Source organism: Herpetosiphonaceae bacterium (assembly GCA_036374795.1).
GTDB lineage: Bacteria > Chloroflexota > Chloroflexia > Chloroflexales > Kallotenuaceae > LB3-1.
Map to the genome: position 1 here is coordinate 1 of DASUTC010000287.1, position 53,748 is coordinate 53,748.

Annotated in this window: 46 protein-coding genes; 24 read left to right on the forward strand and 22 right to left on the reverse strand. The window is 63.6% G+C overall.

Annotation, left to right across the window (positions count from 1 at the left end):
* The first annotated feature begins 114 nt into the window (after positions 1–114).
* From VFZ66_22270 to VFZ66_22290, 5 genes are all read left to right on the forward strand, one after another.
* Positions 115–918: a metal ABC transporter ATP-binding protein gene (locus tag VFZ66_22270; GenBank protein HEX6291928.1), complete on the forward strand. Its 804-nt coding sequence runs from the start codon at positions 115–117 to the stop codon at positions 916–918.
* A 101-nt stretch (positions 919–1,019) separates the two neighbouring features.
* Positions 1,020–1,877, forward strand: a complete 858-nt coding sequence (locus tag VFZ66_22275) for a metal ABC transporter permease (GenBank protein HEX6291929.1) — start codon at positions 1,020–1,022, stop codon at positions 1,875–1,877.
* 105 nt (positions 1,878–1,982) lie between these two features.
* Positions 1,983–2,192 (forward strand): hypothetical protein, encoded by a 210-nt coding sequence (locus tag VFZ66_22280; GenBank protein HEX6291930.1) that lies wholly within the window; start codon positions 1,983–1,985, stop codon positions 2,190–2,192.
* On the forward strand, positions 2,182–2,553 hold the full coding sequence (locus VFZ66_22285) for a type II toxin-antitoxin system RelE/ParE family toxin (GenBank protein HEX6291931.1): 372 nt from the start codon (positions 2,182–2,184) through the stop codon (positions 2,551–2,553). Before VFZ66_22280 ends, VFZ66_22285 begins: the two co-directional genes overlap by 11 nt.
* A gap of 137 nt (positions 2,554–2,690) precedes the next feature.
* Positions 2,691–3,581, forward strand: a complete 891-nt coding sequence (locus VFZ66_22290; GenBank protein ID HEX6291932.1) for a metal ABC transporter permease — start codon at positions 2,691–2,693, stop codon at positions 3,579–3,581.
* A 17-nt stretch (positions 3,582–3,598) separates the two neighbouring features.
* On the opposite strand, the gene VFZ66_22295 is transcribed toward VFZ66_22290, so the two are convergent.
* A complete protein-coding gene (locus tag VFZ66_22295) occupies positions 3,599–5,209 on the reverse strand; it encodes a peptide chain release factor 3 (GenBank protein HEX6291933.1) in 1,611 nt (536 codons plus the stop codon).
* 161 nt (positions 5,210–5,370) lie between these two features.
* On the opposite strand from VFZ66_22295, the gene VFZ66_22300 reads away from it, so the two are divergent.
* The 3 genes from VFZ66_22300 to VFZ66_22310 all read left to right on the forward strand — a co-directional run bounded on the left by VFZ66_22300 (position 5,371) and on the right by VFZ66_22310 (position 8,753).
* Positions 5,371–6,144, forward strand: coding sequence for an ABC transporter ATP-binding protein (locus VFZ66_22300; protein HEX6291934.1), 774 nt, complete (start codon positions 5,371–5,373; stop codon positions 6,142–6,144).
* Between the two features lie 87 nt (positions 6,145–6,231).
* Positions 6,232–7,929, forward strand: coding sequence for a hypothetical protein (locus VFZ66_22305; GenBank protein ID HEX6291935.1), 1,698 nt, complete (start codon positions 6,232–6,234; stop codon positions 7,927–7,929).
* 245 nt (positions 7,930–8,174) lie between these two features.
* Complete coding sequence (locus VFZ66_22310; protein HEX6291936.1) at positions 8,175–8,753, forward strand: sigma-70 family RNA polymerase sigma factor; 579 nt, start codon at positions 8,175–8,177, stop codon at positions 8,751–8,753.
* 49 nt (positions 8,754–8,802) lie between these two features.
* Here VFZ66_22310 and VFZ66_22315 read toward each other — a convergent pair whose 3' ends face one another.
* Positions 8,803–9,525 carry a peptidylprolyl isomerase gene (locus VFZ66_22315; GenBank protein ID HEX6291937.1) on the reverse strand — a complete coding sequence of 241 codons (723 nt, stop codon included), beginning with the start codon at positions 9,523–9,525 and terminating at the stop codon, positions 8,803–8,805.
* Positions 9,526–9,707: 182 nt separating this feature from the next.
* Here VFZ66_22315 and ppc point away from each other — a divergent pair, with 182 nt between their 5' ends.
* Entirely contained in the window at positions 9,708–12,506 is a 2,799-nt protein-coding gene (ppc, locus tag VFZ66_22320) for a phosphoenolpyruvate carboxylase (protein ID HEX6291938.1), read from the forward strand.
* A 379-nt stretch (positions 12,507–12,885) separates the two neighbouring features.
* Entirely contained in the window at positions 12,886–14,007 is a 1,122-nt protein-coding gene (locus tag VFZ66_22325) for a LysM peptidoglycan-binding domain-containing protein (GenBank protein ID HEX6291939.1), read from the forward strand.
* A 25-nt stretch (positions 14,008–14,032) separates the two neighbouring features.
* Here VFZ66_22325 and VFZ66_22330 read toward each other — a convergent pair whose 3' ends face one another.
* The 9 genes from VFZ66_22330 to VFZ66_22370 form a co-directional block, all read right to left on the reverse strand.
* Positions 14,033–14,581, reverse strand: coding sequence for an RNA 2'-phosphotransferase (locus VFZ66_22330; protein ID HEX6291940.1), 549 nt, complete (start codon positions 14,579–14,581; stop codon positions 14,033–14,035).
* Positions 14,582–14,605: 24 nt separating this feature from the next.
* A complete protein-coding gene (locus VFZ66_22335) occupies positions 14,606–15,835 on the reverse strand; it encodes a pitrilysin family protein (protein HEX6291941.1) in 1,230 nt (409 codons plus the stop codon).
* A gap of 2 nt (positions 15,836–15,837) precedes the next feature.
* The gene (locus tag VFZ66_22340) at positions 15,838–17,085 is read right to left on the reverse strand and encodes a pitrilysin family protein (protein HEX6291942.1); all 1,248 of its coding nucleotides are present in this window, start codon (positions 17,083–17,085) and stop codon (positions 15,838–15,840) included.
* A gap of 86 nt (positions 17,086–17,171) precedes the next feature.
* Positions 17,172–18,818 (reverse strand): hypothetical protein, encoded by a 1,647-nt coding sequence (locus tag VFZ66_22345; GenBank protein ID HEX6291943.1) that lies wholly within the window; start codon positions 18,816–18,818, stop codon positions 17,172–17,174.
* A 76-nt stretch (positions 18,819–18,894) separates the two neighbouring features.
* Positions 18,895–19,857 (reverse strand): Gfo/Idh/MocA family oxidoreductase, encoded by a 963-nt coding sequence (locus VFZ66_22350; GenBank protein HEX6291944.1) that lies wholly within the window; start codon positions 19,855–19,857, stop codon positions 18,895–18,897.
* A 42-nt stretch (positions 19,858–19,899) separates the two neighbouring features.
* Entirely contained in the window at positions 19,900–20,604 is a 705-nt protein-coding gene (locus tag VFZ66_22355) for a lactate utilization protein (GenBank protein HEX6291945.1), read from the reverse strand.
* A 7-nt stretch (positions 20,605–20,611) separates the two neighbouring features.
* Positions 20,612–22,024 carry a LutB/LldF family L-lactate oxidation iron-sulfur protein gene (locus VFZ66_22360; GenBank protein ID HEX6291946.1) on the reverse strand — a complete coding sequence of 471 codons (1,413 nt, stop codon included), beginning with the start codon at positions 22,022–22,024 and terminating at the stop codon, positions 20,612–20,614.
* Between the two features lie 11 nt (positions 22,025–22,035).
* On the reverse strand, positions 22,036–22,821 hold the full coding sequence (locus tag VFZ66_22365; protein ID HEX6291947.1) for a (Fe-S)-binding protein: 786 nt from the start codon (positions 22,819–22,821) through the stop codon (positions 22,036–22,038).
* A gap of 137 nt (positions 22,822–22,958) precedes the next feature.
* Positions 22,959–23,828, reverse strand: a complete 870-nt coding sequence (locus VFZ66_22370) for a fumarylacetoacetate hydrolase family protein (protein ID HEX6291948.1) — start codon at positions 23,826–23,828, stop codon at positions 22,959–22,961.
* A gap of 310 nt (positions 23,829–24,138) precedes the next feature.
* On the opposite strand from VFZ66_22370, the gene VFZ66_22375 reads away from it, so the two are divergent.
* The 5 genes from VFZ66_22375 (at position 24,139) to leuS (ending at position 30,494) form a co-directional block, all read left to right on the forward strand.
* Entirely contained in the window at positions 24,139–25,899 is a 1,761-nt protein-coding gene (locus VFZ66_22375; GenBank protein ID HEX6291949.1) for a hypothetical protein, read from the forward strand.
* Between the two features lie 174 nt (positions 25,900–26,073).
* Positions 26,074–26,313 (forward strand): NotI family restriction endonuclease, encoded by a 240-nt coding sequence (locus tag VFZ66_22380; GenBank protein HEX6291950.1) that lies wholly within the window; start codon positions 26,074–26,076, stop codon positions 26,311–26,313.
* A 136-nt stretch (positions 26,314–26,449) separates the two neighbouring features.
* Positions 26,450–27,328: a DNA adenine methylase gene (locus VFZ66_22385; GenBank protein ID HEX6291951.1), complete on the forward strand. Its 879-nt coding sequence runs from the start codon at positions 26,450–26,452 to the stop codon at positions 27,326–27,328.
* Between the two features lie 89 nt (positions 27,329–27,417).
* Positions 27,418–27,708, forward strand: a complete 291-nt coding sequence (locus VFZ66_22390) for a DUF427 domain-containing protein (GenBank protein ID HEX6291952.1) — start codon at positions 27,418–27,420, stop codon at positions 27,706–27,708.
* Positions 27,709–28,073: 365 nt separating this feature from the next.
* A complete protein-coding gene (gene leuS, locus VFZ66_22395) occupies positions 28,074–30,494 on the forward strand; it encodes a leucine--tRNA ligase (GenBank protein HEX6291953.1) in 2,421 nt (806 codons plus the stop codon).
* Positions 30,495–30,587: 93 nt separating this feature from the next.
* Here leuS and VFZ66_22400 read toward each other — a convergent pair whose 3' ends face one another.
* Positions 30,588–31,541, reverse strand: coding sequence for a peptidoglycan-binding protein (locus VFZ66_22400; GenBank protein ID HEX6291954.1), 954 nt, complete (start codon positions 31,539–31,541; stop codon positions 30,588–30,590).
* A 140-nt stretch (positions 31,542–31,681) separates the two neighbouring features.
* A complete protein-coding gene (locus VFZ66_22405; protein HEX6291955.1) occupies positions 31,682–32,497 on the reverse strand; it encodes a peptidoglycan-binding protein in 816 nt (271 codons plus the stop codon).
* Positions 32,498–32,950: 453 nt separating this feature from the next.
* Here VFZ66_22405 and VFZ66_22410 point away from each other — a divergent pair, with 453 nt between their 5' ends.
* The 4 genes from VFZ66_22410 (at position 32,951) to VFZ66_22425 (ending at position 37,194) form a co-directional block, all read left to right on the forward strand.
* Positions 32,951–33,982, forward strand: coding sequence for a thiamine pyrophosphate-dependent dehydrogenase E1 component subunit alpha (locus VFZ66_22410; GenBank protein HEX6291956.1), 1,032 nt, complete (start codon positions 32,951–32,953; stop codon positions 33,980–33,982).
* Positions 33,983–34,077: 95 nt separating this feature from the next.
* Entirely contained in the window at positions 34,078–35,064 is a 987-nt protein-coding gene (locus tag VFZ66_22415; GenBank protein ID HEX6291957.1) for an alpha-ketoacid dehydrogenase subunit beta, read from the forward strand.
* Between the two features lie 130 nt (positions 35,065–35,194).
* Entirely contained in the window at positions 35,195–36,544 is a 1,350-nt protein-coding gene (locus tag VFZ66_22420) for a dihydrolipoamide acetyltransferase family protein (protein HEX6291958.1), read from the forward strand.
* 104 nt (positions 36,545–36,648) lie between these two features.
* Positions 36,649–37,194 carry a hypothetical protein gene (locus VFZ66_22425; protein ID HEX6291959.1) on the forward strand — a complete coding sequence of 182 codons (546 nt, stop codon included), beginning with the start codon at positions 36,649–36,651 and terminating at the stop codon, positions 37,192–37,194.
* 118 nt (positions 37,195–37,312) lie between these two features.
* Here VFZ66_22425 and VFZ66_22430 read toward each other — a convergent pair whose 3' ends face one another.
* Positions 37,313–38,749: an RsmF rRNA methyltransferase first C-terminal domain-containing protein gene (locus tag VFZ66_22430; GenBank protein ID HEX6291960.1), complete on the reverse strand. Its 1,437-nt coding sequence runs from the start codon at positions 38,747–38,749 to the stop codon at positions 37,313–37,315.
* A 219-nt stretch (positions 38,750–38,968) separates the two neighbouring features.
* On the opposite strand from VFZ66_22430, the gene lpdA reads away from it, so the two are divergent.
* Positions 38,969–40,369: a dihydrolipoyl dehydrogenase gene (gene lpdA / locus VFZ66_22435; GenBank protein ID HEX6291961.1), complete on the forward strand. Its 1,401-nt coding sequence runs from the start codon at positions 38,969–38,971 to the stop codon at positions 40,367–40,369.
* A gap of 88 nt (positions 40,370–40,457) precedes the next feature.
* On the opposite strand, the gene VFZ66_22440 is transcribed toward lpdA, so the two are convergent.
* Both VFZ66_22440 and VFZ66_22445 read right to left on the reverse strand, forming a co-directional pair.
* Entirely contained in the window at positions 40,458–40,826 is a 369-nt protein-coding gene (locus VFZ66_22440; protein HEX6291962.1) for a DUF5615 family PIN-like protein, read from the reverse strand.
* Positions 40,823–41,056: a DUF433 domain-containing protein gene (locus VFZ66_22445; GenBank protein ID HEX6291963.1), complete on the reverse strand. Its 234-nt coding sequence runs from the start codon at positions 41,054–41,056 to the stop codon at positions 40,823–40,825. The genes VFZ66_22440 and VFZ66_22445 overlap by 4 nt, the downstream gene beginning before the upstream one ends.
* Positions 41,057–41,301: 245 nt before the next feature.
* Here VFZ66_22445 and VFZ66_22450 point away from each other — a divergent pair, with 245 nt between their 5' ends.
* Entirely contained in the window at positions 41,302–41,817 is a 516-nt protein-coding gene (locus tag VFZ66_22450; protein ID HEX6291964.1) for an NUDIX hydrolase, read from the forward strand.
* Positions 41,818–41,929: 112 nt separating this feature from the next.
* Entirely contained in the window at positions 41,930–43,768 is a 1,839-nt protein-coding gene (locus VFZ66_22455; GenBank protein ID HEX6291965.1) for a heavy metal translocating P-type ATPase, read from the forward strand.
* 6 nt (positions 43,769–43,774) lie between these two features.
* On the opposite strand, the gene nth is transcribed toward VFZ66_22455, so the two are convergent.
* From nth to VFZ66_22475, 4 genes are all read right to left on the reverse strand, one after another.
* Entirely contained in the window at positions 43,775–44,437 is a 663-nt protein-coding gene (nth, locus tag VFZ66_22460; protein ID HEX6291966.1) for an endonuclease III, read from the reverse strand.
* A complete protein-coding gene (locus VFZ66_22465; protein HEX6291967.1) occupies positions 44,418–45,653 on the reverse strand; it encodes a hypothetical protein in 1,236 nt (411 codons plus the stop codon). The genes nth and VFZ66_22465 overlap by 20 nt, the downstream gene beginning before the upstream one ends.
* Before the next feature lie 80 nt (positions 45,654–45,733).
* A complete protein-coding gene (locus tag VFZ66_22470; protein ID HEX6291968.1) occupies positions 45,734–46,573 on the reverse strand; it encodes a hypothetical protein in 840 nt (279 codons plus the stop codon).
* Between the two features lie 343 nt (positions 46,574–46,916).
* Positions 46,917–47,591, reverse strand: coding sequence for a response regulator transcription factor (locus VFZ66_22475; protein ID HEX6291969.1), 675 nt, complete (start codon positions 47,589–47,591; stop codon positions 46,917–46,919).
* A gap of 261 nt (positions 47,592–47,852) precedes the next feature.
* Between VFZ66_22475 and VFZ66_22480 the strand changes: the two genes are divergently transcribed.
* Complete coding sequence (locus VFZ66_22480) at positions 47,853–48,977, forward strand: TAXI family TRAP transporter solute-binding subunit (GenBank protein ID HEX6291970.1); 1,125 nt, start codon at positions 47,853–47,855, stop codon at positions 48,975–48,977.
* Between the two features lie 120 nt (positions 48,978–49,097).
* A complete protein-coding gene (locus VFZ66_22485) occupies positions 49,098–51,347 on the forward strand; it encodes a TRAP transporter fused permease subunit (protein ID HEX6291971.1) in 2,250 nt (749 codons plus the stop codon).
* Between the two features lie 53 nt (positions 51,348–51,400).
* Here the strand turns inward: VFZ66_22485 and VFZ66_22490 are convergent, their stop codons facing one another.
* Entirely contained in the window at positions 51,401–51,694 is a 294-nt protein-coding gene (locus VFZ66_22490) for a hypothetical protein (GenBank protein HEX6291972.1), read from the reverse strand.
* 172 nt (positions 51,695–51,866) lie between these two features.
* A partial coding sequence (locus VFZ66_22495) for a hypothetical protein (GenBank protein ID HEX6291973.1) occupies positions 51,867–53,748 on the reverse strand: 1,882 nt, incomplete at its 5' end.

Sequence of the window (53,748 nt, forward strand, 5' to 3'; positions counted from 1 at the left end):
CCTTGCTGAAAACATATCTCAATCCCGTATTCGCCAGATCACGTGCTGAATTTGACGCTGGATCGGTTATTGCGTATAGTTCTTGATACTAAATATCAAGAGTGAAGAAAGACTATGCTTCATCCACGTGCGGCGATACAACCGGCCTCGATCGGCGCTCCATCGGCAGCCGCCGCGATCGAATTGGAAGATGCGACGGTGGCCTACGGCGCGCATGTCGTGCTCGATCACATCACGCTGAAGGTACCAGCGGCGCAGATTATCGGGCTGATCGGGCCGAACGGCGCGGGCAAGACCACGCTGCTCAAGGCGATCGTCGGCGCGACGCGGCTGCTGAGCGGGCGGGTGCGCGTGCTTGGACAGCCGATCGAGTCGGTGCGCCAGCGGGTGGCGTACGTGCCGCAGCGCCGCGATGTCGACTGGAGCTTTCCGCTAAGCGTGCTGGATGTGGTGCTGATGGGGCGCTACGGGCGGCTCGGCATCTGGAAGCGGCCCCGCAGGCATGATCGCGAGATTGCGCTGCATGCGCTGGAGCAGGTGCGGCTCGGCGGGCGGCGCGACTGTCAGATCGGAGAGCTGTCGGGCGGGCAGCAGCAGCGCGTGTTTCTGGCTCGTGCCCTGGCGCAGGAGGCCGATCTGCTGCTGCTGGACGAGCCGTTCAACGGCATCGACACCACAACCCAGAGCGTGATCTTCGACCTGCTCTGCGAGCAGCGCAACCAGGGCCATACGGTGCTGCTCTCCACGCACGACCTGCACTCCGTCGAGCAAAACTGCGATCAACTGGTGGCGCTCAATCGCGGCATTGTCGCCTTCGGCCCCGTCGATCAGGTCTTTACCGCGCCGATCCTGCGCTCGACCTTCGGCTCGCAGGTGGCGGTCGTCGGCGATGAGCAGGCGGTGATTGTCAATCGGTAGAAGAACCAAGAACCAAGAACAGAGGACAAAGAACAAAAGCGGAGGAATGGGAGGAATCGCTGGGCTTTGTTCCGCTGTGTGGCTGGTGAGATTCTGTTGGTATGCCGAACTGGTTCGATCTCCAAACCTATCTTGAGCCGCTGAGCCTGGGCCTGGTGCAGCGCGGCATCCTCGCGGCGATCATCGTCGCGATCGTCTGTGGCGTGATGGGCACGTTCATCGTCGTGCGCGGCCTGGCGTTCCTGGGCGATGCGCTCGGCCACGCGGTGTTTCCGGGCGTTGTGGTCGCCTACCTGCTCAACTTCAACCTGCTGCTCGGCGGCCTGATCGCGGGCATCATCACCACGATCGGCATCGGCCTGGTGGCGCAAAACCGGCAGGTCCGCGAAAGCACCGCGATCGGCATCTTCTACACGGTGGCGTTCGCCCTCGGCGCGCTGCTGCTAAGCCGCAGCCGCTCTGCCAGCCGCGCGCTCAGCGAGCTATTGATCGGCAACGTGCTTGCGGTGCGGCCCCAGGATCTCCTTTTGACGGCGATCATCGGCGGCGGCGTGCTGCTGGCGGTCGCGCTGATGTACAAAGAACTGGTGCTGATCGCGTTCGATCCGGCGCTGGCCGCCGCGCAGGGCCGCAACGTCGCGCTCCTGAGCGCGGTGCTCTTCACGCTGCTGGCCCTGACGATCGTGGCCGCGCTTCAGACCGTCGGCAACGTGATGGTCGTCGCGCTGCTGGTAGTACCGGCGGCAACCGCGCGGCTGCTGGTCGCGTCACTGCCCTCGATCATGGCGCTGGCGGCGGGCCTCGGCAGCATCAGCACGATCGTCGGCGTGTATGTCTCGTACTACGCCAACATCGCGTCGGGCGGCGCGATCGTGCTCTGCGCCTGTCTCATCTTTTTTGGCGTGCTGGCGGCGCGCTCGGCCCGGAGCCGCTGGCCTGTCGCGGCGGCGAGGCCCTAGGAATGTGCTCGTCAGAATTCTTGCACAGAAATGCAGCATTCTGCCAGACAAAATCCCTATGCTATACTGAGCTATCAAGCGATGGAGGATAGAGGAATGGTTTCGATGACACATCAATACCGCGATCAAGTGCTTGCGGAAGTGGATGCCTTACCGCCCGAATACCTACCACTCCTGCTCCAATTGATGCGGACGTTTCGAGAAACGATCATCCTCAAGCCAGCAGTAGCAAGCTTCCAACAAGGATGGCAGGAAGCGCAACGAGGTGAGATCATGCCCGCAGCCGAGCTGTGGAGTGATATTGATGCCGAATGACGCTCCGACCCCGGTTCAGGTGTACTTTACCCCAGAATTTAAACGGAACGTTCGGCAGCTTGCAAAAAAGTATCGGCATATCAAGACAGATATTCAACCGTTGATTGATCAACTGGCCCAGCGTGAAACACCAGGTGATCGTATTGCTGGCGTGTCCTATCGCGTGTTCAAGGTACGAGTCAAGAATTCAGATCTAGGCAAGGGTAAAAGCGGCGGCTATCGCGTTATCTACTATCTGGTACGAGAAGACTCGGTAGTGTTAGTGACGCTGTATTCAAAGCCTGAACAAGGCGATATTGCTGCTGATGAAATCAGACGGATTATTACGAACCTTGATATGAACGAGGAACAAGTACAGTAATCTGGGTAAAGGAGTAGCCGACAAAGCGTTGCAATGGCATAGCCGTGGTCGCGCGAAATACCTGCACTTTTCGTGCAGTATCCTATCGCCATCCTGCTACTGCATCCACCTGGTTGTTCTGTTTAGCTTGACCGAATATGCTCAACTGGTTCAATCTGCAAACCTATCTTGAGCCGCTTCAGTACCCGTTTATGCAGCGGGGCCTGCTGGCTGTCGTGCTTGTCGGCGTGCTGTGCGCGCTGGTCGGCTCGTTCGTGGTGCTGCGCGGGCTGGCGTTCATGGGCGAGGCGATGCGTCACGCGCTCTTTGCCGGAGTCGTGATCTCGTTTTTGCTTGGCGGCAGCCTGATGGGCGGCGCGCTCATCTTCGCGCTGATCGTCGCGTGGCTGATCGGCGTGGTTGGACGGCAGCAGGGCATCGGCGAAGATACCGCGATCGGCGTGTTCTTCTCCGGCTCGTTCGCGCTGGGCATCGTGCTGCTCAACTTCGCGCGCAGCGGCGTACGCGACCTGGCGACGATTCTGCTGGGCGACGTGCTCGGCATCTCGACGTTCGATCTGGTGCTGACGGCGGTGGTCGTGGTGGTGGTGGCGGCACTGATCGGCTTCTTCTACAAAGAGCTGGTGCTGATCGCGTTCGACCCGGCGCTGGCCGCCGCGCAGGGCCGCTCGCTGGCGCTCTGGGACGGCCTGCTGCTGGTGCTGCTGGCGCTCGCGCTGACCACCGCGTTTCAGACGGTCGGGAATCTGCTGGTGCTGGCGCTGCTGCTGGCACCGGCGGCGACCGCTCGCCTGCTGACACAGCGGATGATCACGATGCTGCTCCTGGCGGCTGGCCTGGCCGTCACAGCCGGTGTCGTCGGGCTGTACATCTCCTACTGGCGTAACCTGCCGTCCGGCCCGACGATCGTGCTGCTGAGCGGCGCGCTCTTTGGCCTGGCGCTGCTGTTCGCGCCGCGCAGCGGCCTGGCGCAATCGTTCCGGCAGCGGCGACGCTTAAGGAAAGCTGCGCGGAGCAGCGCCGCGTAGCAGCGCACGGCAGCCGCTTATTCGGCAACCTCGCGGAACTCGAGGCGCGGATGCTCGCGCAGACAATAGTTCAGCTCCCACTCCGACGAAAAGATCACCACCAGCCGATCGGCGCGATCGTAGGTGCGGATGCTCTGCATCGGCCAGCGCACCTGCTCCAGCACCGCCGGGTCGCCCGCAACCCAGCGCGCCGTGACATGCGGCAGCCGCTCGATCGTCGTCTCGACCTTGTACTCGGCTACGAGCCGCGCCTGCACGACATCGAACTGTAGGTCGCCGACAGCGGCCAGAATCGGCGCGCGGCGCTGGGTATCCCGATCGTGCAACACCTGGATCACGCCTTCCGCCTCAAGCTGCTCGACGCCTTTGTGAAACTGCTTATAGCGGGTTACATCACGCAGATGGAGCACGCCAAAGCGCTCCGGCGTAAAGCGTGGGATCGCCGTAAAGTGCAGGCCATCGCAGGTGCTCAGCGTATCGCCGATCGCCAGCAGGCCGGGATTGGACAGGCCGACCACATCGCCGGGATAGGCTTCCTCGACGGTTTCTCGCTCGCGCGCAAACAGGCGATGCGGACGATTCATCCGGATCGCGCGGCCCAGGCGGGGATGATGCACGAGCATATCTTTCTGGAAGCGTCCTGAGCAGACCCGCAGAAACGCGATCTCGTCGCGGTGCCTGGGGTCCATATTGGCTTGCAGCTTGAAGACAAAGCCGCTAAACGCCTCGTCTGTCGGCGCGATCGATCCCTGGCTGCTCACGCGCGGCCCTGGTGCCGGGGCAAGATCGAGCAGCGCGGCCAGAAACGGCTCGACGCCAAAGTTGTTGAGCGCGCTGCCAAAGAAGACCGGCGTGACATCGCCCGCCAGAAACCGCTCGCGATCGAACGTCGCGCCCGCGCCCGCCAGCAGCTCGATCTCTTCGCTCAAACGGGCGTGCGCATCATCGCCGAGAAGCTGCGCCAGGCGCGGATCGTCCAGCGCGCTGACATGCACGGGCGCACGATGCTGCCCATGGGTCGTCTTCTCGAAGCGCAGCACGGATTGCGTGCGCAGATCGTACACGCCCTGGAAGCTCGGCCCGCTGCCGATCGGCCAGTTCATGGGCACCGCGCTCAGCCCCAGCACACGCTCGATCTCATCCAGCAGATCGAGCGGATCGCGGCCATCATGATCGAGCTTGTTGATAAAGGTCAGGATCGGAATCTGGCGCAGGCGACAGACCTCGAACAGCTTTTTGGTCTGCGGCTCGATGCCCTTGGCGCTGTCCAGCACCATGATCGCGCTATCGACCGCCATCAGCACGCGGTACGTATCCTCGCTGAAGTCGCGGTGGCCGGGCGTATCCAGCAGATTCAGCCGGTAGCCCTGATAGTCGATCTGAAGCACCGTCGAGGTAATCGAAATGCCGCGCTCCTGCTCAAGCTCCATCCAGTCGGAGGTGGCGCGGCGGCGATTGTCGCGCGCGCGGACGGAGCCCGCGAGATCGATCGCGCCGGAGTAGAGCAAGAATTTTTCGGTAAGTGTGGTTTTGCCCGCATCGGGATGCGAGATAATGGCAAACGTTCGGCGGCGCGCAACCTCGTGGTGCAGTTCCGCCGACATGCTCTGATCAACAGCTTGGGTCATGCTTGTGTGTAAAACCTCATCGTAGCGCAATATATGCAGCGTAACTATACAGGCGTAAGCGCCGACTGTAAAGGAAATGCATCGATCTGCGCAGGGCGGCGTGTGTACGACGAGCCGTGCTACAATGCCAGTACGGTATCATCCAACCGATGGAGCGGAGCATGAACAACGGCAGCGCGCAGCCAATCATCGCGGCGCATGGCCTGCGCAAAGAATTCAACCAGACCGTCGCCGTCGCGGGCGTCGATCTTAGCGTCTGGGGCGGCGAGATCTTTGGCTTTCTGGGGCCGAACGGCGCGGGCAAGACCACGACGATCAAGATGCTGATCGGCCTGCTGCGCCCCACAGCCGGGCACGCCTACATCGGCGGGCATGATATACAGGCCAATCCGATCGCCGCAAAATCCCTGCTGGGCTACGTGCCGGACGAGCCGTATCTGCCGGAGAAGCTGACGGCGCGCGAGTTTTTGCAGTTCATCGGCGGGCTGTATCGCATCCCGCGCGCGGATATTCAACGGCGTGGCGAGGAGCTGCTCAAGCTCTTCGATCTGCAAGAGCACGGCGACGAGCTGATCGGCGGGTTTTCGCACGGGATGCGCCAGAAGACCGCGCTGGCCGGAGCGCTGCTGCACGATCCGCGCGTGCTCTTTCTGGACGAGCCGACCGTCGGCCTCGATCCGCGCAGCGCCCGGCTGATCAAAGACATTTTGCGGCAGCTCGCGGCGCGCGGCACTGCTGTGTTTCTTACCACCCATATCCTAGAGATTGCCGAGCGGCTCTGCGATCGAGTCGCGATCATCTCCGGCGGGCGCGTCATCGCGGCGGGCACGATGAACGAGCTGCGCCAGGGCAGCACCGGGCAATCGCTCGAAGATATTTTCCTGGCGCTGACGGGCGGCGCGGAGTACGCCGAGATCGCCGAGGTGCTGGCGTAGGGACGAGAACGAAGAACCAAGAACTCGGAACTTGAAACTTGAAACTTGAAACTTGGAACCTGGAACTCGAAACAGATTGGAGTGCGTGTGACGATAGCAGGGCCATCGGTCATCGGCGGAGCGTGGACGATCCTGCGGGCGCGCTGGCAGGTGGCGCGCAATAGCTTCTGGCGCGGCAAGCTGACCCGCAAGCTTTCGACGCTGATCGGCGTGCTGGTGATCCTGGCGCTTTCGTACGGGCTGTACATCTTTAGCAGATTCATCGTGCGTGGCCTGCTGGATCTTGAGCGGATCGCGCCTGAGCTAAGCGCACAGTTCGGCAGCTTCGATCGCTTCTTTGCCGCGGTTCCGAGCATTGTGCTGAGCATCTTCGCGTTTCCGCTGCTGCTGAGCAGCATCTCGTTCGTGCTCTCCACGCTCTACCTATCGCGCGATTTGGATACGCTGCTGGTGACGCCCGTGCCGGTACGCTCGGTCTTTCTGGCGCGCTTTCTGGAAGGCTTGTTCACCACCTACCTGCTCTTCTTCGCGCTGCTGGCTCCGGCGCTGGCCGGCTATGGTCAGGCGTTGGGCTATGGCATCGGCTTCTACCTGGCGCTGCTGGTGGTGCTCGCGCTGCTGCCGCTGCTGCCGGTCAGCATCGGCGCGCTGCTGACCATGCTGCTGGTCCGATTCATCCCCGCCAAGCGGCTGCGCGACGTGCTGACGATCATCGGCGGCCTGTTTGGCCTGGCGATCTACATCGGCTCGCAGCTACTCACCCGAACGGTGGACGACATCGCCACGCCGCAAAACGCCGAGCGGCTGCTTCAGTTCGATATTCCCTGGCTGCCGACCTCCTGGGGCGCGCGCGTGCTGGTGGCGGCGGGCACCGGCGATCTGCAAACGCTGCTGATCTTCGGCGGGCTGTACCTTCTGGCGACGCTGGGACTGTTTGCCGTGTGCGTCGTGCTGGCCGAGTACCTGTACTACAGCGGCTGGGTCAGCATGGCAGGCACGGGCGGTGGTCGGGTGCGCCGCCGGGCGCGGCGGGTGCTCAGCGCGAGCGCCGGACGCAGAGCGGGCAGCCGCTACGGCGCGATCGTGCGCAAAGATCTGCAAATCCTGCCCCGCGATCTGCAACAACTGTCGCAGCTCCTCTTTCCGCTGGCGATCTCCGTCTTCTGGATCTGGCAAGTCGTCACCGATACGCAGCTTAGTGAAACGCGGCTCGGCTCGGAGCGCTTTGCCGACTCCGGGCTGATCGCGATGGGCCTCTTCGTCTGTATGCTGATCGCCAGCCATATCGGCATGACCGGGCTGAGCCGCGAAGGCACCACGATCTGGCTGCTCAAGCTCGCGCCGCTCGACACCTGGACAATCCTGTGGGCAAAATGGACCCTGGCCTGGCTGCCCTTTCCGCTGATCGGCAGCGCCTTCGTCGTCGTGCTTGGCATACTCAAGCAGATCCCGCCGCTCCAGCTTGCGGAGAGCTGGCTGCTGGTCTTGCTGACCGGCGCGGGCGTGGCGGGCATCACCACCGGCTTCGGCGCTGCGTTTCCCAGGTTCGACTGGCAGCAGCCGCGCAAGATGACGAGTACCCGCGCGGGCTGCCTGGGCACGCCCACCTACCTGGCGTACGCCGGGCTGATGCTGATGCTGACGACCGGCGCGGAGTTTGCCGCACCGATCTGGGGCGGCTGGGTCTATGCCGTGGGCTGGAGCCTGGCAGTGCTGCTCACGGCCCTGGCGCTCCTGCTGCCGATGCTGATGGGCGCGACCCGCCTGCGGAACACCGAGCTGTAGGATTCGCGCCGCCAGGCCGGGGCGGGTGCCACGGCGCGGGATTCCCCCAAAACACCCCTTTCTGATGCAGAATCGAACACGTTCCCAAAAAGGTACCTTGATTCTGCATGAGGTGGCCGCAGATACGGCGAGCGTTGACAGCGCGGAACAAGAGGGGTTATCCTGCCCGTATACCGCAACGCGGCGTAGCCAGCAGCGCGCTGCGCATGGTGAACACCGACGATCACCCACCGGAAGGAGCAGACGTGGACGATCCGACGGCATCGTCTCTGGCGATCGATGATGCAGCACTGCTCGGCCTGCTGCGCAATCGGGAACCGCACGGCCTGGCCGTGCTCTACGATCGCTATGGCCGGTTGGTCTACAGCATGGCGCTGAGGATCGTCCAGGATCACGGGATCGCCGAGGAGATCACCCAGGATGTCTTTCTGCGCTGCTGGAATAATATCGCCAGCTACCAGCCGGGCCACGGCAGCCTGGTATCATGGCTGCTGGGCATCGCGCATCACCGCGCGATCGACGAGCTGCGCAGCCGCCGCAACAAGCACCGCAGCCGCGAGGTTTCGACCGAGCAGCTCCACTACCTGACCACGCCCGACGCCAGCTTCGACGAGGCGCTGATGCGCGACGAGATCCGCACGACGCTTGAAAGTCTGCCGCTGCCACAGCGCGAGGCGATCGAGATGATCTTCTGGCGCGGCTTTACCCGGCGCGAGGCCGCCGAGCACCTGGGCGTGCCGATCGGCACGCTGCATACGCGGCTGCGCCTGGGCATGGAGAAATTGCGGGCGGTGTATGAGCGGCTGTTTGGGGATGAAGGATAGAGTCCAGGCGCTCACCCGGTCGATTGCGACCGGGGGAGCGCCTCTCCGTTTATTCCTCCGCGATCGTAATATTCGTGATGCGCACATCCTCGGTCGGCGTCGAGCCCTCGGCGCCCGTCGTCGGCGTGTTCGCGATGGCGTCCAGCGTTTCGAGGCCCTCGGTCAGCTTGCCGAAGATGGTGTAGTTCTTGGGCAGCGGATAGTCGGCGTGGACGATAAAGAACTGCGAGCCGTTGGTGTTCGGCCCGGCGTTCGCCATCGCCAGCGTGCCGCGCTGGTAGCTCAGGCTGTCGGGGATCGGCTCGTCCTCGAAGCGATAGCCGGGACCGCCCGTGCCGGTGCCGGTCGGATCGCCGGTCTGGACCATAAAATCTTTGATGATCCGGTGAAACTTCACGTTCTGATAGAAGTTTTCGCGCGACAGAAACACGAAGTTATTGACCGTCTTGGGCGCTTCTTTGGCGAAAAGTTCGGCCTTCATCGTGCCCTTGGTCGTCTCGATCGTCGCGATATACTTCTTGTTCGGGTCGATCTGCATGGCTGGCGCGGCGGAATATTTGTTGTTGCGCTCCGACGGATCGGCTGCTGCGTCTCCAGCTTGATTCCCGGACGCAGGGCTGGCCGACGCCGCAGGAGCCGCACTTGCCGACGCCGCAGGAGCCGCGCCGGTGCTGCCGGTGCTATCGGATGGGACCGTGTTGTCGGTGGGCTGGCCGCATGCCGCCAGGGCCAGCAGCGGGAGCGCGAGCAGCCCCAGGTGAATGAAACGCATGTGTGTCGTCCTTTCAATTATGGGAGGTGTCCCCCGATACGGTACCGAACAGAAGCCGGTTCGTCAAATATGTATGTACCATGATGCCCGCTGGCCCTCAGCTTGCGTAACTTCGTCACCTGTGGGAACATCAACCTAGTACATAGATGTGCTCTAACGCGGCAAAGGAGGCGCGGTGTTGTATGGAAGATGAGGACAACGCCATGCTGAGGACAGGCACCCGCGAGCCACTCTCCGAAACGATCCATCTCCTTGGCGACATGCTTGGCTCGGTGATCCGCGAGCAGGCCGGAGAGGCCGCGTTCGCCCTGGAAGAACGTGTGCGCGAGCTAGCCAAGCTTGCGCGCGAGGACGAGCGCGCGGCAGATCCGGCAGCCCAGGAGTTGGCGCGACAGATCGAGGCGCTGGACCTGCCGCAGATTCACATTCTGATCAAAGCCTTCACCACCTACTTCGGCCTCGTCAATCTCGCCGAGCAGCACGAGCGGCTGCGGGTCTTGCGCGAGCGCGAGCGCACCAACCCGCCCGTCGCCGAATCGCTGGACGAGGCCATCGCCCGCCTGCGCGAGAGCGGCTACAGCGCGCACGACGTGCAGACGCTCCTCGATCGGATGGTCGTCAAGCCCGTCTTCACCGCGCATCCCACCGAGTCGAAGCGCCGGACGATCCTTGAAAAGCTGCGCAACATCTCGGCCCTGCTGACGCGCATGGAATCGACCGATCTCCTGCCACGCGAGCAGCAGCAGATCGAGCAGGCGCTCCGCAGCGAGATCGTCGGGCTGTGGCAGGCGCATGAGATCCGCGATGTGCGGCCCATGGTGATCGACGAGGTCAAGAAAGGGCTGTACTTCTGCGAAGAAACGCTGCTGCCGATCGTGCCGCTGATCTACCGCGATCTTCAGGCAGCGCTGCGCGAGTACTATCCCGACCACGAGTGGCGCGTGCCGTCGCTGCTGCGCTTCGGCTCGTGGATCGGCGGCGACCGCGACGGCAACCCGTTTGTCACGCCTGAGGTGACACTTGAAACCGTGCGGCTGCTGCATACGCGGGCGCTCAACCACTACGTCCACGCAATCGAGGACCTGGCGCACAACATGACCTCATCGGCGCACGCCACGCCCTACAGCGACGAGCTGCGCGCTACGCTGGCGCTGCACGAGCAGCGCTTCCCTGATGTGGCCCAGAACGTCACGCAGCGCATCCCGTTCGAGCCGTACCGCCAGTTTTGTACCTATATCCGCGAAAAGCTGCTGCTCAGCCGACAGCACGCCCAAACCTTCCAGCCGGTCTGGGGCGCGGACGCGGTTGATACCGGCGGCAGATGGTATCTGAACAATGTCGAGCTGCTGCACGATCTCAGGATCATCGACCGCAGCCTGCGCGCGCATGGTGGAGCCGCCATCGCCGACGGGCTGCTGGCCGACGTGATCCGGCAGGTGGAGGTCTTTGGCCTGCATCTGCTGAGGCTGGATATTCGTCAGCACTCGGAGCGACACACCAGCGCGCTGGCCGAGATCTTCGCATTCGCCGATGTCTGCGCCGACTACGCCGCTCTGACCGAGACGGAGCGCGTCGCGCTGCTCAGCCGGGAACTCCAGACCAATCGCCCGCTGATCCCGGCGCGGCTGAGCTTTGGCGACGAAACCAACGAGACGATCGCGACCTTCCGGCTGCTGCACGCGATCCTTGAGCAGTTGAGCCCAAACGCCACCCACACCTACATCATCAGCATGACCACGGGCGCGAGCGATCTGCTGGCGGCGCTGCTGCTGGCGAAAGAGGCGGCGCTGTACCGGCGCGGCGAGTACAGCCGCTTCGATATTGTGCCGCTCTTCGAGACGCGCGAGGACCTGACGCACGCGCCACGGATCATGGCCGATCTCTTTGCGCTGCCCGCGTATCGCGAGCATCTGGCGCTGCGCCACAACCACCAGGAGGTGATGGTCGGCTACTCCGACAGCAACAAGCTCGCCGGATTCTTACCGGCATCCTGGGCGCTCTACACGGCGCAGCGCGCGCTGGTGGAGGTGGCGGATCAGGCGGGAGTCTCGCTTGAGCTGTTCCACGGGCGCGGCGGCGCGATCGGGCGGGGCGGCGGTCCGGCCAACGCCGCGATCATGGCGCAGCCAGCCGGAACCGTGCGCGGGCGGCTCAAGCTCACCGAGCAGGGCGAGGTCATCTCGGATCGCTATGGGCAGCGGGGCATCGCCGCGCGACATCTCCAGCAGGTGCTCAACGCCGCACTGATCGCCAGCACGCCGTACGTCACGCCGACGATCCCGCCGGAGTGGGAGGCGGCGCTCGACGCGCTGGCCGACCAGGGCTTCTGCGCCTATCGCTCATTGGTCGAGCATCCCGATTTTCTGCCCTACTTCCACGGCGCGACGCCGATCGACGAGCTGAGCAACCTCAAGATCGGCTCGCGGCCTGCCCGCCGCAAGCAAAGCGACCGCCTGGAAGACTTGCGCGCGATCCCGTGGGTCTTTGCCTGGATGCAAAGCCGCCATACGCTGCCGGGCTGGTACGGCCTGGGCACCGCCGTCGAGCAGTATCTGGCCGAGGATCGCGCCGGGCGGCTGGCGCTGCTCCAGACGATGTATCGTGAGTGGCCGTTCTGGCGTACCACGCTCGACAACGCGCAGATGGTGCTGGCGAAAGCCGATCTGCATATTGCCGAGCGCTATACCTCGCTGGTGCCCGATGCTGGCGTGCGCGAGCGGATGTGGAAGCTGATCGCGGACGAGTATCGCCGCACGGTGCAGGCCGTCTGCGCGGTCGCCGGGATCGACCACCTGCTGGATCAGTGGCCGACGTTGCAGCGCTCGATTCGTCGGCGCAATCCGTATGTCGATCCGCTGAGCTACATCCAGGTTGCGCTGCTGCACCGGCTGCGCGCGTCCCACGATCCCGATCCGCTGCTTGAGCAGGCCGTGCTGCTGACGGTCAACGGCGTTGCGGCGGGGCTGCGCAATACGGGGTAGGTCGATTGGGGGCGTATGTGGCTTCTGCTAATACGAAACTACATACGCCCTTCCTCAGATCTCGTCAACAGCTACGCCATCTTTACAGCGTTTAAATTGACAGATGTACTATACTATGTAGCAACGGAGGGAAGCAGATCCCCCCCTGCTCCGCCGCCAACGACTCCACAACAATCCTAAATGTCTTTAGACACAGCCTCATACCAACAACCCAACGACATCATCGCCTGACGCTCTTATCGACCTGCGCACAAAAAACCGTGCTTGTATGCGGTCAATTTGAAAAACGGCCTTTGGCAACGAAGGAGGTGCTTCTGCATCCCACAGATCACGTCGTGCGTCGGCTGCGTGTGTAAGGCTCTTGAAAGGAGTGTATCCTATGGACTGTCGTGAAGTTCGCCGTCTGCTGAACCAGGGTGTGACGCCCAGCTCATACGACGCTCTACGCGCTACGATGGGCTTTCACCTCGCCATGTGCTCTGATTGCCGCACGTATCGTGTCAAACAAGCTTATCGACGCTGCAAGGACCAACAACTGCTGGCTGCGCTCCTGTCGCAGCAGCCACCCATCCGCTCCCAACAGGTCTTTGCAGCCAACCGCTTCGCGCGCCGCACACCACGCCGACAGTCGCATCGCGGGCTGCACGCTGCCGGTGTCAGGGTGCTGCTGGGAAGCCTGCTGGCTTTGAGTCCGCTTGGCGGCAGTGCAGCGCCCGCACCTAGCCCCGCTCCCCAGCCGGCATCTGCTCCTGTACAGACAAACGACGATGCGATCCTGGTCGAGCGCCAGCAGTATCGAGCGCCTGAGCGGGCAGCCATCGGCGCGGCTGCTGCCAGCCAGGAGCAGAGCGCTCCGCCATCCATCGAGCCAGGGCAGACGCTGCTGATCCCCGCTGTGCAGGATGCGCCATCCGCCGATCGTGCCCAGCAGACGGGAGCGACCGTCTACACCGTGCAATCGGGCGATACGCTAACGGGCATTGCCTGGAGGTTCTACGGCAACGCGAATCTCTGGACTACGATTTATGACGCAAATCGGAATGTGATCGGAGCCAATCCCCACATGATTTACCCAGGTCAACGGATCGTGATCCAGAGCATGTCTACACCAGCGCCAGCGCCAGTACCGCCACAGAGCGGCGAAGTACAAGGATTACACACCGTTCGGTCCGGCGAGTCGCTCTGGTCGATCGCGCAGCAGGCGTATGGTAATGGCACGGGCTGGAACACTATCTATCAGGCGAACCAGCACCAGATCGCCAATCCAAGCATGATCTTTCCTGGGCAGGAGCTTACCATTCCCCGCCAACTATCACATGATCCCGGAGCGATTGTTGACGGCTCAGGAAGCTACACGGTGCAGCCCGGCGACTCGCTCTGGTCGATTGCGCAGCGCTATTACGGCGATGGCACGCAGTACTGGCGCATCTATCAGGCGAACCAAGGCCAGATTGCCAACCCGATTCTGATCTATCCGGGGATGACGCTCACAATTCCCTAGCTCTGGCTACCGTACAATACGGCGCTCAGGAGACTCGCCGCAGATACTCCGGCGGCACGTGATCCACCAGCCAGACGCCGTTGCCGGAGCGGAAGAAGCGAAAGCCCGCCTGCTGCATCGCGGCGGCGTCTACCGCCAGGATCACCGGCTGCCCGCGCCGCGCCCCGACCTTTGTCGCGGTCGCCAGGTCGCCTGAGAGATGCACGTGATGGCGCTGCATCTTGAGCAGACCGTCGCGCAGGATCGCCGCAAGGAAGCGCTCGACGGTGCCGTGGTAGAGCATCTGCGGCGGCGTGGCGGCCTCAAGTTGCAGATCGACCTCGACGCTGTGGCCTTGCTGCGCGCGGATCGACGCGCCCGACGGATCGAACGCGAAGCGCTGCTTATCGTTCTGCGATACGACTTCCTCCAGCTCGGCGCGGCTGATCGGAAAGTTGTTTCGCGCACAGGCGGCCAGCAGCTCGTCCACTGCTACCCAGCCGCCCGGCGCGAGCGTCAGGCCAAGCCGCTCAGGCTGATGGCGCAGATGCTTGCTGAGATATTTGCTGATGCGGACCAGCCGCGCTTCGTTCATGATGTGGTTCCTTATCAACGTTGCCTACGACGCCTCGGCCAGCGGCCCCAGCCCGACCAGCGTCAGGTTATCGAATGGCTTGCCGCGCAGCAGCGCATCCACGTCGTCGCCCGTCACCGCCAGCAGCCGATCGACCTGCTCGCTGACCGGCTCGATCCGCCCGCGATAGATCCAGTCGAAGCCGACCGACGTCAGGCGGCCCATGGGCGTCTCGGAGTGCAGCACCAGCCCCGACGCAAGCTTGCGCCGCGCGCGCGCCAGCTCGTCGTCGGTAATGCCCTCGGCCTGTACCGTATGCAGCGTCGCGCGGGTCAGATCGATCACCTCGCGGGTACGCGACGGATCGCACGAGACGAACATATAGAACGCGCCCGCGCCGTCCTGCTCGGCGTAGCTGATATCGGCGCTATGTGCGATGCCGGGATAGACCAGCGCCCAGTAGAGCCGCGATCCGCGACCGCCGCCGATCACCTGGGCCAGCACATCCGCCGCGTACCGCTCGTCGTCCTGCGCCGAGGGGCCGGGAGCGACCGCCGCCAGATAGATTCGATCGCGCTGCGGATCGGCCCGCATATGCTCCTGCGGGATCGGCTGCGGCTCCCAGAGCGCGCGCGGCGTCTCGGCGGGCTGCCACGCGCCGCACACGCGCTCGATCTGCGCCACCGCAGCATCCCAGTCGTACCTGCCCGTCAGCGTCACGACCATGTTGTTGGGCGCGTACCGCAGGTTGAAATACGCCATCATCTGATCGCGCTGCAACGCGGAGATACTCTCGGTGGAGCCCAGCACGCTGTTGCCGAGCGGATGCCCGTGATGATAGACCTCGCGCGCAAGCTGATAGACCGAGTAGGCCGGACGATCTTTGTACATCGCGATCTCTTCGAGGATCACCTGCTTCTCGGTATCGAAATCCTCCTGGCGCAGGCTGGGACGCAGCATATCCGCCAGCAAGTCGATCAGATGCTCCTGAAATTCGGGCAGCACCGCGCCATAGTACACCGTGTTCTCATTGGAGGTGAAGGCATTGTAGCTCGCGCCCATCTCGGCAAACTCGCGATCGACATCTTCCGCCGAGCGGCGGGCGCTGCCTTTGAACATCATATGTTCGAGAAAATGGCTGACGCCGGAGATTTCGGGCGTCTCATCCCGCGAGCCGGTACGAGCAAAAAAGCCGATCGCCACCGACTGTGCCGCCTCGTTATACTCGCCAACAATCGTCAGGCCATTTGCCAGCGTATGGTGATCGTAGCGCATATCTACTCCTGATGGTTGTTGAGGTCGATCGGCGCGGGGCCGAGCGTTATCACCGTAAAGGTCTGCGGCGTGTGCTGCGCCAGATACTCGTTTAGAGCATCGATCGTCACCGCCTCGACCGCGCCGCGAATATCTTCGAGCGTGCGAGGCCGATCGATCAGGAACACGTCGCCGGCTAGCGCAGCCGCGCGCGCCGTGCTGGACTCGCCCTGCATCACCAGCGCCGACAGCAGGCCGGTACGGGCACGATTCAGCTCCTCCGCCGTCACGCCCTCGCCAAGCCGCCGCAGCTCGCCCAGGATCACCTCGACCGTCTCCTGCGCGCGGCCCGGCTGCGTTCCGGCATAGCCCAGCACCAGACCAAGACCTCTGTACAGGCGCGGCGTTGCGTAGACCGTGTACACCAGGCCGCGCTTGACGCGCACCTCGGTGAAGAGCCGCGAGGCCATGCTGCCAGACAAGACATTCAGCGCCAGGCGCTCGTGGTAGTAGTGCGGATCGCCCAGCGGCAACGACTGGTAGGCCACGGCGATCTGAGTCTGCGCCGTCTCCTGCTGGAGATGATGGTACAGCGGTCCGCTCCTGGCCTGCGGCTGCGGCCATGTGGGCGGCGCTCCCTGCCAATCGCCAAAGAGCCGCTCCGCCGTGTCGCGCGCCTGCTCCGGCTCGACGCCGCCGGCAATCGCCAGCACGCCCCCGGCTGGCCGGTAGCGCGCCGCATGGTCGGCTTGCAGCGCTGCCGGATCAATCTGATCCAGCTCGTCGGGCTCGCCAAGCGTCGAGCGCCCGAACGGGCCGGGAAAATAGATCTTGTTGAACTCGTTGAATAGCCGCTGCACCGGATTATCGTTGAGCGACTGGATCGATTGCAGCGTGAGCGCGCGGACCGCATCCAGCTCGGCGGGGGGCAAGTGCGGGCGGCGCACGACATCGGCATACAGCGCTAGCGCCGCATCGAAATCCTCGGCCAGCAGCGCGCCGCTAAACGTCGTGTACTCGGTGCCGACGCCGCCGCTGCGCTGCACGCCCAGCTCATCCAGTGCGTTCGAGAGCGCCCGCGCGTCGCGCTCGCCCGCCCCGCGAAAGACCATGCCGTTGAGGAGCTGCGCCGCGCCGCTCTGCCCTGCGGGATCGTTTGCCGATCCGGCGTGCAGCAGCAGCGTCCAGGCGACAGACCGGACGTAGGGCATCGGCTCGACAACCACCGTCAGGCCGTTGTCGAGGCGAAATGTATGAATCGATTGGGGCACGACTCCTCCTTACATATCGCGATCACTCTCTGTAGTATGGCGCGATTTAGAGCGTGCGTCAACGGGGGCAAAGAGGGCCTTGCGGATCATTCCTGCCGCGTCACGCCGCGATCGGCAAGCTGCCGCGCCAGTTGCGCGAAGGTAATCCCATGCTGCTCGGCGATCGTCGCGGCATGCGAGCGCGCGGCTGGCGTGCCTGGCCGGATCACATAGGTGCGCGCGGCATCCTCGGCCACGCCCGCGATCCAGCTCATGATCGTCGCGCCGCCGTCCGCGCCGTTGAGCAACTCAAGCTCATATGCCAGCGCGTGCAGATGCGTGACATAGACCGTCCGCGCTCTCAGCAGCCGCAGCGCGCGCAGCACATCGCCCGCCAAAACCTGCGCCTCGCGCTCGCCCGTGCTGGTCAGCGGCTCGTTGAAGAGCAGCAGGCTGTTGGGCGTTGCCTGGGCAAACATCTCGCGCAGCCGCCGCGCCTCGTCGTCCAGGCGGCCAGCGCCCAGCTCCACGCCCTCGACCGGCGGAAAATGCGTCAGGATCGCGTCGGCGGGAACCATCCGCGCCTGAGCTGCCGCGACATAGGCCCCGGCCTGGAACAAGACCTGATTCAGGCCCACTGCGCGCAGATAGGTCGTCTTACCGCCGCGATTGGGGCCGGTCAAAAACACAATCCGCCCCGGCTCGAAATCGATCGGATTGAGCACGAGCGGCAGGGCACCGGCCTGGTGGCCGTTGCCCGACGGCGCGGCAAGCTGGATCGCCAGGCTCGGATTGTACGCCTCGGCCAGCCTATGCTCGCGCGCGTCGATCACCGGCAGGCAGACGGGCAAGCCCTGCGCGGCGCGGCGTGCAGCGAAGCGCACCGCGCTCAAGAAAAAGGCCAGCTCCTGCTCCAGCGCGGCCAGCGGACGCACCTGAACGCGACCATAGCGCTCAAGCGCCGCCGCGACCGGCTGCACCACCTCCGACAAGATCTGCTGCAAATCGCGCGACAGCGGATCGACCTCCGGCGGGCGCTCGGCGATCTGGCGCAGGATCGTCGCGCCGGGAAGCGTGGCGGGCGTCGAGCGGCCCAGCAGCCGTTGCACCAGCGAGCGCGGCCCGACAAACGGCTCGCGGTTGATCGAAACCAGTGTCGCCGCGACCGGACGCAGATCGCGATCGAGGTTAACGCCAATCGTGACGCTGGCAGCCTGATCGAGCTGCGCGCGCAGCTCCGGCAGCTCGGCGGCGAGCGCCTGAAACTCCTCGCTCGTCCGCGTAGCCCGCACATAGTCGAGCAGGCCGCGCCAGCCCGCCGCATGAAGCCCATCCTCATCGCTGAGCGCCGCGTGTAGCTCGTCGATACAGGCGACGTAGTGCTCAAGATCGCTGAGACGCGGCGGCACTGTCAGCAGTGGCGACTCGTGGCCCCAGCCCGCGCTGCGCGGCTGCGCCAGCTCCGCCAGATGTGGCAGCAGCGCCGCCAGCGCCGCACAGAGCCGCTGCCTGCCCGCCAGCTCCACGACGATCGCCTGGCGGTAGGCGATCACCGCCGGATCGGCGACCAGCGCCAGCAGCAGGCTGCGGACATGCTGCCCGTGACGACCATCCCAGTCCAGCTCGCGGACCAGCACGTCCAGGCCCAGATCGAGCGCCTGCTGCGCGGTCAGCCCCGCGCTGCCGCTATCGCGCCCATGACCTGGCGGCCACAGCAGGCTCGGCACCGGCACACGATCGTCAGGCTGGTTCATCGTATCACCGCTATCGTAGAGCAAAGAACAAGCAAACAAAGAACAAAGGGCTTCATCGGCTGTTCTTTGTTCTTTTCTATGCCGCCTTCCGCAGCGCCTCGATCACCCGCATATTGGCGACCGCATCCTGAGGCGGGTAGCGCAGCGGGCGATCTTCAAGCGCCGCGCGGGCAAACTCATCGACCATAAGCTGATATTGATCGACGGTATCGGTGAAGATGCGCGAAACCTCGCCATTCTGGTGCACCTGGATCTCGCCCTCTTCGTTCGCTTCGGGCCGGAAGCCCTGCCGCACAAAGATCCGTCCGCTGCTGCCGATCAGCTCGTAGCGCGTATCGCCCGCCGCCTTGAGGCTGACATCGATCTCCGCGACCACGCCGTTGGGAAAGCGCATCACGCCGATGAACGACTCGTCCACGCCAGACGGGCCGTAGACCGCCACCGCCGCCACCGCCTCCGGCTCCGTGCCCACCGCGAGCCGCGCCAGATTCACGCCGTAGCAGCCGACATCCATCAGCGCGCCGCCGCCCAACTCCTTGCTCAGCCGAATATTGCTGTCGGCGACGATGCCAAACGAAAAGGTGCCCCGGACGATGCGCAGCTCGCCGATCATACCGCCGTGCAGCAGATCCAGAATATCCTTTACGATTGGATGGTGCCGGTACATAAACGCCTCGGCCAGCTTCACACCCGCGCGCTCAGCCGCCGCGACCATCTCCTCAGCCTGCTGCACGGTCAGCGCCAGCGGCTTCTCGCACAAAATATGCTTGCCCGCCTGCGCCGCCGCGATTGTCCAGCGATAATGCTCGCTGTTCGGCAGCGGAATATACACGGCGTCGATCTCGGAGCTGTTGAGCAGCGCGGTATAGTCGTCGAAGACCTGCGCGATCTTGGCATCCTGGGCAAGCTGCTCGGCCCGCGCCCGGTCGCGGCTGGCAATCGCGACGACCGTGCCGTAGGTCGACGCCTGAATCGCTGGGATCACCTTCTTCCGTGCAATATTGGCAGCTCCGAGAACTCCCCATCGTAGCTTCGTCATAGAACGCGACTCCTTAGCTGATGGTGCCCTGTTGATTCTGGCTCAGCGAATGACGATCACATGAACTTCTTTTGGGCCGTGTACACCCAGCGTTAGGCTCAGCTCGATGTCGGCGGTGCGCGAGGGGCCGCTGATGATCGCGAGATTAGAACGATTGCGAAACATACCATCGCCAAGCTGCTCCCGCAGCAGCGCAAACGCATCGGGCAGCGTCCGCATGATCCGTTCCGCTGGTAGCAGCGCGATATGCATCGGCGGCAGCAGCGACGCCAGCCGTCCGCGACCGTCGTCGCTCAGCAGCAGCAGGCTGCCGCTCTCGGCGATGGCCGCATCCGCGCCGGTAATCCCGATCGGGATCGTCTCAAGCCCACCCAGCCGCGACTCGCGATCGTCATCGCCGAGCACCTGCGGCGCGACCCGCGCGATACCCAGGCCATCCAGCAGCGCATCGACGCCAGGTATCGGCAGATCCTCAAGATTCCACGCCAGCACCTGGCGCGCTCCGATAGATTCCAGCAGCGAGCCGAGCTGCTCCAGCGCATCCCCCGGACCGTCGCAGACATACACATGACCATGGAGCGCTGTCAGCTCCGCCTGGAACTGGTCGAGCACATCGAGGTCCGTCGCCACGAACGGACCATGCGGATGCGGCGCGGGATACTCGTCGGCCTGCGCCTGCAACATCGGCTGGTTGACCTGCAAGCCGGATCGAATGTGTGCAAGGATGCGAGATCGCGAATCGTTCATAATACCTCTAGGCTTGCTTCTTGCGCCTGGTCCAGCGCTCGTGGAAGCTCTCGGCGGCGAATGGCGGAAAATCCCGCCCATGAGTCCAGGCGTCCAGCGGCGGCGGCAGGCGGCGGATACGTCCGCGCCGCGCCAGCATCCTAAGCCCCACCCGCGATAGTTTGCCGCCCGCCCTGTACAGACCGCGCGAGGTCATCCCGATGCGCCATGCCTGCATGCCCAGCCGCTCCGCCAGCGGTGCGCCCACCTGCTGCACCACGTCGCGGCGCAGCTTGAGCAGGTAATCGGGCAGCGGAATCCGCACCGGACATGCCTCCTGACACGCGCCGCACAGGCTGCTGGCGTAGGGCAGCCACTTGTTATCGGCGTCGAGGCCATCGAGCAGCGGTGTGAGCACCGCGCCGATCGGGCCGGGATAGACCGAGCCATATGCATGGCCGCCGATCTCGCCATAGACCGGGCAGACATTCAGACACGCGCCGCAGCGGATGCAGTACAGCGCCTCGACGTACTCCGAGCCCAGGATACGCGACCGCCCGTTGTCGAGCAGCACGAGGTGAAACTCCTCCGGCCCGTCGAACTCGCCCGCCCGTCCGGGGCCGGTGACGAAATTGGTATAGACGCTCATCTTCTGGCCGCTGGCCGAGCGCGCCAGCACTTGCATCAGCGGCATCAGATCGTCCATCGTCGCCACGGTGCGCTCGATGCCCATCAGCCCGACATGAATGCGCGGCGCGGTCGAGGTCAGCCGTCCATTGCCCTCGTTCTCGACCAGCACGATCGTGCCGGTTTCGGCCACGCCAAAGTTGACGCCGGTAATGCCCATGTCGGCGCGCAGATATTCCAGCCGCAGCGCCTCACGCGCCGCAGCCGTCAGCGCGGTCACTTCGTCGGTCGGAGCCATGCCCAGCTTCTCGTGGAACAGCCGCGCGACCTGCTCTTTGGTCCAGTGGATCGCGGGCGCGAGGATATGCGACGGCGTCTCGCCCGCAAGCTGGATGATATACTCGCCCAGGTCAGTCTCGACCACGCGCAGGCCCGCCGCTTCGAGCGCATGGTTGAGGTGGATCTCCTCGGAGGCCATGCTTTTGCCCTTGACGATGCTGCGCACGCCCCTGGTCCGCGCCAGATCGAGGATGATCTGCCGCGCCTCCTCGCCATCGTAGGCCCAGTGAACATGCCCGCCCGCCGCCTCGACGTTGGCCGCGAGCTGCTCCAGGTAGCGATCCAGATGCGCCAGCGCCCGTGCGCGCGCCGCCCGCGCCCGATCGCGCACCTCGTCGCTGTTGAGCAGCTTATCGATCGCGGCGGCGCGCTGGGCGATAAAGCGCACCGTCGCCCGATCGAGCGCCGTTTTCAACTGAGCATCGTGCAGTGCCGCGTCGGCACGTTCGTAGAATGTGAGAGGTTGAGCTGCCATTACATTCCTTCTTAATCACGGGAAGCGGCAGATGTATCGCCGGGCGTTTGCAGCGCGCCCAGGGGACCGCCCGCCAATACCTGCGCGATATGCAGTGTCCGGCAGACCACGCCCTCGCGGCTGAGCCGACCGTTGATCTGCGTCATACAGCTTGCGTCGCAGGTGACGGCGTAGCTCGCGCCGGTCTGCTTGATCGCCGCCACCTTGTCGCCGACCATCGCCTCTGAGATGTGCCCAAGCTTGACCGCGAACAGGCCGCCGAAGCCGCAGCAGCGCTCCGCATCGACCATCTCGACCACCTGCGCATCCGCGACATGCGCCAGCAGCTCGCGCGGCTGCGCTTTGAGCTTCAGCTCGCGCAGGCCGTGGCAGGCATCATGGATCGTCAGCGTCGCCGGGAAGTGCGCGCCTACGTCGGTGACACCCAGCACATCGACCAGATACTCGGTAAACTCGTAGGTCCGGCTCGCCAGCTCCAGCGCCGCCGCGTGCAGCTCAGGATGGTCGCCGAACAGCTCAGGATAATAGTGCCGGATCATCGTCGCGCACGAGCCCGACGGCGTGACCACATCGCCGCAGCCGCGCAGCACCTCGATGTTGCGCCCGGCAACCGCGCGCGATTCGTCGCGAAAGCCGGAGTTAAAGGCCGGTTGGCCGCAGCAGGTTTGATCGAGCGGAAACCCCACCTCGACGCCAAGCCGCTCCAGCACTGTCACCACGGCCTCGCCGATTTCGGGGTAGATCTGATCGATGATGCAGGTGATGAAGAGCGTCGCTCGGCGAGTTGTATCTGCCATAGGAAAAGGCTCCTTGATGTCGCATCACGTGCGAGGATACGGCTCATTGTAGCATGGAGCAGCGGGCCGCACCAACCATGTCCAGGCTTGGAGTTGCGGCCCTCATCCCGGCCTCGCGGCACGTTGTTCTCGCCTCCCTACCCCCGCACCACGGTATTGCGCAGCACCCCGATCCGATCGACCTCGGCCTCGATCACGTCGCCCACCTGCAAGAACTCCGGCGGTCGGCGGCCCATGCCCACGCCGCTGGGCGTGCCCGTGGCGATGATGTCGCCCGGCTCCAGCGTCTGGCCCCGCGACAGGATCTCGATGATCGTCGGAATATCGAAGATCAGATCGGAGACGAAGGCCTGCTGCTTGATCTCGCCGTTGACCCGCAGCCGCAGCCCAAGCTGCGACGGATCGGCCACCTCGTCGGCGGTCAGGATGCACGGCCCCATCGGGCAGTAGCCGTCGAGGCTCTTGGCCTTGTAAAACTGCTGGTGGCGCGTCTGAAGATCGCGCGCCGAGATGTCGTTGACGATGGTATAGCCCCACACGTGGCGCATCGCGTCTTGCCGCCTGATGTTCTTGCCGCCCACGCCGATGATCAGGGCCAGCTCAACCTCCCAGTCGAGCTGCTCGGTGATCGACGGATCGAGCGGCACGCCGCCGTCGGGATGGTTGACCGACGTGGTCGCCTTGGTGAAGAAGACCGGATGCTCCGGCAGCGTTTCGGGGAGGCCCTTGAAGCGCGCCGACTCACGGGCGTGCTCGGCGTAGTTCATGCCCAGGCAGACGATGTTTTTGCGCGGATTCGGCAGCGGCGCGTAGAGCCGCGTTCGATCGAGCGGCACGAGATTGTGCGGCATCGCTTCGGCCACGATCTGCGCCGCTCGTCGCAGCCCCGACGGTCCCATTTCGATCAACGTCTGCATATCGGGCGCAACGCTATCCAGCATTATCACATCGTTGTCGCGTAAGGCTCCGATCATCATTCCCCGGTGAAAGAATGTTACGAGGCGCATGCCAGCCACTCCTTTATCGACGATTCATGCGGACGCTTCTCGAAACGCCCGATCGCGCGCCTGTCGCGTGCTGCTGCATCTTAAACCATGTTGCAAAAAAAACAAACCGCACTCTCGGATGCGCGTAACCTGCACGGCGTAACGTCCTATGCACCTGATATGTGTATGAGCGGCAATACAGCCGCCCGTCAGCTTTTTTTGGCGTGCGCGGCACTACAATAGCAGCACATGCCGCATCAGCATCGCACCTGTCATAGAAAGGATCGTTATGTCTTCGTATATGCTATCTCGGCCGCGCCGCGCAGCCGCTATGCTGGCGATCATCGTCGCGCTCTGCGCTGCCGCGCTCCCGGCCCATGCCGCACCCTGGGCGGGCAACCGCACTGCGTTTGCCTCGCCGCGCTTCGAGCAGGTCTGGCGTAACGCCGATCGCGCCGTGCAGCAGGGCCAGACCAATCGATCGTGGACCTGGGGGCCGCAGCCCTGGTTCGACTACAAAGAGGTGTACAGGCAATCGCCGAATGGCCTGCGCCTGGTCCAGTACTTCGACAAGGCGCGTATGGAGATCAACGATCCCGGCAACATCGCCGGGCCGCTCGGCGGCGTCACCAACGGCCTGCTGACGGTAGAGCTGGTTTCAGGCCGGATCAAGCTGGGCGACGGCATCGGCCCGGATCAGAATCAGCAGGCAGCGCCCGCCGAGATCCCGGTCGCGGGCGAGGCCACTCCCGCAAGCAATCCCGGCCCGACCTACGCCAGCTTCCGCAGCATCGCCACGATCGACAACGGCTACCGCGACCCGAACAGGGTCGGGCAGCGCGTCGGCACGACCTTTCAGCGCGATGGTCGGATCGGCTTTCGCCAGGATCTCGCCCATCAGCCCGGCACAGAGATTGTGGCCTATGAGCCAGTGACCGGCCATAACATTCCAAAAGTCTTCGACGACTTCCGCAGCGCCGGTCCGGTGCCTGCCATCGCCGCCTTTGGCTATCCGATCACCGATGCCTACTGGACGACCGTGCAGCTCGGCCCGACCCAGACCGATGTGCTGGTGCAGCTCTTCGAGCGGCGCACGCTGACCTACACGCCCTCGAACCCGGCGGCCTTCCGCGTCGAGATGGGCAACGTCGGCCAGCACTACTTCCAGTGGCGCTACCAGGGCATGGGCTACCCGTGGGCCGCGCCCGACCCGCAGTGGTCGATCGTGTTTGCCTCCAAGACCAACGGCCAGTCGTTCGACATGTACCTGATGGAAGCGCCCGGCAGCACCCCGCAGCGCATCATGACTCCGCAGGTCGTGCCCTCCTCGATGGCGCGCTCCTGGCTGCCGCACGCGCCCACGCAGCCGTTGATCTTCGGCGAGGCGACGATCGCCAGCGGCAATCGGCAGATCATCACGCTGGTACCCGGCGCGAAACAGCCACAGCGCTTCAGCAACAATACTGCCAACGAGTACGATGCCGCCGTCTCGCCCGATGGCAAGCAGGTCGCGTTCATCTCGGACCGCGACGGCAACCCTGATCTGTATCTGGCGCTCGACGCGAATACCGTCGCCAATCCGATCCGGTTGACGGAGTCCACAGCGTGCAGCATCGGGCGTCCCTCGTGGCTGCCGGACGGCTCCGGGCTGATCTATGAGAGCAACTGCCTCGACAACAACTGGGAGATCTATCGCGCCAATCTCAGCTACACGGTCGTAGGCGACGCGCAGATCAGAGTCAGCATGCTGGTTTCGCCCGTCACCGGCCTTGCCGAGCGCCTGACCACAACCAGGGCCGACGAGCGCTGGCCGCGTGTCTCGCCCGACGGCTCGCAGATCGCGCTCTTCTCGAACCGCGACGGCAACACCGAGATCTATTCCATGAGCATCAGCGGCGGGCAGCAGACGCGCCTGACCAACAACGCCAGCCGCGACGAAGCGCCGGTCTGGTCGCCTGACGGCTCGCTGATCCTGTTCAACAGCGACCGCGACGGCGATCACGAGCTGTATGCGACGAATCTGAGCGGCAGCACGCTGGTGCAGGTGACGCATAACAGCGTCGACGATGGATATGCGGTGTGGGGGCCGTAGCAGATCCAACAAGCAACACACAGACGCGGCCTCAGCAAGAGGCCGCGCGTTGTTTTTTACCAAGTAATCATCGGAGAACGAGATCTGATTATGCGGACTACGCGATCTACAAAAAATATGTGCTAAACTCTCGACTATACTACCCGCAACCCAAGCTTCAAAGGAACTGATGCAATGCCGAAAAATCCCCTCGCCGAAGTCTTCGGCTATCCCGTCAGCAACATGTCGGCGGAGGCCATTAATCACCGTGAGGGGCGATTATGTCCATTCCACGTGATCGTCGCGCTCGATGAGCAAGACCAGATCATCGATTTTGGTGCGTTAGAGGTTCAAGCCGTTTATATTTCGGGCAATGTCAGTAAAGCGTTTAAAGAGTATATGAAAGATCCCGCTGCAAATTATGCAATGAAGTGAGAACGCCGCCGCAGCCTGAGGTACCGCCAGAGATCGAGCCACTACCTGAGGTCTTTGGAGAGCAGACGCAGCCTGAAGACGACGGATACACGCACGAACATGACGACATTTCAACACAAGATTAAGAGATACGCTCATGTGGCAGCACTCTTTATTCGATGATACGGATCGGATTATCAACGTCGCAGCCGTCCCGCAACGCAGCCCCTTCAGGTATCCTGGCGGAAAAACCTGGCTAGTGCCGCGCATTCGGCAATGGCTCGTTACGCTCCCGCACCGACCAGCGGAATTTATCGAGCCGTTTGCCGGTGGCGCGATCGTAAGCCTCACCGTTGCGGCTGAGAGCCTTGCTCAACATGTAAGAATGGTCGAGCTTGATCCCTTCGTAGCGGCAGTTTGGGAAACCATCGTACATGATGATGGTGGTGGTGAGTGGCTCGCTAATGCGATTATGGCCTTCGACTTAACCAGCGCTACGGTTAAGCAAGAGCTTGCCAAAAACGATCTCTCTGGCCGAGAGCTGGCCTTTCAGACGATCCTCAAAAATCGGGTCAATCGCGGCGGCATCATGGCTCGCGGAGCGGGGCTGATCAAAACCGGCGAGGGAGGCAGAGGCTTGCACTCACGCTGGTATCCAGAGACGCTCAAGCGCAGAATCCTTGATATTGTCAAGATACGCGAACGCATTACATTCTTGCACAGTGATGGCCTGACCGTTATGCGCCAGTATGCTGAGCGTGATGATGTCGTGTTTTTTATCGACCCACCCTACACCGCCTCGACGAAGCGCGCAGGCAGCCGCCTCTATACCCATCCAAATATCGACCACAAGCAGCTATTCAAGATCGCAGATGCTTTGGCGGGTGACTTCCTGATGACCTATGACGATGCCGAAGAGGTGCGCGTCCTCGCCCGTGCCTACAACTTCGATACGCAGACGATAGCGATGAAAAATACGCATCACGCGACGATGAGCGAGCTGCTGATCGGGCGCAATCTGGACTGGATCAGATAGTAACAGCCACATCAATCCAACCAGCCTCGACGCGCGTACTCTCTGATGCACACTCATATCCATACATACACAGTCATGGGGAGCAACCTATGTCAAAAGCTATCTGGAACGGAGCGGTTCTCGCCGAGGCCCCACGCGATGCCTGTCAGATTGTCGAGGGCAACCTCTACTTTCCGCCCGATGCGATCAACCGCGAGTACTTCCGCGAGAGCGACAATCACACCGTCTGCTCGTGGAAAGGCACCGCCAGCTACTACGACGTTGTGGTCGGCGATCAGGTCAACAAAGACGCCGCCTGGTACTACCCGCAGACCAAAGATGCCGCCAAGCACATCGCCGGATACATCGCCTTCTGGCGCGGTGTTCAGGTCGATCTATGAGCGGGCTGCCTCTTTCGGCCTATTGACAGCGGCGCGCGCGCTTGCTATGCTTGCGCTACGAATGTATTTCTGATGCAACAGCTATGAATCGACTGTCTCACAGCCAGCTTCTCCTCGTCCGGCGGCTCCTCCTCGTGAGGGGCTTCGTGGCATGGGGAGCGGCGACAGCGTAGCACAGTCGCCAGCGCAGCCGCCGAGGTGCCTCCCCATGTGGGAGGCATTTTTGATTCCAGAAAGGAGCCGAGCATGTCCTGCCTTCTCGTTCGCGCGCGCCGCCACACCGCGCTATCCAGCCAGGTTCGACGAAGCCTTCGCGCGACACTCATCGTCGCGCCAGATCCCAACATCGATCAGGAGGTAGCAGCATGTCAGAGCGATACGATCCCCAGGCTGCCGAGGCGAAATGGCGGCAGCGCTGGGAGGCCAGCGGCCTGTACCGCACCAACCTGGACCAGGCCCGCCGCCCGTTTTATAACATGATGGAGTTTCCCTATCCCTCAGGCGAGGGCCTGCACGTCGGCCACGTCTACACCTACTGCGGCGCGGATGTCTTCGGGCGATTGCGCCGGATGCAGGGCTACGATGTCTTCCAGCCGATCGGCTTCGACGCCTTCGGCATCCACTCCGAGAACTTCGCGCTGAAGCTGGGCCGGCATCCGGCGGAGGTCGTTCCGGCCAATATTCGCCGCTTCCGCGAGGAGCAGATGAAGCTGCTGGGCTGCCAGTTCGACTGGTCGCGCGAGGTCGATACGACCAGCCCCGACTACTACCGCTGGACGCAGTGGATCTTCGTGCAGTTGTTCAGGGCCGGGCTGGCCTACCAGGCCGCAGCGCCCGTCAACTGGTGTCCCAAAGACCAGACCGTCCTGGCGAACGAGCAGGTGATCGATGGGCGCTGCGAGCGCTGCGACACGCCGATCGAGCAGCGCGTGATGCGCCAGTGGTTTTTCGGCATCACACGGTACGCCGATCGCCTGCTGGATTTCAGCGGCGTCGAGTTTCCTGATGCCTCGATCAAGCGTCAGACCGCCTGGATTGGACGCAGCGCGGGCGCGGAGATCGACTTTGCGGTTGTCGGTACCAACGCCACGATCACCACCTTCACCACACGGCCCGACACGATCTTCGGTGCGACCTGCATCGTGCTGGCTCCTGAGCATCCGCTGGCGACAACGATCGCCACGCCGCAGCAGCGCGTCGCCGTCGCCGGGTATGTCGAGCAGACGCAGCGCAAGCTGGAGCGTGACCGGCTGATCGGCGCGGAGAAAACGGGCGTTTGGACCGGCGCGTACGCGATCAATCCGGCCAGCGGCGCGCGCATCCCAGTCTGGATCGCCGACTATGTGCTGGTGCGCTACGGTACGGGCGCGATCATGGCGGTGCCTGCCCACGACGATCGCGATCATGCCTTCGCCGTGGCCCACAGCCTGCCGATCGTGCCGGTGATCGCGCCGACGCATGCCGAAGCAGGGACGATGCCCTACGTCGCGGATGGCATGCTGATCGACTCGGCGCGGTTCAGCGGCATGGAGAGCGCCGCAGCCCGGCCCGCGATCGTGGCGTGGCTGGCCGAGCGCGACGTCGGTCGCGCCCGGACGACGTATCGGCTGCGCGACTGGCTGATCTCGCGGCAGCGCTACTGGGGTCCGCCGATCCCGATCGTCTACTGCGAGCGCTGCGGGACGCTGCCCGTGCCGGAGGATCAACTGCCGGTGCTGCTGCCGCCGACCGCCAACTTCCGGCCTACCGGCACCGCGCCGCTGGCGGCGATCCCTGAGTTCGTCAACACCACCTGCCCGCAGTGCGGCGGCGCGGCCCGGCGCGAGACGGATGTCAGCGATAACTTTCTGGACTCGGCCTGGTACTTTCTGCGCTACCTGTCGACCGAGCAGCACGATCGACCGTGGGACGTGGAGCGGGTGCGGCGCTGGCTGCCCGTCGATCACTACGCGGGCGGCCCTGAGCACACCACGATGCATCACCTGTACGCGCGATTCGTCGTCAAGGCGCTGTACGATCTGGGCCACCTGCCCTATGAGGAGCCGTTCAAGCGGCTGCGGCTGCACGGCATGATCACCAAAAACGGCGCGAAGCTGTCCAAAAGCCGGGGCAACGTAATCTCGCCCGACGGTTACATCGACCGGTACGGCGCGGACATTTTTCGTATGTACATGCTCTTCCTGGGGCCGTGGGAGGATGGCGGCGACTTCACCGACGCCGGGATCAGCGGCGTGGCGCGCTTCGTCGGGCGGCTGTGGGAGCTGATCAGCGGCCCGCGACCGAGCGGCGACGGCGACGCCGCGCTGTCGGACGAGGCCGAGCGGCGACGCAACCAGACGATCGCGCGCGTGACGGAGGGCATCGACGGGCTGCGCGCCCACGTGGCGATTGCGGCGCTGATGGAGGAGGTAAGCTGGCTGCGCGGCCACGCGCAGCGGCTGCGCGACCGGCAGTGGCGGCGCTCGATCGAGACGCTGGCGCTGCTGATCGCGCCGCTAGCGCCGCATCTGGCCGAGGAAGCCTGGGAGCGACTGGGACAGCCGTTCAGCGTCCACCAGCAGCCGTGGCCGGAGGCCGATCCGGCGATGCTGGCCGCCGCGACGGTCGAGATTCCGGTGCAGGTCAACGGCAAGCTCCGCGACCGGATCGTGGTTGCCGCCGATGCCGCCGAGGCAGCCGTGACCGCCGCCGCGCTGGCTAGCGAGCGCGTCCAGTCAGTGTTGGGCGGCGTGCAGCCCAGGCGGATTGTCGTCGTGCCGGGCCGCGCGGTCAACATCGTCCGCTAGCGGTACGAGCCAGCGCTCACTTTTGTCCGGCAACAAACACCGGAGCCTGCTCGATTGAGCAGGCTCCGGTCGATCTTGAGGTGATCGGCGAGCTTAGTAGTAGCAGCCGGTCGTCGGCAGCGTTGACGGATGCGGAACCGCCGTGCCGTCGTAGATCGCCAGCAGCAAGCGCTGCGGGCAGCGGCTAACGCCGCCGTACTTGATGCCGAAGTGCAGGTGCGGGCCAGTCGAGTTGCCGGTGTTGCCGGAGTAGCCCAGGAGCTGGCCGGTGTTGACGGTGGTGTTGCCCGCCACAAAGCTGTTGAGGTGGCAGTACACATAGGTCGCGCCGTCGTTACCAGCGACGCTGTAGCCATAGCCGCAGGAGCTGCCGCTCACGCGGGTCGCGCTGCCGCCGCGAGTCGCATAGACCGGGGTGCCGGTCGGGACGGGCAGGTCGATCGCCGGGTAGTCGTGGTGCGGGTCGTCGTACTCGCTGCGGGGCAGGGCGCTCCTGGGCAGCGGCAGCGAGTAGCCGCCGGTGCCGCCGCCGCTGGCGGAGCCAACCAGATGCTCCCAGGTGATCGGGCCGACGATGCCGTCCGCGCTCAGGCCGTGGGCGCTCTGGAAGTTCACGACCGCCGACTTGGTGCCGGAGCCGAAGATACCATCGACCGCCACGCTGCGACCGTTCTTGACCAGCAGCGTCTGGACGCCTCGCACGGCGTCGCCGGTGCTGCCTTCGCGCACGGTGATGATCAGCTTGCCCCAAGTGTTAGGACCGACAATACCGTCGGCGACCAGGCCGTTAGCTTGCTGGAAGGCCACTACCTTGGATTTGGTGATCGGCCCGAAGTCGCCATCAGCCTCAAGGCTGTAGCCGCGCTGGCGCAGCAGGTATTGAATGGCCTTCACGTTGGGTCCGGCATCGCCCTCACTCTCAATGGTCCAGCTTGCAGCACCCGCCGATGCTGGTGTGCTTGTACCAAGCACCGACGCGATGACGAACAGCAGGGTCAGCATGACGGAAGCGAGCCGACGGTGAGACGATTGGAAGGTTGCGGTCATAACACTCTCCACGACTTGTACGATCTTCCAGCAACAGGCGAACGGTGGATAGGGTGAATACAGCAGCAGCAACGGCTGCGCGATTCAAAAATCCAGAAGCGCCGGAACGATGGTTAACATCGGTCAACCATTCGCCGCGCTTAGTTGTAGTTCCAGTACACGGTGCGCACGCCAAAATCGGAGGCGCTGGCATAGCCCATCTGCTTGACGGTAGCCTCGGTCAGATCAAACTCGCGGTCGGAGACATACGGCCCGCGATCGATCACGTTGGCATACACGATCTGACCCGATCGGCCCTGGAATTTGAGCCGTGTGCCACAGGCCATCGTCCGATGAGCAACGCCGATCGTAGTGGTGTACAATGTCTGTCCACAAGCGGTCGTTCTGCCCCACAGGCCAGGGCCGTATGCTGATGCTCTCGCGGTGCGCCAGGTGGTGCTGCCGTTGCCGGAGCCTGCCAGCTCTTGCCAGGTCATCGGCCCGACGATGCCGTCCGCGCTCAGGCCGTGGGCGCTCTGGAAGCTCACCACCGCCGACTTCGTGGCGGGGCCGAAGGCACCATCAACTGCGATATTGTGCCCATTCTTGACCAGAAGCGTCTGCGCCGCTTTGACCGCCTCGCCGCTGCTGCCCTCGCGCACGGTGACGATCAGCGCGCTCCATGTCTGTGAGCCGACGATGCCATCTGCCGTGAGGCCGCGCGACTGTTGGAAGCTGATCACCGCCGACTTCGTGGCGGGACCGAACACGCCGTCTGCCGCGATGCCGCTGCCGTGCTGTCGCAGCAAGTACTGCACCGCCTTGACGTTTGAGCCGGTGTCACCTTCGCGCACGGTCGGCCAGCTTGCCAGCGCTGCTGCCGGTATGGCCGTGCCAAGTAGAGCCATGAGGACAAAGAGCAGCGTTAGAGCCGTCGCGGACAGGCGGTGACGTGAAGAGCGTGCGGATCGAAACATGGTCGCTTCCTGTTGTTAGCCGAAACGGTACGATCAGGCGTGCGGAAAAGCTTCACGGCTCAGCGATTGAGGTGTCGCTGTGGTCGACGAGTGAATGCGCTGCCAGGTTGGGGGGAGGCCGGCGAAAAGTTCCCTCAGATATTAAGAATAATTTACTCTTGCGGCCCATCTTATCGGAAACAGATCGGTTTGTCAAACCCTGGTTAAAAAAATGAGTAATAAGCAGCGTGGAGCAAGCGGGCGCGTGCCAACAATCTGGCGTTTGCGCGCGGAGCGCTCCTTGTGCTACACTGAAAGCACCATGAAACCACACGAGCCGTCAACGAAGATGGGTGCGGTTCTCCTTCACCGCGCGCGCGGTGAGGGAATAGCCGCTTTTAAAAAGGTCCTTGCTTAGCGCCTCGGCTGCTCGCCGCAGGCGCGTCTTTCATTTCATACGTGGAGAATTGGCTTATGACCAACGTGCAGCCGAGTGGTGTTTCGGCCAGCCTCGAACGCGACGATCTGCTGGCGATCTACGAGCTGATGCTGCTTTCCCGCTTGCTCGACGAGCGCCAGTGGATCTTGAATCGTCAAGGAAAAGCGCCGTTTGTGATCTCCTGCCAGGGCCATGAGGCAGCTCAGGTCGGCAGCGCCTACGCGCTCAAGCCCGGTAAAGACTGGGTGTTGCCCTACTACCGCGATCTGGGCGTGGTGCTGACGCTGGGCTTTACGCCTACCGAGGTGATGATGGGTCTGTTCGCCCGCGTGGGCGATCCCAACAGCGCCGGACGGCAGATGCCTGCGCACTACGGCCACCGCAAGCTCAATATCATCTCACAGTCGTCGCCGACGGGCACCCAGGTACCGCACGCCGCCGGCGTCGGCCTGGCAATTAAGATCCGGAATGAGGTAGCGGGCAAGATCGTCGATGACGCCGTGGCCTGGGTTTCCTTCGGCGAGGGCACCAGCAGCCAGGGCGAGATCCACGAGGCGATGAACCTGGCGGGCACCCATAAGCTGCCGGTGATCTTCGTCTGCGAGAACAACGGCTACGCGATCTCGGTGCCGCAGCGGCAGCAGATGGGCGTTGAAGATGTCGCCGACCGCGCGGCAGGCTACGGCTTTCCCGGCGTCGTCGTCGACGGCAGCGATCCGGTCGCGTGCTTCGAGGCAACCCAGGCGGCGGTTGAGCGCGCGCGGCGTGGCGATGGCCCGACCCTGATCGAGTTCAAGTGCCTGCGTCTCACGCCTCACTCATCCGACGACAACGACCGGACCTATCGCTCGCCCGACGAGATCAAAGCGATGAAGCAGCACGATCCGGTGATAATGTTCGAGGCGCATCTCAAGGCCGAGGAGATTCTGACCGACGAGAAAGAGGCCGAGATCCGCGCGCGGATCAAGCAGCAGGTCAACGAGGCCACGGCCGCCGCCGAGGCCGCAGCCCATCCCGATCCGAGCACGCTGTTCGATCATATCTATGCTGACAACCTGAAGAGATAGAACGACGAAATACGCAAACAAAGAACAAAGGGATATGAAAAGCTATTTTTGGTTCTTTGTTCTTTGTTCTCTGTTCGCAACGAGGCACACGATATATGGCAGAATTATCGCTAATCGAAGCGCTCCGCGCCGGGATCGATGAGACGATGGCGGCAGATGAGCGGGTGTTTGTTTTCGGCGAAGATGTCGGCAAGCGCGGCGGCGTGTTCCGCGTCACCGAGGGATTGCAGGATAAATACGGGCCGTGGCGGATCATGGACTCGCCCCTGGCGGAGGGCATTATCGTCGGCGCGTGCATCGGCGCGGCGGTCAACGGGATGCGTCCGATCGCCGAGATTCAATTTGCCGACTTCATCTGGCCGGCCATGAACCAGATCGTCAGCGAGGCCGCGCGCATGAACTACCGCTCCAATGGCGCGTGGAACGTGCCTCTGGTGATTCGCGCGCCCTATGGCGGCGGTATTCACGGCGCGCTCTACCACTCACAGTCGGTCGAGGCGTTCTTCGCGCACGTTCCCGGCCTGAAGGTGGTGGTGCCAGCCACGCCCTACGACGTGAAGGGCATGATCAAAAGCGCCATCGCCGATCCCGACCCGGTGCTGTTCTTCGAGCACAAAAAGACCTACCGCATGATCAAGGGCGAGGTGCCCGACGGCGACTACACGGTGCCGATCGGCGTGGCCGATGTCAAGCGCAACGGCGACGACGTGACGATTATCACCTACGGCATGATGCTGCACCTTGCGCTGGAGGCCGCCGAGCTGGTGGCGCGTGAGGACGGCGTCGAGACTGAGGTGATCGATCTGCGCACGGTCCGACCGCTCGACACCGAGGCGATCCTCACCAGCGCGCGCAAGACCGGCAAGGTGCTGATCATCCACGAGGATAACCTGACCGGCGGCATCGGCGGCGAGATCGCGGCGCTGATCGCCGAGCACGCCTTCGAGTATCTCGACGGGCCGATCATGCGGCTGGCAGGTCCCGACGTTCCGGCGATGCCGTTCGCACCGACGCTGGAAGATGCCTTTATGCCCAACACCGCCAAGATCGTCGCCAGGCTGCGCGATCTGGCGGCGTACTGATCACAGCAACGGGTTGATCCAGCGCGTATCGCGCACACTCACGTGCAGAATCAAAGAAGCTTTGCAGGGGAGCGTAGGGCCACCCGGCCCGACGGCGCACGAGCAACAACAGAATCCGAGATGGAGCAATATGGCGCTTGAATTTAAGATGCCAAAGTTGGGAGAAAGCGTTACCGAGGGCACCATCGGGCGCTGGCTCAAGCAGCCCGGCGATAAGCTCGAACTCTACGAGCCGATGCTTGAGGTGACGACCGATAAGGTCGATACCGAAGTCTCCTCGCCGATCGACGGCACACTGGTCGAAATCCTGGTATCCGAAGGCGAAACCGTCGCGGTCGGCACGGTGATCGCCCGTCTTTCCGAGAACGGCGAAGTTTCCAACAGCGACGCTGCTACCGAGGCAGCAGTAGCCGCGACGCCAGCGACCGCCGAGCAGCCGGCGGCGAGCCAGGGCAAAGGCTCGTATATCTCTCCGGCGGTCGCGCGTCTTGCCGCCGAGCACGATGTCGATCCGCGCATGATCAAAGGCACCGGCGCTGGCGGACGTGTCACCAAGAAAGATATCGAGGCGTTTGTCGCTTCGGGCGGCGCGAAGGCCGTAGCTCAGGCGCAGCAGCCCGTCGACACAGCCGCGCCCGCCCTGGCCGAAGCGCCTGCCGCTCCGTCGCCACAGACGACAGCCCAGATACCGCAGGCGTTCGAGTCTGGTCCGCAGGTGCAGGAGCCGACAACTACGGGCACGAAAGCATCCGCAGCGCCGACGGCTCAGCCGCAGCCGGTGCCCGGCCCCGACGACGAGCTGGTGCCGCTCAACACGATGCGCCGCGCCATTGCGGATCATATGGTCCGCTCCAAGCGCACCGCGCCGCACGTCACGACGGTGATGGAGGCCGATCTGAGCCGCATCGTCGCGCACCGCGAGCGCAACAAGGCCGACTTCGAGCGGCAGGGCGTCAAGCTGACCTTCATGCCGTACTTCGTCCAGGCGACTGTCGCGGGGCTGCGCGAGGTGCCGATCGTCAACGCGACCTTCACCGACGAGGGCATCCTGATGCACCATCGCATCAACGTCGGCATGGCCGTGGCGATCCCCGACGGGCTGATCGTGCCCGTGCTCAAAGACGCCGACGACAAGAGCCTGCTCGGACTGGCGCGCGCCGTCAACGATCTGGCGGATCGGGCGCGGACGCGGCGGCTCCAGCCCGACGAGACGCAGGGCGGCACGTTTACGATCACCAATCACGGCGTGTCGGGATCGCTCTTCGCCATGCCGATTATCAACCAGCCCCAGGCAGCGATCCTGGGCATCGGCGCGATGCAGAAGCGCGCGGTCGTCATCTCGGAGAACGGCTTTGATGCGATTGCCATTCGCCCGATGTGCTACCTGAGCCTGACCTTCGACCATCGTCTGATCGACGGCGCGACCGCCGATGGCTTTCTGTCGATCGTCAAGCGCGCGCTCGAACAATATCCGGGCTAGCCCAGTCTCGGCACAGCGTCAACGGCAAGGCGGTATCTGCGCGATGCCGCCTTTGCGCTGTATATTTCGACCATCCCAAAACTTCCGGAAGAGGAGATACCGTCATGAGCTACTTTAGACGACTCTTGCCCGCGCTGCTGCTTGTTGGAGCGATCGGCGGTCTGCTTGCGGGCTGTGGCGCAACCACGCCCTCCGCGACAACCACAGCAACACCCGACGCAACACAATCTCCCGCGACCACGACCAGCGACATCGATCAGGCGCGCGCCGCGCTCACCAACTTCTTCGCCGCGCTCCACGGCAAGCGCTACGACGACGCCGCGCGGCTGTACGGCGGCTCCTACCAGGAGCTATTCGGCTTCAACCCACGGGTCGCCGCCGACGATCATGTGAAGCTGCTGGAGGAGGCTTGCACCGTCAACGGCTTCCAATGTCTTGAGATCAACGAGATCGTCCGTGCGGAAGCCGTCTCGCCCACCGAGTTCCACTTTATGGTCGAGTTCAAAAACGAGGATGGCTCGCTCTTCACGCGCGGCCCAACCAGCGGCGCGACCGCAGCCGAGCAGCCGTCACAGTCGCAGTGGCCGTACACCGTCAAGAAGGTCGGTGACGCATTTCTGGTCCAGGAGCTACCCGTGTACGTGCCCTAAACGCAAGAACAAGGAACCAGGTGCCCGCTGGGCGCGCAAGAGAACAAGCGAGAACCAAGTTCCAAGTTCAAAGAACTCGAAACTCGAAACTTGGAACTTGGAACTTTCCTATGATCGCCTACCCCATCCAGCGCAGCCCCTTCGGATAAAAGTTCTTGACCACGCCGCCGACACGACGACCCCAGCCCAGCGGCCAGCCGTTGACCGTGATCAGCGCCCAGCCGTCCGCGCCCTGGTGCTCGAACGTTTCGCCGCGCAGGTAGCGCTCGGCCTCGCCAGTTTTCAGCGACACCGTCAGCCGAACATCGTCGGCCAGCAGCGCCAGCGCCAGCGCATGCGACGGCTCGAAACGTCCCGGTTTGGCCGTTCCCAGCCACAGGCCGGAGCGCACCACGCGCAGGCCGGACAGATCGGGGGCGGCATCCGGCGCGAGATAGACCTGATCGCTGCTGGCGACTAGCTGCTTCGCGGGCAGGCTGGTCGTAAGCATCGCGCGCTCGAAGCCGTGCCACGCCGCCAGCGCGGTATCGCCAGCCTCGTGAGTGCGATCGTCGCGCCGCGCGCCGCGACGCTGCCGCTCGCGCCCGGCATCTCGCCCGAGCCAGGCGGGCAGCAGCGGACGCTCGCCCCGCGCGCGATTCCGCAGCAGCGCGATGAAGTGGCCCTCGCCTTCCACCCGCTGCGGCCACAGCCGGACCGCGCGGCTAAGCTGCGGCGTCGGGATCGCGGCGGCCCACTCCGGCTGCGCGGCCATAAAGCCGTGACGCTTGGGAATATCGATCAGCTCCCAGTCGGCGTGCTCGGCCAGAAACGCCGCGATCCGCTGCTCGTTCTCCTCAGGCGCGAAGGTGCAGGTGCTATAGACCAGCCGCCCGCCCGGCGCGACGAACTGGGCGGCCTGATCCAGAATCCGCGCCTGCCGCGCCGCGCAGCCCGCGACATGCTCCACGCTCCACTCGGCGCGCGCGCCCGCGTTCTTACGAAACATGCCTTCGCCGGAGCATGGCGCATCCAGCAGCACCCGGTCGAAGAACCCGCCCAGGTGCGCGGCGAGGCGCTCCGGCGTCTCGCTGGTGATGACGACGTTGCGCGCGCCCCAGCGCTCAAGGTTTTCGCCAAGCGCCTTGACGCGGCTGCCTTCGACCTCATTCGCCACGAGCAGGCCCTGGCCGTCGAGGTGGGCCGCGATATGCGTGGCCTTGCCGCCGGGCGCTGCCGCCAGATCGAGCACGCGCATGCCGGGCCGTACATCCAGCGCCTCGACCACCGCCATCGCCGACGGCTCTTGCAAATAGTACAGCCCCGCCGCGTGGTACGGATGCTTGCCGGGCCGCTCGCCCTCGCGCACCCAGTAGCCGGACGGGCACCAGGGCACCGGCTCGATCTCCCAGGGCGAGATGCGCTCGAAGTGTTCGGGGCGCAGCTTGAGCAGGTTGACGCGCAGCCCCGTCGACGGGCTGTGATCCAGCGCCGCGATCAGCGCGTCGGCCTCCGCGCCGAGCAGCGCGCGCATCCGCTCGATAAATGCTGGCGGTATCGCCGGTTCCATGCTCATCTTAGCTCCAAGAGATCTCACGTCGTGATTGTACCATCGACCGGCAGCGCCGATCATCTCCGCCCACGCCCGGCGTAGGCGAAACGGCGCAGCAAGGGCGACCGGACGGCTATGGTATCATAGGATCAGCGTCACCGGCAGCCGCGCGGCAACGACCATGCAGCGCCGGTGCTCCGTACACAGGGCGATTCTCGCGTTGGGAGATACTTGGAGGATTCGATGGCTGATACACAGTATGATCTCGCGATCATCGGCTCAGGGCCGGGCGGTTATGTCGCTGCGATTCGCGCCGCGCAGCTTGGCATGAAGGCCGCGATCGTCGAGAAGGATGCCATGGGCGGCGTCTGCCTCAACGTCGGCTGCATCCCCAGCAAGGCGCTGCTGCACACCTCAGAGCTGCTGGAGCACGCCCGCGACGGCAAGCGCATCGGGTTTGTCGCCGAGAACGTGCGGCTGGACTTTCCCGCGCTGATGGGCCACAAAGAGCGTGTGGTCAAGCAGATGAGCGGCGGCGTCGGCAGCCTGATGAAAAAGAATAAAGTCGATGTGTATAAAGGCTTCGGTCGCGTCGCCGGGCCGAACAGTGTCGCCGTGCAGGGCGACGGCGGCGAGCAGACGATCAGCGCCAAGAACATCATCATCGCCACCGGCTCGACGCCCAAGTCGCTGCCGTTCGCTAAGATCGACGAGGAGCTTATTCTGTCGAGCACAGGCGCGCTCGCGCTCAAAGAGGTGCCGAAGCGGCTGGTAATTATCGGCGGCGGCGTGATCGGTGTCGAGATGGGCACGGCCTACCACTCGTTCGGCTCCGAGGTGACGATTCTGGAGGCGCTGCCGCGCATCGTGTCGCTGGCCGACGAGGAGATCAGCGCCGAGCTAGCCCGCGTCTTCCAGCGCAAGGGCATCAAGGTGCAGACCGGCGTCAAGATCGGCGGCGTCGATCCGACCGATGGCGGGATCGCGGTGATGTACACCGACGCCGAGGGCAAGGAGCAGCGCATCGAGGGCGATAAGCTGCTGCTCTCGGTTGGGCGCGCGCCGCTGACGCAGAACATGGGCCTTGAGGAGGCGGGCGTCGAGCTGGACGAGCGCGGATTTATCAAGGTCAATGCGATGATGCAGACCAACGTGCCGTCGATCTTCGCGATCGGCGATTGTGTGCCGACGCCCGCGCTGGCGCATGTCGCCTCCGCCGAGGGTATTCTGGCGGTCGAGTTCATGGCGGGCCAGCACGTCACGCCGATCAACTACGATCACGTGCCGTCGCCCTACTGGTCGTCGCCGGAGATCGGCCATGTGGGCCTGACCGAGGCCCAGGCCCGGGAGCGCGGCTACGATGTCAAGGTCGCCAAGTTCCCCTTCTCCGCCAACGGCAACGCGACGATCCACATGGAGCGCAACGGCTTCGTCAAGATCGTCGCCGACAAGCAGTACGATGAGATCCTGGGCATTCATATCATCGGGCCGAAGGCGACGGAGCTGCTCTCCGAGGCCGGGCTTGCGCTCTCCCACGAGGCCACCGCCGAGAGCCTGGCCCACACGATTCACGCCCATCCCACGCTCTACGAGTCGATCGTCGAGGCGGCGCACGGGCTGATCGGCGGCACGATCAACTTCTAAGCGAGCATCTCGAAGCGCGAAGTACCCCGGTCAGCACTGCCTGGCCGGGGTGTGTATGTTGGGCTATCGGTGTCCGCTCAAGGTTTGCTCAACGGCGGATCGGCAGAATTCGTGCGCGGGATGTATGCTCGTCGATCGTAATCAGCGCACCTGTTTCTAGGAGTTCAGCAAATTGGTGGAGAGCCGCGACGATAAGGGTCTGGACATGCGTGGAAAGCAAATCTTGGGTACGGATTTGCAGCACACTCGGTCCTTCGGCTCGTGTGACGGCGAGAATTGTGCCAAAATCAAGATCGTGTGTGATGATAACATAGCCGTTTAGTCTTGCATAATCCATGAGCACGCGATCAGTTGCTCGCGGATCGCCAATGCTTGACCAATGAGCGGTATGCCATCCCGATCGTTCTAACCACTCTACCCAAGCGGGCGGCAGATTCATATCAATGAGGAGTTTCATGCAGCAGAACTCAGGGGTACATCAAGTTCCTCGACGCGCCAGGCTGCATATGCCAGCGCTTCACGCACATCCTCCACCTCCAGATACGGGTAAGCACGCAAAATATCTTCCGTCGAGTAACCAGCCGCGACCAGACCGACAACCGTACCGACCGTGATTCGTAGCCCACGGACACAGGGCTTTCCACCCATCACCTCAGGGTTAAATGTAATTCGTGTAAAGTCTTTCATTGCTCTACCCCCATCACCTGGACTTGATCCATTATACATGAACGGCTTGGTCAGGCTATCAGTTTTGGTGCAGCATCGCCCCGCCGCCGCTTGTGATCAAATCTCCATCCGGCGGTATCAACCCGTTTCCGCCGGACAAGCCCTGAGCGTCTAGCATGCGCTTGTTGGCACGCACGTTGTACATGGCGATCCTGTTGGCGAGCAAAGGTGGTTGTATCATTGGCGTATCTACGAAAGGAACAATCATGCGACATACGTCAGACCACGTTGCCATCGATCTGATCGCCCTTGCTATCATCCGTGATGCGGACAAGATTGTGCTGGTCCAGCAGCAGCATCGCGCTGATCTACCCCCGTACTGGGTGCTGCCCGGTGGCCTGGTTGAGGCGGGCGAGCTCGTCACCGAGGCCCTGATCCGCGAAGTTGCGGAGGAGGCGGGCGTGCATGTCGATGCGCTCTCGCACCTCGCGTGTTTGTCTCACATTGACCGCCCGGCGCAGCGTGCCCAGAGCATTGCCTTTATCTTTGAGGCTGAAAGATGGCACGGGGAACTCGCGAGCTGCGATCCCGATGCCGAGGTGCTTGGCGTCGAACTCGTGCCCCTGACGGAGGGCATCAGCAGGCTACAGTCGAACGGCGGCTGGTCCGGCATCCAAACGCCCGTGCTGGCCTATTTACGCGGTGAGCGGGCGGCAGGCGCTAATTGGTTCTACCGCGAGGACGGCGACGGGCAGCAATGGATTGCCTGCATGCCTGGGTGATCAGGATAGCCGCTGGTGACGGCCAGCGCGGAGGGTAGACCATAGACCGACCTGATAACCTGTGCTATACTCAATAAATGAGAATAATTATCACTTTCAATTAGATACTGTTATGCACCATAAACTACGCACATTCATGCGCGACAACCCGATCCCGTTCATCGCGCTGCTCGGCCTGCTGGGCGGCGTGATCGCGCGCTGGGGCGTTGGACAGCCGCAGATCGCCAGCTGGATCTGGATGGCTACGCTAGCGCTCGGCGGCGCGCCGCTGGTCTGGGAGACGCTGCGGGGTATGCTGCGCGGGCAGTTTGCCTCCGATGTCGTAGCGATGCTGGCGATCAGCACCGCCGTGGTGATGGGCGAATATTTCGCGGGCATCGTGATCGTGCTGATGCAGAGCGGCGGCGAGGCACTCGAAAACTACGCGCTGCGCCGCGCGTCGTCCTCACTGGATCGGCTGCTGGCGCGCGCGCCGCGTGTGGCTACGCGCAAAACCGACGAGGGCTTGCAGGAGATCGACGTAGCCGAGGTGTGCGTCGGCGATACACTGATCGTACGGCCCGGCGATCTGATCCCGGTCGACGGGTCGCTGCTCTCGGAGCGCGCCGACATCGACGAGGCGGCGCTGACGGGCGAGGCGCTGGCGGAGGGCAAGCAACCGGGCGATCGGCTGCTGAGCGGCAGCGTCAACGTGGGCAGCGCGTTCGAGATGCGCGCCGACAAGCTCAGCGAGGAAAGCCAGTACGCCAAAATCGTCCAGCTCGTGCGAAAGGCACAGGAGGAAAAACCGGCGATTCAGCGCCTCGCCGACCGATACGCGGTCTGGTTTACGCCGCTGACCCTGGCGATGTGCGGCGTCGCCTGGGCGCTGACCGGCGATCCCCGCACGATTCTATCGGTATTGGTCGTCGCCACGCCCTGCCCGCTGATCCTGGCGACACCGATCGCGATCATCGGCGGCATTAACCGCGCGGCAGAGGCCGGGATCATCGTCAAGGGCGGCGTGGCGATCGAGCAGATCGGCCAGGCGCGAACAGTCGTCTTCGACAAAACCGGCACGCTCACCTATGGCACGCCGGTCATCGAGCGCGTGGTACCCTTCAACGGCGTAGCGCCGGATGGGCTGCTCTACAAGGCGGGCAGCGTCGAACAGCTCTCGTCGCATGTGCTGGGGCGGATACTGGCGCAGACCGCGCAGGAGCAGTGCGGGTCGCTGGCACTGCCGACCAACTTCCGCGAGACGCCGGGGCGCGGCGTGGAGGGCGAGATCGAAGGGCAGCACGTGATGGTCGGTTCGCCGCGCTTTCTGGCGGAGCGGCTGGGTACTGGCGAGCTTCGAGCGAGCGATAAGGCGGGTTTCGGTCATGGCCTGACCGCGCTGATCGCGATCGACCGGCAGCCAGCGGGCGCGATCCAGTTCAACGATCAGATCCGGCCCGGCGTTCCCGAATTGATGCATCGGCTGCGCGAGCTGGGCGTGCGGCGCACCGTGATGCTGACCGGCGATCACGTTGAGAACGCCGAGGTCATCGCGCGCGCGGCGGGCATCGATCAGAGCCAGGCGAACCTGCTGCCTCAGGATAAGGTCGCGGCGCTCGAAGCGCTCAAGCAGCGCAGCGCGCTGATTGTGATGGTCGGCGACGGCATCAACGACGCGCCCGCGCTGGCGACAGCGACCGTCGGCGTGGCGCTGGGCGCGCACGGCACGGGCATCTCCGCCGAAGCCGCCGACATCGTGCTGCTGGTCGATGACGTGACCAAGGTCGGCGATGCGGTTGCGATCGGGCAGCGCATGCTGCGGATCGCCAAACAAAGCATCTACGTCGGGCTTGGCCTGAGCTTTGCCTGCATGGTCGTCGCCAGCTTTGGGCTGATCCCGCCGACCATCGGCGCGCTGCTGCAAGAGGCGATCGATGTCGCGGTGATCTTGAACGCGCTGCGGGCGCGCTAGAACAGGCTAGCGGCTACGGGTAACGCCGACGCGGGCACAGTACGCCGCGACCGGACAGATGCTACAGCGGGGCGATGTCGGATGGCAGATGTTCTGGCCGAGCGTCACGAGCAGGCCATTGATCGCCGTCCAGTGCTCAGGCGGCAGCGTGTCGCGCAGCGCGAACTCTGTCTCCTCCGGTGTTTTGGTCTGGATATAGCCCCAGCGATTGGTGATCCGATGCACATGCGTGTCCACGCAGATGCCCGGCAGATCGAAGCCCATCGTCAGCACCAGATTGGCCGTCTTACGGCCCACGCCCGGCAGCGCCAGCAGAGCATCCAGATCGGCGGGCACCTTGCCGCCGTGGTGCGCCAGCAGCAGCGCGCAGACCTCGCGGATCGAGCGGGCCTTGGTGCGATAAAAGCCCACGGGATAGATCAGCTCGGCGATCTGCTCCTCGCGCAGCGCCAGCATCGTCTCCGGCGTATCGGCGGCGGCGAAGAGACGCGGCGCGACGACCGCCGTCAGCGTGTCCTTGGTGCGTAAGCTGAGGATCGTCGCGATCAGGATGCGAAAGGGCGTCTGGCTATTGGCGTTCGTCCCATCGATCAGCGGCGCGGGATAGTCGGGCATGGTCGCATGAAGCGCCTGCATGGCCGCGTGAATATCAAAATCGGATCTGTGCATGCCTCTGATTGTACCAGCCGCCCGCGCCCGATGGGACAGTCGCGGCACGTGCGGGCGCCGACAGATCGCTCCAGAGCAGGTGCCAGTCGCCTTTTTGCGCCACCGAGTCGTTGACCCAGATCAGGTAGTGCCCGGCGGTGAAGGCCCTGCCGCCGCCCTGATCGAGCGCCTCGACGCGGCCTGTGTCGGGATGATACAGCTCGATCCGCTCGTTGCGCGAAGAGATCCAGGTAACGCCCTTGCCGCCGATGCTCGGCATATCGTAGCCCAGCGGGACGGGGCTGGCGTTGGGATCGGCCTTCGCAACCTCTTTGCCGGAGCCGGTCGTGAGATCGTGGAGATACACGCTGCCGTAGGCAAAGCGCGTCGCCGTGGTTTTCCAGACGACGTAGCGATCGTGGACCTGCGGCATCGAGGCGCGGCCGTTGGTCGAGAGCGCTTGCAGCTTGTCGGATGCGAGATCATAGGCATAGACGTTGCTGGTGACATTCGCCATATCGCTGGTATCGACCTGGCTCCAAACAATCGTCGCGCCGTCGAAATCGATCTGATCGACGACGAACGCAGGCTCCAGCGTGGTCAGCGCGCGATTGGTCCGCGCTTCGAGATCGAAAAGCATCACCGTCTCGACTCGTCGCTTATCTGCCGTCTCGGCCTCATCCACCCAGACGATCTGCGAGCCGGAGATTGCGAAGGCCAGCCCCACCGGATTGCCGGTTGTGCCCGCGCTGATCGTGCCAGCCTGAACCTTCTCCTTCGTCACGGTGTTGATCGCCATGACGCGCTGCGGAGTATCCAGGCGGCTATACACGGCCCACGCGCCATTGCCAGCGACGCTGCCTAGCCTCGCGTTGTCGGCGCGAGGATCGACCAGGAATGTCTCGCTGCCGGTCGCGGGATCGATCATGCAGACTCCCGTCGCCTCGCTCTGCTTCTGCACGCCACACGAGAGATAGATCCGACCATCGTCGGCAACCACTACGCCGGAGTAGCCGGTCGTCGGCTTTAGCGCCAGGGTGCGATAGGGCTTGCCGCTGACGGGAATGACATTCAGCGGCTGCTGCCCAGGCGACACGCTATCGGCGCTGACAGCGCTGGTGGTGGGCGAGGTCACGGCAGCTTTGGGCACCGGCGGGTTAGCTGCGGTACAGCCGCCGAAGAGCATCGCCACGAGGAAACCGGCAAGCGCGGAGCGCAGCATGGTTGTAGGCATCATAGAGTTTTTCTTCTAATGCTCAGTAAAAAGGAAAACCAGGGAAGAGCCAGCGACTCCTCCCTGGCGCACACATCTGGAGACTACCAGATCAGGTTGTAGCGGGCGGTGGTGCAGCTTCCGCTGCCATCCTTGTAGTAGATCGCATCGGCAAAGTTGTTGGTATTTGCCCAGTGCTGATCGGCAGGATTGTACCAGCTATCGCGGTAGTAGATCCTGGCCGAGGCGTCCGTGCCGTTGTAGACGCCGTCGTAGCCGTTGATCGTCAGATAGTGGCCGACGCTGGTGCTGCCGCCGCACCAGCCGGGGAGGCAGTAGGGCGTGCCGTCCGGCGGGTTCGGGTTGACCAGCGCGATCAGCGGCATGCGATAGGTGCCGACCGTGTTCTTGGTCTTGGCTTCCAGATCCTTCGCCGCCCAGTACAGCGAGTCGTGGTTGAGGCGAATGGCCTCGTAGAAGCCGGCCCAGGGCAGGCCGGGCGTGCGCGCGTTGAGCGTATCGCGGATCGGGAGCAGACACGTGCCGTAGGGATTGCTGCATCCGACGTTGCCGGGATTCTCCCACGAGCGGATCTGGTCGAGCGAGTAGCCGTACTGGCCCTTGTAGTAGAAGACCGACTGTGTGGCAGCCTGCGCGCAGTACGCGCCGCAGGGATGCTGGCTCACGCCCGGCACCGACAGAACAACGGCCTGAGCGGTGACATCGCCGCGCGCCTTGCGGGCCTCGGCCTCGCGCATCTTGCGCTCGTGCGAGCGCTGCTGCTCCTTCTCGTACAGGTCTGGCGTGATCAGGCCCTCGGGAACAATATTGTTGACTTCGCTGGGCTTGTCGGGGCCACCGCCTGCGAATGCAGCGCGTGGAAGGCTGGCGAGCGCGATCATCATGACCAACAGGGCAAGCATGCTGAGCCGTTTAGAAAACATACCAAGTCTCCCCAATGAAGATGTCCGATCCCGATGCGCGAGCGTAGGTGGCGGTTCCCAGCCGATGCTCCGGCATCGCACCTCCTTGGTAGCGCAATCCAGGCGAACAGGCCGACAAGCTGGCTGGGAATGGTTGGGCACAAACTAAAGGCTGCCGGTAGGGGGGACTACGACAGGGCAAAAGGTTAAATTTGGTTTACCAGTAGCCTAGCATTATCGTCTGCGGCTGTCACTGTCATTCAAGGCAATGTTATTTGCCACTTTTGGCAATCTACGAAAGAACAAGCGAACAAGGGAACAACCAAAGGCGTATCCCTTGTTCGCCTGTTCCCTGCTCTGCGGCTTAGCGCTTATCGAGGCCGTGATGAATGGCCCAGGCCAGCGCCTCGCTGCGACCCGACACGTGCAGCTTGTCGTAGATGTTGCGCAGGTAGTAGCGTACCGTGCGCTCGCTCATGTCGAGCGCCAGAGCGATCTCGTGGTTGCTCTTGGCCTGCGCCAGCACCCGCAGCACCTCCAGCTCACGGGCGGAGAGTGCCAGTGTGGGCGATGTCGCGGCGGAGAGGGTATGATCCACCACACCGGCGGCGATAGCGGGGCTCAAGCTGCGCTCGCCGTGGGCCACGCTGCGCACGGCGGCTGAGATCATCTCCGGATCTTCGTCTTTGAGCAGATAGCCGGTGACGCCAATATTTAATAGCGCCAGCACCGCCTCGATCTCGCTGTGCGCCGTCAAGATCAAGATGCGCGGCGGAGAGGGCAGCGCGCGCGTCTGACGGACCACATCGACCGTGCGCAGCCCCGGCATGCTCAAGTCCAGCACAAGCACCTGCGGCTGGAGCGTCCGGGCAAGATGAAGGGCCATATCTCCATTCTCAGCCGCGCCAAGCACCTGGATATCCGGCTGTCGCGACAGCTCGTACACGATTCCAGAGCGGACGACCGGATGATCGTCGGCGACGACCACGCTGATGCGCTGCTGGCTCATTTCGGGGCCTTTTGCGGCTACCACAGCCATATAAGTTTCCTCTCCGGGGTGCAAGCAGAAGCGATACTCCGAGACAGGACCGGAAGCCTACGAACGCACACAAGAACACCTGGGCCGCGATCGCCCTGACTGAGCCTGGAAGGCAGATCCGCTATTTTTCAGCGCCATTATACCGCTCTGCCGAAAGCTTGCCCACCGACCGCGCCTGCCGGTCGAGTTGCTCGCCTATGCTATGCTAGCGCCACATCCGAACGCCCACATCGTTTGCTGGCAATGGAAGGAGGAACCATTATGGTTTCACGTCTGACCACGCTGATCTGCGGACTCCTGATGCTCGTACTCGCCGCCTGCGGCACGCCCGCAGGCGAAACCTCAACCGGAACGACCGCCAGCCCCGCCGCCGCAACCAGCAGCGCGGCCACCCAGACGACAGCCACACAGAGCGCTACAACTGCCCCAGCCGCAGGCGCGGCAGGCCAAGGCCCATGCACGCCCGAAGCCGCAAGCGCGCCCGCGCCCGACCCGCCGATCCTGGTGATCGGCACGGGCAACACCGGCGGCGTGTTCTTCCCCTACGGCGGCGGTATCGCCCGCGTGCTCACGGCCAAGCTGCCCAAGGCGCAGGTGACGGTCGAGGAGACTGGCGGCTCGGTCGATAACATGAAGCTGATCAAGGCGGGCGATGCCGACCTCGGCCTATCTACGGTGGACTCGGCCTACGATGCGCTGCTCGGCCAGGGCGCGTACACCGACACCGGCCCGATCCCGGCGTGTACGCTGATCGTGCTCTACCAGAGCTTCGTGCATGTCGTGGCGCGCGACGGCACCGGGATCAGCACCGTAGAAGACATGAAGGGCAAGACCGTATCGGTCGGCTCGGCGGGCAGCAGCACCGAAGGCGCAGCCGACCGCATTCTGGAGGCTGCCGGGCTCAATCCCAAGGGCGACATCACCCGCGAAAACCTCAGCGTCGCCGACTCCGTTGCGGCGATGAAGGACGGCAAGATCGATGCGTTCTTCTGGATCGGCGGCCTGCCCACGGGCGCGGTAACGGACCTGGTGAACACGCCCAACGTCAAGGTCGCGTTCATTCCCACCGAGCAATATGTCAAGTCGCTGACCGACAAGTACGGCCCAGTCTATACCAGCTTCGCGCTGCCCGCAGGCACCTACGCGGGCTTCGATCAGGACGTGCCCGGCATCGGCATCGGCAACATTTTGTTCGCCAACGCCAGCATGAACGAGCAGCTCGCGTACGACATCGTCAAGACGCTCTTCGACAACCTGGCCGACGTGCAGACCAGCCATCCCGAAGCGAAGAAGCTGGCGCTGGAGGCTGCGGCGGTCGGCTCGTCGATCCCGCTGCATCCCGGCGCGATCAAGTTCTATCAGGAGAAAGGTGTGTACAAGCCGTAGCGCTCAGGTCGCCGCCCGCGCCGTTGGTTGGGCACGCCTGAGACGAGATGCCGCAGCGCCTCGCAGGGCGTGCCCCGCCCGGCAGAAGCCCCCGATTTGAGCCTGGAAGGATGCGCCTCCATGACAAAGGTCTATGATCCTGCTGCGTCCGATCCCGCCGATGTGATCGAGCCGATCAGCGAAGAAAAGGTAAGCCAGATCATCGAAGAGTTCGAGAGCGAGTCACAGACGCGCCAGATCGGCGGGGCGTGGCGTGTGCTGGCCGGAATTTTGGCGGCGGGGCTGTCGGTCTATGCGCTCTACTGGACCCAGTTCAACATTACCACGCAGGTCTATCGCGCCAGCTTCTTGATGCTCGCGCTGGTGCTCTCGTTCATCTTCTACCCGACCTTCAAGCGCGCGCCCAGAGGCTTTGCCGTGCTCGACGGCGTGCTGGCGCTGCTGGCAGTAGCAAGCCTGACCTTTTTGATCCTGAACTACGAGGCGGCGCTCCAGCGCACGGTCAATCCCACGCCGATGGAGATCTGGATGGGCGGCATCCTGATCCTGCTGGTTCTTGAGGCGACGCGCCGCACCACGGGCTGGATCTTGCCCGCGACGGCGATCATCTTTCTGCTGTACGCCTACTTCGGCAGATCGTTTCCGCCGCCGTTCCAGCATCGCGGCCAGACGATCGCGCGGATCATCGGCAAGAACTACCTGACGCTTGAGGGCGTCTTCGGCGTGCCGCTCGACGTGGCGGCAACCTTTATCGTGCTCTTCACGATCTACGGCGCGGTGCTTGAGTACAGCGGCGCCGGCAAATTCTTCCTCGACTGGTCGTTTGCGGCGCTCGGTAAGTCGCGCAGCGGCGCAGGGCCGGGACGCACGGTGACAGCCGCCGGATTTTTGCTCGGCACGGTTTCCGGCAGCGGCGTGGCAACCACGGTAACGCTCGGCTCGCTGGCGTGGCCGATGCTGCGCAAGGCGGGCTACGACCGCAACACGGCGGGCGGCATCCTCTCGGCGGCAGGCATCGGCGCGCTGCTCTCACCGCCGACGCTGGGCGCGGCAGCCTTTCTGATCGCGGAGTATCTCGAAGTCTCCTACCTGCGCGTGCTGATCTTCGCGACGATCCCGACGGTGCTGTACTATCTCTCGTGTCTGCTGATGATCGAGGCCGACTCGCGGCGGATGCATACGCAGCCGGTGCCGTTCGAGTCGCTGTCGCTGTGGGAGCTGACGCGCAAGTACGGCTACCATTTCAGCTCGCTCTTTACGATCGTGGTGCTAATGGCGATCGGCATGACGCCGTTTATGGCGGTCTTCTGGTCGATCGTGGTCGCGTTTGCGCTGAGCTTTTTGCAGCCGGAGACGCGCCTGACGTCGCTGCGGGCGCTGGCGGCGGGCGGCGCGGTGGCAGCGGCGCTGTACCTGCTTCAGATGTTCGGCGCGCTGCCGCTGCTGGGCGTGCCCGCGCAGCGCCTCTCGACGGTTGCCTTTTGGGGCGTGATCGCGGCGGCGGTCGTCTCGACGCTTCAGGTGATTCGCTCGCGGCTCAGCCGCAGGGATGCGCTGGAGACGAGCGTGGCGGGACAGCACGCGATCGGCGTCGGCGCGATCGGCGTGCTGGCGACGGCGGGCGGTCAGGAGCAGAGCCGCCTGCTGCAAGCGCTTGAGGCGGGCGGCAAAGGCGTGCTGTCGATCGCCGCGACGACCGCGACCGCCGGGGTGATTGTGTCGGTGGTGACGCTGACCGGGCTGGGGATTAAGATCTCCGGCATCATCGTCGATCTGTCGGCGGGCTATCTCTTCCTGACGATCCTGTACGCGGCGCTGGCCGTGTGGGTGCTTGGGCTTGCGGTGCCGGTCACGGCCTCGTACATCATCGCGGCGGTGATGATCGTGCCCGCGCTGACGAGCGTCGGGGTCAACGAGGCGGCGGCGCATATGTTCATCTTCTACTACGCGGTGCTGGCGGATGTGTCGCCGCCCACTGCGCTCGCGCCCTTCGCCGCAGCCGCGCTGACCGGCGGCAATCCGTTCAGGACGACGATGCTGGCCTGGAAGTATTGTCTGCCCGCGTTTCTGGTGCCGTTTATGATCACGCTCAGCCCTGAGGGCGCGAGCCTGCTGATGATCGGCGATGCGTCGGTGATCGGCTGGACCTTCTTCACGGCCTGTCTTGCGGTGGCGGGGCTGGCGGTGGCCTTCGGCGGCTACTTCGTGCGGCAGGCCAATATCGTGGAGCGGGCGCTGGCGGGCCTGGGCGGTCTGGCGCTGCTCTACGCCGATCTGCGCTTCGATGCGGTCGGGCTGTCGCTGCTGGTTGTGATGGCGGCGCTTCATCTGCTGCGCGTGCGACGCACGGCGGCTCCGGTGCAGGTGTAGGGCGATGCCGCGATATATCACGCCCCAACGGAAACGCATCGATGCACGCCGAACTACCGCCGGGCGATGAGCGGATCGCGCTCGCGGGGCAAGGCGTACCACACATCGTCGCAGGCGCGCAGATCGTCGTCGTCCAGCGTTAGATCGACGCCGCGCAAACTATCCTCAAGCTGCTCCGGCTTGCTCGCGCCGATGATATGCTTGCGGCTGAGGCCCTGGTCGTTCGGCCCCGTGCCCATCGCACCGCCGCACTTGGTCGCCAGCACGATCCGCTCGCGGGCACCGCGCTCCCTGAGCCACCGCTCAACTGCTTGATCTTCATGTGTTGCGCCCTGTGAGGCCCTCACCCCCTGCCCCCTCTCCGCTGCGGCAGGCGAGGGGGAACCTACCAGCCCGCACGCTTGTGCCTTCTCCGGCAGCAATAGGCGACAACAGGAGAGGGGGTGGCTCACACTCATCCCCTCTCCTATGCCGCAGGCGATGGGAGAGGGATGGCGCGCAAGCGCCGGGGTGAGGGCTTCACTCCCCATCGCCAAGCTGCGCCAGCAGCCTGCCCGCCTCCTCATACGCGACCTTGTACGTGTAGTCCGGCGGCCCGTCGCACGTCGCCAGCCTGCGCGCCTCGTGGGCGTGATTGAGCGCCGTTGTCCTGTCGCCCGCCTCTGGCGCCATCTGTGCCAGGAACAGATTGACATCCGCGCCTTGCAGCACGTAGCCGCTCCGCTCAGTGATCATCAGCGCCTCGTTAGCGAGACTCAGTGCTTCCTCACGGTGCTCCTGCGCCGTTCGCAGCTTGGCGAGTTCGAGGAGAATGTCGGCCTCAGTTTCTACAAGGTTGATGGTTCGGCAACGAGTCAATGCCTCAGTTAGGTGTTGATCGGCTTCTGAAAAATTACCATTGACCCGATGTGCCGCACCGAGTAGCCAGTAGGCACGGATATAGTCGCGTTCGGAAGGATACAAAGTCTTGGCTGTTTCATTAGCGAGTTCTAGTGCATGTTGTGATGCACAAAGAGCAGTTTCAAGGTCATTTATTAACAAAGCCATTTGAGCACGGTAAGCCCAAACAATGCAAAGGGATTGAGGTTCTTGGCGCGTCTCAAAGCCTCGCAAAGCCATATCGAACTCACCTTTTGCAGCTTTCCAAGTACCCCGGTAAGCTGATAATCGTCCTAAATACTGATACCCAACTGCTTCACCAAATTTATCCTTGATCTCCTGACTTAAGGTAATACTACGTCGCAGATTCACTTCTGCCTCACGAAATGCACCGATCTTCAACTGATCATCAGCCAAGTTAGTAAGACCAACAACAAGATTCCTCTTTCGCCCTTGCTTGTCACGAATCGCGATCTGCTTCTTAGAAAGTGGAATTGCATGATGGGATTGTCCTATCAGGGCATAACTATTCCCCAATTCGTTCAACGCCCACGCCTGATCGCTCTTGCGCCTCACACGTGGAAGCGAATCCTCGCCATCAGGAAATAATCTGCGCAGTAGTTCAATCCGTAACTGATATGCACCAAATTGATAGAAAGTAGCTCGGTTGATCTGTTTATAAAACAGATCACAAGCTGCATCATACTGCCTTGCCTGTACCATGTGATGATATAGCTCGATTACTGGCGAAAGTTCCTCAAGCCGTTGTACTCGCTCTGGTAATGGTATCGCTGCAAAGTGATCTTGTAATTGGTTATGCGTTGCAATACGTTCATCATTATTCAGCCGATCGTAGGCGTAGCGCCGCACGATTGGGTGCAAGTCAAAGAGATTTTTCTGCTGATCGCGCTGCAACAGACCACGAGCGATGAGATTATGAAGGTCGTCGTCAAATCCGTGATCATTCTCGGCTGCCAGAACGTGCAGAGCTTTGTATTCCATCGCTCCGCGAAAACATGCAATCCGGCTCAGCAGCTTTCGGCGCTGTGGCGTCAGGCTGCTGTACGCCTGCTCCAGCACATGATGCTGGCGCTGCTTGAGATCGCCGCTTACGTCAAGGCGTTGGGCGGCGGCAATATCGCCGGGCTGCTGGAAATCGTTGACGACAAGGCCGGCCAGCAGGCGCAGGCTCAGCGGGTGATAGCCGTAGCGCTCGCATGCCTGCTCGATCTCGGCGCGGGTGCCGCGAATGCCCTGAGCGCGGAAGAAAGCGACGGCATCGGCACGCTCCATCGCCGTTAGCTCCCGCTCGCGGCAGCCTTGCAGCATTCCGCCGTGGCTCTCAAGCACACGCGGACGCAGCCGGGTTGTCATCAGCACCTTGCCGCGTATGGCGGGCAGCGTGGCAACGCTGCGCAGAAAATGCTCGGCAATCGGGCTGACGCAATCGCGCTCGCTGGTCTGATCGTCGGGGCGGGCTTCCTCGTCGCCCTGGTAGGCCGCGCCCATACCGCTGAACGCC

Coding starts and splice junctions, on each gene's coding strand:
- lpdA (HEX6291961.1), top strand. CDS start 38,969: ATGGCTGATACACAGTATGATCTCGCGATCATCGGCTCAGGGCCGGGC.
- VFZ66_22365 (HEX6291947.1), bottom strand. CDS start 22,821: ATGGCAGATACAACTCGCCGAGCGACGCTCTTCATCACCTGCATCATC.
- VFZ66_22350 (HEX6291944.1), bottom strand. CDS start 19,857: ATGACGAAGCTACGATGGGGAGTTCTCGGAGCTGCCAATATTGCACGG.
- VFZ66_22270 (HEX6291928.1), top strand. CDS start 115: ATGCTTCATCCACGTGCGGCGATACAACCGGCCTCGATCGGCGCTCCA.
- VFZ66_22380 (HEX6291950.1), top strand. CDS start 26,074: ATGCCGAAAAATCCCCTCGCCGAAGTCTTCGGCTATCCCGTCAGCAAC.
- VFZ66_22375 (HEX6291949.1), top strand. CDS start 24,139: ATGCTGGCGATCATCGTCGCGCTCTGCGCTGCCGCGCTCCCGGCCCAT.
- nth (HEX6291966.1), bottom strand. CDS start 44,437: ATGCACAGATCCGATTTTGATATTCACGCGGCCATGCAGGCGCTTCAT.
- leuS (HEX6291953.1), top strand. CDS start 28,074: ATGTCAGAGCGATACGATCCCCAGGCTGCCGAGGCGAAATGGCGGCAG.
- VFZ66_22360 (HEX6291946.1), bottom strand. CDS start 22,024: ATGGCAGCTCAACCTCTCACATTCTACGAACGTGCCGACGCGGCACTG.
- VFZ66_22295 (HEX6291933.1), bottom strand. CDS start 5,209: ATGACCCAAGCTGTTGATCAGAGCATGTCGGCGGAACTGCACCACGAG.
- VFZ66_22450 (HEX6291964.1), top strand. CDS start 41,302: ATGCGACATACGTCAGACCACGTTGCCATCGATCTGATCGCCCTTGCT.
- VFZ66_22480 (HEX6291970.1), top strand. CDS start 47,853: ATGGTTTCACGTCTGACCACGCTGATCTGCGGACTCCTGATGCTCGTA.
- VFZ66_22485 (HEX6291971.1), top strand. CDS start 49,098: ATGACAAAGGTCTATGATCCTGCTGCGTCCGATCCCGCCGATGTGATC.
- VFZ66_22465 (HEX6291967.1), bottom strand. CDS start 45,653: ATGATGCCTACAACCATGCTGCGCTCCGCGCTTGCCGGTTTCCTCGTG.
- VFZ66_22425 (HEX6291959.1), top strand. CDS start 36,649: ATGAGCTACTTTAGACGACTCTTGCCCGCGCTGCTGCTTGTTGGAGCG.
- VFZ66_22470 (HEX6291968.1), bottom strand. CDS start 46,573: ATGTTTTCTAAACGGCTCAGCATGCTTGCCCTGTTGGTCATGATGATC.
- VFZ66_22335 (HEX6291941.1), bottom strand. CDS start 15,835: ATGCGCTACGATCACCATACGCTGGCAAATGGCCTGACGATTGTTGGC.
- VFZ66_22410 (HEX6291956.1), top strand. CDS start 32,951: ATGACCAACGTGCAGCCGAGTGGTGTTTCGGCCAGCCTCGAACGCGAC.
- VFZ66_22330 (HEX6291940.1), bottom strand. CDS start 14,581: ATGAACGAAGCGCGGCTGGTCCGCATCAGCAAATATCTCAGCAAGCAT.
- VFZ66_22415 (HEX6291957.1), top strand. CDS start 34,078: ATGGCAGAATTATCGCTAATCGAAGCGCTCCGCGCCGGGATCGATGAG.
- VFZ66_22370 (HEX6291948.1), bottom strand. CDS start 23,828: ATGCGCCTCGTAACATTCTTTCACCGGGGAATGATGATCGGAGCCTTA.
- VFZ66_22440 (HEX6291962.1), bottom strand. CDS start 40,826: ATGAAACTCCTCATTGATATGAATCTGCCGCCCGCTTGGGTAGAGTGG.
- VFZ66_22315 (HEX6291937.1), bottom strand. CDS start 9,525: ATGCGTTTCATTCACCTGGGGCTGCTCGCGCTCCCGCTGCTGGCCCTG.
- VFZ66_22455 (HEX6291965.1), top strand. CDS start 41,930: ATGCACCATAAACTACGCACATTCATGCGCGACAACCCGATCCCGTTC.
- VFZ66_22390 (HEX6291952.1), top strand. CDS start 27,418: ATGTCAAAAGCTATCTGGAACGGAGCGGTTCTCGCCGAGGCCCCACGC.
- VFZ66_22420 (HEX6291958.1), top strand. CDS start 35,195: ATGGCGCTTGAATTTAAGATGCCAAAGTTGGGAGAAAGCGTTACCGAG.
- VFZ66_22445 (HEX6291963.1), bottom strand. CDS start 41,056: ATGAAAGACTTTACACGAATTACATTTAACCCTGAGGTGATGGGTGGA.
- VFZ66_22285 (HEX6291931.1), top strand. CDS start 2,182: ATGCCGAATGACGCTCCGACCCCGGTTCAGGTGTACTTTACCCCAGAA.
- VFZ66_22325 (HEX6291939.1), top strand. CDS start 12,886: ATGGACTGTCGTGAAGTTCGCCGTCTGCTGAACCAGGGTGTGACGCCC.
- VFZ66_22430 (HEX6291960.1), bottom strand. CDS start 38,749: ATGAGCATGGAACCGGCGATACCGCCAGCATTTATCGAGCGGATGCGC.
- VFZ66_22405 (HEX6291955.1), bottom strand. CDS start 32,497: ATGTTTCGATCCGCACGCTCTTCACGTCACCGCCTGTCCGCGACGGCT.
- VFZ66_22385 (HEX6291951.1), top strand. CDS start 26,450: ATGTGGCAGCACTCTTTATTCGATGATACGGATCGGATTATCAACGTC.
- ppc (HEX6291938.1), top strand. CDS start 9,708: ATGGAAGATGAGGACAACGCCATGCTGAGGACAGGCACCCGCGAGCCA.
- VFZ66_22345 (HEX6291943.1), bottom strand. CDS start 18,818: ATGAACCAGCCTGACGATCGTGTGCCGGTGCCGAGCCTGCTGTGGCCG.
- VFZ66_22475 (HEX6291969.1), bottom strand. CDS start 47,591: ATGGCTGTGGTAGCCGCAAAAGGCCCCGAAATGAGCCAGCAGCGCATC.
- VFZ66_22355 (HEX6291945.1), bottom strand. CDS start 20,604: ATGAACGATTCGCGATCTCGCATCCTTGCACACATTCGATCCGGCTTG.
- VFZ66_22290 (HEX6291932.1), top strand. CDS start 2,691: ATGCTCAACTGGTTCAATCTGCAAACCTATCTTGAGCCGCTTCAGTAC.
- VFZ66_22300 (HEX6291934.1), top strand. CDS start 5,371: ATGAACAACGGCAGCGCGCAGCCAATCATCGCGGCGCATGGCCTGCGC.
- VFZ66_22275 (HEX6291929.1), top strand. CDS start 1,020: ATGCCGAACTGGTTCGATCTCCAAACCTATCTTGAGCCGCTGAGCCTG.
- VFZ66_22400 (HEX6291954.1), bottom strand. CDS start 31,541: ATGACCGCAACCTTCCAATCGTCTCACCGTCGGCTCGCTTCCGTCATG.
- VFZ66_22280 (HEX6291930.1), top strand. CDS start 1,983: ATGACACATCAATACCGCGATCAAGTGCTTGCGGAAGTGGATGCCTTA.